Source organism: Blastococcus carthaginiensis, from assembly GCF_030731085.1.
GTDB classification, from domain to species: domain Bacteria; phylum Actinomycetota; class Actinomycetes; order Mycobacteriales; family Geodermatophilaceae; genus Blastococcus; species Blastococcus carthaginiensis.
Map to the genome: position 1 here is coordinate 1 of NZ_JASNFN010000004.1, position 57,671 is coordinate 57,671.

Sequence of the window (57,671 nt, forward strand, 5' to 3'; positions counted from 1 at the left end):
TGAACCGCCCTGGGTCTGATGGAGGCTCGTTCTATTGGATTCCCACCCCGGCGGGGTCGGTCCGTTGGGCAGCGTAGAACGCTGCTTCGTACTCCGCGGGCGGGACGTTCTGGCAGTGCCCGTGGAGCCGGCTCTCGTTGAACCAGTGCACCCAGGACAGCGTCGCGAGTTCGAGCTCGTCGACGTCGTCCCAGCCGGTGGCGTCGGGTCCGTGGACGCACTCGGTCTTGTAGAGGCCGTTGGTCGTCTCGGCCAGGGCGTTGTCGTAGGAGTCCGCGACCGTCCCGATCGAGGGCCGCGCGCCGATCTCCTCGAGCCGCTCGGTGAACCGCACGGCGGTGAACTGCGACCCCGCATCCGAATGTGTCACCAGCCCGACCAACCGGCGCCCTCCGCGGGAGGCTCTGGCCATCTCAAGTGCGTCGAGGACCATCTCGGTCTTCATGTTCGCCGCCACCCGCCAGCCGACGATCCGCCGGCTGAACGCGTCGACGATGAAGCACACGTACGCCATCCCCGACCGGGTCGGGACGTAGGTCAGATCGGTGACCCACAGCGCGTCGGGCCGGTCGGCGGTGAACTGCCGATTCACCAGGTCCGGCGCCCGCGAGGCATCCGGGTCCGGCCGGGTGGTGAAGACCTTCTTGCGCAGCCGGGACACCCCTTCGATGCCCAGCTCACGCATCAGCCGGGCAACCTGGTCGCGGCCGATGTCGTGACCAGCGCGCCGGGCGGCCTTCCAGAGCTTGTGCGCTCCGTAGACCTTCCGGTTCGCGGTCCACAACGCCAGCAGGACCTGCATCATCAGCACGTCCCGCACGGCCCGCGCAGACGGCGCGGTCTGCCGCTTCTTCGCGGCGTAGTAGCTGCTCGGAGCCACCTGCAGGTACCTGCAGATGAACTCGACTCCGAACTCGTTCCGGTTCTCGTCGACGAACGCGACGATCACCTCGATGGGCGGTCGAGTTCCGCCGCGAAGAAAGCCGAGGCCCGCTTCAACAGATCGTTGGCCCGGCGCAGCTCACGGTTCTCCTGCTCGAGCTCCCGGATCCGCGTGGCCTCGACCGTCGTCACCCCCGGCTCGACGCCGTCATCGATGTCGGACTGCTTGACCCAGGTCCGCAGCGACTCCACCCCGCAGCCGATCTGATCGGCGACCCGCCGAACCGTCCCGTGCGTGGTGCCCAGCTCCTTGCGCAGCTGCCGCACCAGCCGAACCGCCCGGGCCTTCTCCTCTGGCGAGTAGCGACGCGTCGTCGGCTTCCCAGGCGTGCCTTCGTTCCCCATGGCTCCATCCTCGTTTCCAAGGTCAGGAGCCTCCAAGCAACCCAGGGCGGTTCATGAAGCTCAACCTGGAGCTCGACCGCGATCGCGCAGCAGTCCAAGACGCGTTCCTCACCGCTGAGCTCGACCTTGAGTGGACTGGTGCCATCGTTTACGAGCGGGACCACTTCCGTCGCGCAGGCCAGGCGAACGATCCGGTGCCGGTTCCGCCGGACGCCCTTCGCGGAGTGGCGGAGGCGGTGTGGTCTCTGGGCTGGCCGAATCCCGGGCACAAACCTAGCCGGTCAATCCATGAGTGCTTCCTGGCGCTCAACGGCCGGTACCGCCACTGCGACGTCTACTGGGCAATGCACAAGTACCTGAAGGGCAACCGGCTACGCGTGGTCCGTCGCAACTGGATGTTGCTCAAGAATGTTGAGGCCGTGCTTGCGGACCCAACGCTCAGCATCGAGGAGCGTGCAGAGCTTGAGCGCGAGCTGGAACATGACCTGGTCAACGACTACGTCGCCTGGTTGGGCCGCAGAGACGTACGCAAGCATCTGTTCAAGAACGGACGTGAGGCGGACCTGTACGACCCCGAGCGACAGGTCATCATCGAGGCGAAGGCAAACCACCGCGACGACGTCATGGTGGCGCATGGCATGGGTCAGGCCATGTACTACCGCTCGCTCGATCAGCTTGGCCCAGACGACCGCATCGCCGTCCTACTCCCCGGCAGACCCTGTGACGAGGTCGTTCGGCTTCTTTGGGTTTACGACGTCGGACTCATCTATCGAGACGACGAGGCGTTCAAGGAGGAGTGGCCGTAGCGCGTGGCCTCGCGATAGATGAGCGCGAGGGGAACCGCCAACTACAACATCCCCGTGGTTCGGTCGTCTCATCGCGGCGCCGGTGTCTCGGCAAGGAACGGCTATCGGGACGGTGGGATCTGTCGTGGCGCGTGGAGCAGCCGCATCCCCTCGCTGTCGCGAGCGACGGCGTGGGCACGACTGAGCAGACGCTCGACATCGCCCGGCATCTTCGCTTCCCGGTCGCGCCGGTCGGTTCGGTGCCGTTGCGCCACTGGCCCTGTCCCTGCGGCGCGGGACTGCCCATCGGCCAGTCCTGTCGACAGGTCAGCAGCCCGACCGACGACCTGCCGCAGACGGTGAAGGTCGTCGCCGCTGGCGCGCACGTGTCTTCCGGCGATCACCGCCTGGATGCGGTCCTCAGGCATGGCCTCCATCCGTGGCAGGTCTCGGGCGTTCGCAAAGAGCTGGCCAGTTCGTGACCAGTGTTCGACCGCCAGGGTGAGCCGGTCGGCGAGGACCGGAATGTGGCTCGCGACATCCTGGACCGCAGCTGCCACGTCCGCGGACGTCTTCTGGTCGTGCTGCCCGCCTACGTCGGCCGGCGCGCCGAACTCGTTGCGCAGGGCGCGGACGAGCGCCTGCGACAACGCGACGACGCTTCCCGGGTCACCAGGCGCTCCTCGGCGTCCGTCGTGGAACACCATGCTGGCGCGACCGGCAAGTTGCCAGGCGAGCCCGGCGACCAACAGCGGTCCGGCGTCCCTTCCGGTCCTGCCCGCCGCGACGGCGGCGTAGCGACTGGTGAGCTCGGCGGCGGCGACGGCGGCACGGAAGTCCCGCAGCTGGCCATGCCGGTTCGATCCCGGTCACCCGCTCCACGCTCTGGCCAGCTCAAATGCTTGTCCGCCCAGCTCAGCAGAACGACGGCGCCGTTCACGTGTCTCGATCATGTCGACTCCTGCTGACCGCTGACCACCGGGCTTGACCGGTGCTCGAGGCGCGGCTGAAGCACCACCCGTTCAGCCCTGGCTCAGTGACCGACCTGCCCGGTCAGCACATCCGGCCTCGGGCCCCGGCGGACGGCGCGGCGCCGCGCCGCCCGCCGGACCGAGTCACCGGCCCTGGCCACGCCATGGACGTCCGTCGCCGATCCGTTCCGCGGCCGGCCGGCCGGTGGTGTGAGGGGTCATGGCGCCCGCTCGTCCAGGACGAGCGCGGGGGTGTCGCTGGCCAAGGTCTCGCCGCGGAAGAACTCCGGGTGGCGCCGCTGCCAGGCGAGCATCAGCACGACCCCGGCGGCCAGGAGGCCGATGCCGATGACGAACACGCTGCCGACGCCGAAGACCGACGAGCCGCTGCCGTAGGCCGGGTCGAGGGTGTCCACGGCGGTCTGCACGAAGACCGCGGTCAGCATCAGAGCGCCGGCGAGCGGCAGGACGCCCTTGAACAGGAGGCTCCGGACGCTGCTGCGCAGCTCGCGCCGGAAGTACCAGACGCAGGCGTAGGCGGTCAGCCCGTAGTAGAAGCAGATCATCAGGCCGAGCGCGTAGATGGTGTCGATGAGCACGTTCTCGCTGATCAGCGTGATGCCGACGTAGAACAGGGCGGTCCCCGCCCCGGCGACGAGCGTGGCGGCCGACGGGACCTTGTGCCGCGGGTGCACCTCGGCGAGCCGTGCGGGCAGCGCCCCGTACGCGGCCATGGCGAGCATGGTCCGCGTCGTCGGCAGGAAGGTGGTCTGCAGCGAGGACGCGGAGCTCGCCACGACCGCCAGGAACAGCAGGAAGGCCAGGCCAGAGCCCAGCACCGGCCCCGCCAGGGCCGCGAAGACGTTGTCGCCGGTGTCCGGGTTACCCAGCCCGGTTCCTTCGGTGCCCACGCCGGCGTACATCTGGACGGCGATCGCCACGCCGACGTACGTGATGATGATGACCAGCATGGTGAGGAGCGCCGCACGTCCCGGCGTGCGCGAGGTGCCTGCGGTCTCCTCGTTCACCGTGAGGCAGGTGTCCCAACCCCAGTAGATGAACAGCGAGAGCGACAGGCCGGCGGTGAACGCGCTGAACGAGGAGATCGCCGTCGGGTCGAGCCAGGACCACCCGAAGGAGATGCCGCCGGGTGCCGAGCCGGACTTCGCCAGCGCCAGCACGGCGAACAGCGCGAGCACCGCCATCTGGAAGCCGACGAGCAGGTACTGCAGGCGCTTGGTGGTCTCGACGCCGCGATAGGTGATCCAGGTCGCGATCGCCACGAAGCCGACGCAGGTGGTGACATTGACCAGCGTGTCGTCGCCGAGGGCGCCGATCGCCTCCGAGCCCGTGACCTCGCCGAGCAGCAGGTAGAAGAACGACACGGCCACGCCGGCGAGGTTCGACAGCACGATGATCGTCGCCAGCAGGGCTCCCCAGCCGCAGAGCCAGCCGACGTAGGGGTTGAAGGCCTTGGTCGTCCAGGTGAAGGACGTCCCGCAGTCCGGCGCCACGCGGTTGAGCTCGCGGTAGGCGTAGGCCACCAGGAGCATCGGCAGGAACCCGGCGAGGAAGACCGCCGGCATCTGCAGCCCCACCTCGGTCACCGTCGGACCCAGGGTTGCGGTCAGCGCGTAGACCGGGGCGATGCTCGAGATCCCGAGCACCATGCTGGCCAGCAGGCCGACGGAGTTCTTCGACAGGCCCTTGGCGCGCAGGTCGGTGCGCGCGCTCGGCGAGGCGTCCAGTGACATCGAGCTCCCTTCCAGAGCCGCACGGAACTGCGGCGTGGGTCACAGAGAAGCCAGCCACGTCACCGCGGAAGCGGCAATTGCCGATTCGTCCACACGCCGTACCAGCGCACACCAGTGCGGCACTTGCTGGTTCCTCGTACGGGAGCACCTCGATCGCCGTCCGACGCCGGCGAGGGAGACGTGCCCCTCCGCGGGGCGTGCGTGCGCCCCTAGTCGCCCTGAGGCAGGTGCAAGGCGATCCAGAGCTCGGCCCTGACCCCCGGCTCGTCGAGGTCCCGGCCGAGCATCTCCCCGGCACGCTGCACGCGCTTGCGCAGCGTGTGCCGGTGGATGCCCAGTTGGGCGGCCGCCGGCTCCCACTGCCCGTGGTGACCCAGCCAGACGCGGAGCGAGTGGACGAGGTCACCCGCGCCCGCCCGGTCGGCCGCGACCAGAGGCGCGAGGAGGGAGTCGGCGAAGGCTCGGGTTGCCGCCGGGTCGAGGACCGCCGACAGCCCCGGCGCGGCGAGGTCGTCGAAGGACACCACATCGGCCGACCGGCCGCGAGCGTGCTCGGCCGCTTGCCGCGCCTGCCGGACACCACCGGCCAGCTCGGACCAGCGCACCGGCCGGGAGGCTCCGACCGCCGCACCGTGGACGCGGGCCGGCAACACCCGCAACTCCGAGGCGAGCGGCGTGGCTGCAGAGGTGAGCAGGACGAGGGTGTCGTCGAGCTCGGCCGAGAACATCGGCGCCCGGGTGTGCGCCCCGGCGTCGGCGGCGACGTCGACCGCTGCGGCGCGCTGCTCGCTGGTACCGAGGACGGCGAGGACCAGGAGGGGCTCGGCGGGCAGTTGCTGACCGAGCTCGTCGACGACCGTTGCCACGGTCCGGTCCTCACCGGCCAGCAAGAGGCGCAGCAGCGCCGCCCGCAGCGCGGCCATCGCGCTGTCCAGCCCGCGCGACTGCTCCATGCGCAGGGTCAGCGTGAGGGCGGCTGCGTTGACCACGTGCCGCTCGGAAGGCGGCATAGTGCCCGGTCGGCCCACCACCAGGAACCCCCGGGTCCGCGTGCTCGTGCCGAGCGACTGGATCAGCACGGTCTCCTCACGACCGCTCAGGGCAGCGCTGGCAGGAGCTCGCATGCCGCGCAACCGGTCCAGTTCTTCCTGCAGCACTCCGGCTCGCCGGGCAGCGCTGGCCGGGGCTGCGTCGAGCGCGGTGCCGACCGGGTCGAGCAGCAGCACCCAGCCGCCGATCGAGCGGGCCAATCGCGCCACGAGCGGCGCCGTCCCGCCGGGTGCCAATGCCGCGCGCATCAGGTCCTGCTGGACGGAGGCGGTGCGCGCGACCGCCGCGTACTCGTCGGCCGCCAGGGCAGCGGACACCGCCCGTGAGATCGCGATGAACGGTGTTCCGCGCGGCACCTCGAGCAGCGGCAGGCCCGCTTCCTCGGCGGCCTGCACGAGCTGGGGGACGACCGCGTCGTTGCCCAAGCCGGTACCGAATCCCAGAGCGGCGACACCGGCGCCCACCAGGCGGCGCACGTACGGCCCCGCGGGCTGGTCGTCGCGCAGGGCCAGGCCGGTCGTGAGGAGCAGCTCTCCCCCCTCGAGGAACGGGGCCGGATCGCTCATCTCGCTCACGTGGACCCAGGACAGCGGCCGGTCGGCTCGTGCGCCGCTGGTGAGCAGCCTCATGCCGAGCTGGGACTTCGCGAGGAGATCGGTGACAGTGACCGGCACGTCGCCTCCCGGCGGCACGGTGGCATTCCGGTGCCGGACTGGATATCCGGAGAGGCTCGGAGCGCCAGTTCGGACCTTACCCGCCCCTGCCGTCACCGCTCAGACTCAGGCACGCCAGCCACCCCTTCGGACGAGGAGCCTCCGTGACCGACCTGCTCATCCCGACGTCGGCGCCCGTGCAGGAGCGCCGACTGGTCACCGAGGTGCCCGGCCCCCGCTCGCGAGAGCTCATGGCCCGGCGCGCGGCGGTCGTCTCGGCCGGCGTCGGCACCACCCTGCCGGTGTTCGTCGAGCGGGCGGGCGGCGGTGTGGTCGTGGACGTGGACGGCAACTCGCTCGTCGACCTCGGCGCCGGGATCGCGGTGGTCAATGTCGGCAACGCCGCGCCGCGCGTGGTCGCCGCCGTGCAGGAGCAGGTCGCGGCGTTCACGCACACCTGCTTCATGGTCACGCCCTACGAGGGCTATGTCGCCGTCTGCGAGGAGCTGGCCCGTGTCACCCCGGGCACCCACGAGAAGCGGTCGGCGCTGTTCAACTCGGGTTCCGAGGCCGTCGAGAACGCCGTGAAGATCGCCCGGGTCGCGACCGGCCGGTCGGCCGTCGTCGTCTTCGACCACGCCTACCACGGCCGCACCAACCTCACGATGGCCCTGACGGCCAAGAACATGCCCTACAAGTCCGGGTTCGGGCCCTTCGCACCGGAGATCTACCGCGTGCCGATGAGCTACCCGTTCCGCGACCCGGCCGGGTTGACCGGCGCCGAGGCGGCGGCCCGCGCCGTCCGGCAGATCGAAGCCCAGGTGGGCGCGGCGAACGTGGCCGCGGTCCTCATCGAGCCGATCCAGGGCGAGGGCGGATTCGTGGTCCCGGCCCCTGGCTTCCTGCCAGCGGTCGCCGACTGGGCGCGGCAGGCCGGGGCGATCTTCATCGCCGACGAGGTGCAGACCGGGTTCTGCCGCACCGGCGACTGGTTCGCCAGCGACCACGAGGGCGTCGTCCCCGACCTGGTGACCCTGGCCAAGGGCATGGCCGGCGGCCTGCCCCTCGCCGCGGTCACGGGCCGCGCCGAGCTGATGGACAGCGTGCACACCGGCGGGCTCGGAGGCACCTACGGCGGCAACCCGCTGGCCTGCGCAGCCGCCCTGGCCGCCATCGAGACGATGCGCGAGCTCGACCTCGCCGGTGCGGCGCGGGCCATCGGCGACACGATGCTGCTCCGGCTCCGCGCGCTGCAGGAGCGGCACCCGGCCATCGGGGACGTCCGCGGCCGCGGCGCCATGACCGCCGTCGAGCTGGTGAAGCCGGGCACCACCGAGCCCGACCCGGCGCTCACCGCCGCCGTCGCCAAGCGGTGCCACGCGGACGGCGTCGTCGTCCTCACCGCCGGCACCTACGGCAACGTGCTGCGCTTCCTGCCGCCGCTGGTGATCGGCCAGGACCTGCTGACCGAGGCGCTCGACGTGCTCGACGCCGCGTTCGCCGCACACGCATGACCGCCACGCCGGTCCGCGACCGTGTCCGGCTGCGGCCCGCTCCCGCCGGCCCCGGGCCGCTCGTCGGCGCGGTCGTCGAGTGGCCCCGCAGCCGCCCGCTGCTCGCCGACGTCGTCCCGGTCTTCGAGCGCCTCGGCGTCCGCGTCGCCGACGCCCGGTCCCTTCCGGACGACGGCGCGGCGACCCGCCTGGATCTCGTGCTGCCCGCGGGTGTGGCCGACGGGCCCGCGCTCGCCGCGCTCGACCAGGCGCTCGCCGCGGCGTGGGCGGGTGAGACCGAGCTGGACGGGCTCGCCCGCCTGACCGTGACCGAGGGACTGCCCCTGCTGCAGGTGACCGTGCTGCGCGCGGCCGCCCGCTACCTGGCGCAGGCCGGAACGGGGCTGTCGCGGGGCTACATCGAGCAGACGGTGCTCGGCGCGCCGCGCTTCTGCCACGTGCTGCTGCGGCGGTTCACCCTCCGCCACGACCCTGACGGTCTCGACCCGGCCGGGGCCGACGCCGCAGGCGCGGAGCTCGACGCCCTCCTCGAGGCGACGACGAGCCTGGACGAGGACCGCATCCTGCGGGGTCTGCGTGACGTCCTCGACGCCGTCGTCCGCACCAACGCCTTCCAGCACCCCACGGGTCGAGCACCCGCGCAGCTGGCGCTGAAGATCGCCTCCCCGAGGCTGTCCTTCCTCCCCGCTCCGCGGCCGTGGGTGGAGACCTTCGTGCACTCCCCCACCGTCGAGGGCCTGCACCTGCGGGGCGGGGCCGTCGCTCGCGGCGGCATCCGCTGGTCGGACCGCCCCGATGACTTCCGCACCGAGGTGCTGGGCCTGCTCAAGGCGCAGCTGGTCAAGAACGCGGTCATCGTCCCGGCCGGGGCCAAGGGCGCGTTCGTCGTCCGCGACGACCTGCGCGGCTCCGACCGCGCCGCGGCCCAGGTGACGGTCGAGCGCGCCTACCGCTCGTTCGTCTCGGGCCTGCTCGACATCACCGACAACCGGGTCGACGGACGGATCGTGCACCCGGAACGGACCGTGGTGCTCGACGGGGACGACCCGTACCTCGTCGTCGCGGCCGACAAGGGGACGGCGACCTTCTCCGACATCGCCAACGCGCTCGCCGTCGAACGCGGGTTCTGGCTCGGCGACGCCTTCGCCTCGGGCGGCTCGGCCGGCTACGACCACAAGGCCATGGGCATCACCGCGCGCGGCGCGTGGGTCTCGGTGCGTCGCCACCTGCGCGAGCTGGGACGGGACGTCGACTCCGACGCGGTGACCGCCGTCGGGATCGGCGACATGTCCGGGGACGTCTTCGGCAACGGCATGCTGCTCTCCGACCGGTTGCGCCTGGTCGCCGCCTTCGACCACCGCCACGTCTTCCTCGACCCCGATCCCGATCCCGCCGTCTCCTTCGCCGAGCGGCGGCGGCTGGCCGCGCTCCCCGCCTCCACCTGGGCCGATTACGACGCCGCCGCCCTCTCCCCCGGCGGCGGCGTGCACCGGCGCGACGCAAAGACCGTGCCGCTCTCCCCCGAGGCGCGCCGGCGCCTGGACGTCGAGGCGACCGAGCTCACCCCGGACGAGGTCGTGCAGGCGATCCTCCGGGCGCCGGTCGACCTGCTGTGGAACGGCGGTATCGGCACCTACGTACGCGCCGACGACGAGACCGACGCCGACGTCCGCGACCGGGCCAACGACCGGGTCCGCGTCACCGCCGGCACGCTGCGCTGCCGGGTCATCGGCGAGGGCGGCAACCTCGGGCTCACGCAGCGCGCCCGCGTGGCCGCTGCCCGGGCCGGCCTGCGGCTGCACACGGACTTCATCGACAACGCGGCCGGGGTGGACACCTCCGACCGCGAGGTGAACCTGAAGATCCTGCTGGCCGGGGCGGTGCGCGACGGCGAGCTGACCGGCGCCGAGCGCGACGGGCTGCTCCGGGAGCTCACCGACGAGGTGGCCGCCGCGGTGCTCGCCGACAGCGCCCACCAGGTCCGTGCGCTCACCGTCTGCGCGGACCAGGCTCCGTTCCTGCTCGATCGGCACGCCGCGCTGATCCGCGACCTCGAGCAGCAGGCCGGCCTCGACCGCGGCCTCGAGCACCTGCCGTCGGAAGCCGACATCGAGCGGCTGCGTGCCGCCGGAGGCGGACTCACCCGCCCCGAGGCCGCGGTGCTGCTCGCCTACTCGAAGAACCTGGTGCGCGCGGAACTGCTGGACAGCGACATCCCCGACGACCCCGCGCTCGGCGCCGTCCTCGGGCGGTACTTCCCGCGGGCGGTGCGGGAGCGCTGGCCCGGTCGCATCGCGAGTCACCCGCTGGCGCGCGAGATCACCGCGACGCAGCTCGCCAACGACCTGCTCAACCGGGTCGGGCCCGGCTTCCTGCACCGGCTGGAGGAACGGCACGGGGTCGGCACCCCGGTCGCCGCGCGGGCCTTCGCTGCCGCCGAGCACGTTCTCGCGGTCGACCAGGTGTGGACGCTGCTCGACGAGGACCTGCCACCGGCGGTCGAACGACGCGCGCTGGCGGAGGTGCAGCGGGTCACCGAACGGGTGGCCGACCGCCTGCTGCACCGCCACCGGGACCCGGAGGACTTGAGCGCCGCGGTGGGGCCGCTCACCGACCTCGCGGACCTCGGTGACCGCACCTCCGGGCCGGCCTGGTCCGACGCGACCGGACCGGCCGCGCGGGAGGAGCTCCTCGCCACCGGCGCCTCGTGGCAGCTCGCCACCGGCGTCGCCGCCCTGGACCGCCGGGCCGAGGCGATCGACCTCGCGCAGGTCGTGCAGCGGACGGAGGCACCGATCGACGCGGTGCTGCGCGCCCACTCCGCGCTCTGCGAGCTGCTCGGCCTGTCCGCCGTCCGTGGCAGGGCCGCCGACCGCCCCGGCGACTCGTCCTGGACGCTGGCGGCGAAGTCGGCGCTGCGCGAGCAGCTCGACGAGCACGCCCGCTCGCTGCTCACCGGGCTGCTCCTCGCGGAGCGCACCGTCGACGACCTGGTGGTCCGCCACGGCGCCGCGGTGACCAGGTTCGCGGCCGTCCGGACGGCCGCCCTCTCCGCCCGCGACGAGGCGGTCGCGGTCCTCGCCACCGTCGTCGGCGCGCTGGACCGCCTCCGGCAGTCCGCGGTCTGACCCCACCCCGACAGAGAAAGTAGGAACGACCATGTGGCGCATGCCCCTCGAGGGGGATCCGCACGCCCGGACCTGGATGGCCTTCCCGCGCGAGGGTTACACGCTGGGCGCCTCGGACGCGCAGCGCGAGGCCGGCTACGCCGCCTGGACCGCGGTCGCGCACGCGATCGCGGCCTTCGAGCCGGTCACGATGGTGGTCGACCCGAGCGAGCGCGAACGGGCGCGGCGGATGCTCGGTGCCGACGTCGAGATCGTCGAGGCGCCGCTCGACGAGTTCTGGATGCGCGACGTGGGCCCGACGTTCGTGGTCGACGACGCGCGTCCCGGTGTCCTCGGAGCTGTGGATTGGGTCTTCAACGGGTGGGGCGCGCCCGACTGGGCCGAGTGGCAGCTCTCCGCGGAGATCGCCCACACGGTCGCCGCGCACGTCGGCGCCGAGGTGGTCAGCTCGACCTTGGTCAACGAGGGCGGCGGCATCCACGTCGACGGGGAGGGCACCGTGCTGCTCACCGAGACCGTGCAGCTCGATCCCCGGCGCAACCCGCATCTCGACCGCCCGCGGGTCGAGGCCGAGATGGCGCGCACCCTCGGCGCCCGGCACGCCGTGTGGCTGCCCCGGGGCCTGACCCGCGACTACGAGGAGTTCGGCACGAAGGGGCACGTGGACATCGTCGCGGCGATCCCCTCCCCCGGTCGGCTGCTCCTGCACGCGCAGCCCGACGCGGGACACCCCGACCACGCGGTCATGAAGGAACTGCGGGAGCTGCTGACCGACCAGACGGATGCGGCCGGTCGATCGTTCGAGGTCGTCGACCTCCCGGCCCCGGAGACCCTGGAGGACGACGACGGGTTCGTCGACTGGAGCTACGTCAACCACCTGGTGGTGAACGGCGGGGTCGTCGCCTGCGGCTTCGGCGAGGCCCGGGCCGACGCGCGGGCCCGCTCGATCCTCGCGGAGGCCTACCCGGGCCGTGCGGTCGTGACGGTCGATGCCCGCGAGCTCTTCGCCCGCGGCGGCGGGATCCACTGCATCACGCAGCAGCAGCCCCGGATCGAGGTGCCCGCGTGATCGACGTCGTCGAGGCGTCCATCGCCACGCTGCGGGCCGCGCTCGAGTCGGGTCGGGCGACGGCCGTCGGGCTCGTCGACGCCTACCTCGCCCGCATCGACGCCTACGACACGCCGGCCTCCCCCACGGCGCTCAACGCGGTCGTCGTGCGCAATCCGCACGCCCGGGACGAGGCGGCGGCGTCCGACGCCCGTCGCGCGCGCGGGCGGACGCTCGGTCCGCTGGACGGCATCCCGTACACCGCGAAGGACAGCTACCTGGTCAGAGGGCTGACCGCGGCGGCCGGCAGCCCGGCCTTCGCCGATCTCGTCGCCCAGCGCGACGCGTTCGCGGTCGAGCGCCTGCGCGCCGGCGGGGCGATCTGCCTCGGGCTGACCAACATGCCTCCGATGGCCAACGGGGGCATGCAGCGCGGCCTGTACGGCCGCGCCGAGAGCCCCTACAACGCCGGGTACCTCGCCGCGCCGTTCGCCTCCGGGTCGTCGAACGGGTCGGGCACCGCCACGGCGGCGAGCTTCGCCGCCTTCGGGCTCGCCGAGGAGACCTGGTCGAGCGGGCGCGGCCCTGCCAGCAACAGCGGCCTGTGCGCCTACACCCCGTCGCGCGGTGTGATCTCGGTGCGCGGCAACTGGCCGCTGGTGCCGACCATGGACGTCGTCGTCCCGCACACCCGCACCGTCGCCGACCTGCTCGAGGTGCTCGACGTCGTGGTGGCGGACGACGACGAGACGCGAGGCGATTTCTGGCGCACCCAGCAGTGGGTTCCGGTCCCGCGCCCCTCCCAGGTGCGGCCCGCGTCCTACGTGGCGTTGGCCGAGGCCGCCGCGGACGCGCTGGCGGGGCGACGCCTCGGGGTGCCGCGCATGTACGTCAACGCCGACCCGGAGGCCGGCACCGCCGAGGACGGCGGGATCGGCGGCCCGACGGGACAGCGGATCGAGACGCGCCCCTCGGTGATGGCGCTGTGGGAGTCGGCCCGCCGCGACCTGGAGGCGGCGGGCGCGACCGTCGTCGACGTCGACTTCCCCGTGGTCTCGAGGTACGAGGGAGACCGCCCGGGCATGCCCACCGTCTCCACCCGCGGCCTGGTGCCGCCGGCGTTCCTGGCCCGCGAGATCGGCGACCTCTCCGCGTGGGCGTGGGAGGAGTTCCTGCGCGCCAACGGCGACCCCGCCCTGGGCAGCCTCGCCGACGTCGACGGGGCGACGATCTTCCCGCACCCCGAGGGTGCGCTCCCCCACCGGTACACCGGCTTCGACGACGACATCGCGCGCTACCCCGCCTGGGTGCGGGAGAACCCCGGGGCCACCTGGGCCGGCATGCCGGAGCTGGTCGACGGCGTCCGCGGGCTCGAGGAGACACGTCGCGTGGACCTCGAGGCGTGGATGGACGAGCTGTCCCTGGACGCGGTCGTCTTCCCCGCCGTGGCCGATGTCGGCCCGGCCGACGCAGATCGCGACAGCGCATCCGCGGATCTCGCCTGGCGCAACGGCGTCTGGGTGGCGAACGGCAACCTGGTCATCCGGCACCTGGGCATCCCCACCGTCACGGTGCCGATGGGCACGATGGGCGACATCGGCATGCCGGTCGGACTCACCTTCGCCGGGCGGGCCTACGACGACACCGCGCTGCTGCGCCTCGCTACGGCGTTCGAAGCAACCGGCACGCGCCGCACCCGCCCGCCTCGCACTCCCTGACACGGCTGCGCCCCGCACCCCCCGGGCCGGGTGGTGCGGGGCGCAGCGCCCACTCGTCCCCCTGCGGTCAGGCCTTCCGGACCAGCTTGCGGTTGACGAACTCGTCGAGGGCGTAGCGGCCCAGCTCCCGGCCGAACCCGGAACGCTTGGTGCCACCGAACGGCAGCTCGGCGGCGTCACCCAGCACCAGGTTCACCCACACCATGCCGGCATCGATCCGGTCCACGACGCGGTCGGCCTGGTCGGAGTCCGTCGTGTAGAGGTAGGAGCCGAGGCCGAAGGGCGTGTCGTTGGCCAGCCGGACGGCGTCGTCCTCGTCCTGGGCCCGGAACAGCATGGCCACCGGACCGAAGAACTCCTGCCGGTAGGCGTCCATCGCGGGGGTGATGTCGGCGAGGACGGCGGGCGGGAAGAAGTTGCCCCGCCGCTCGCCCCGCACCAGCACGGTGGCCCCCTGCTCGACGGCACGGTCGAGCTGCTCCTGCAACCGCTCGCTGGCCGTGTCGGACGACAGCGGTCCCAGCGTCGTGCTCCCGTCGGTGGGGTCGGCGGGGGCGACCGCGGTCAGGGCGCCGGTGAACTTGTCGGCGAACTCGTCGTAGAGGTCGGCGGTCACGATGAAGCGCTTCGCGGCGTTGCAGGACTGACCGTTGTTGTCGAGCCGGGCGTTGACCGCGTCGGTCACGGCGGCGTCGAGGTCGTCCGTCGACAGGAGGATGAACGGATCGGAGCCGCCGAGCTCCAGCACGACCTTCTTGAGGTTGCGGCCGGCGACCTCGGCGACCGCCGAGCCGGCCCTCTCCGAGCCGGTGACGGAGACGCCCTGGACGCGCGGGTCGGCGATCACGGCGGCGACCTGCTCGTCGGTGGCGAGGATGTTCCGGTAGACCCCGGTCGGGACGCCGAGCTCCGTGGCGGCGGCGTGGAAGGTCTCCTCCAGGGCCGACGACGACTCGGGGCACTGCGGCGCGTGCTTGAGCAGGATGGTGTTCCCCGCCACGATGTTGGGCCCGGCGAAGCGGGCGACCTGGTAGTAGGGGAAGTTCCAAGGCATGACCCCGAGCAGGACGCCGAGTCCCTCCTTGCGGACGACGGCGGATCCGGATCCGACGTCGATCGGCTCGTCGGCCAGGTGGTCGGGCCCCTTGTCGGCGTAGTACTGGAAGATCTCGGCCGCGAACTCCACCTCGGCGACGGCCTGCGCGATGGGCTTGCCCATCTCCCGCACCGCGATCTCGGCCAGCTCCTGGGTCCGCTCGGTGAGCAGGGCGCCGACCCGGCGCACGAGCTCGGCCCGCTCGGCGGGGGTCGTCGTGCGACTCCACGACCTGTATGCGGCGTGGGTGTCGGCGATCGCCGCGTCCAGGTCGGCGTCCGAGACCGCCGGGTACGTGCGGACCCTCTCGCCGGTGGCCGGGTTGGTGACTGCGTATGCGGGCATCAGGCGCTCTCCTCTTCACGTGCCGCTGCGATGACGTCGTCGGCGAGCCGCCGGCCCATCCGGATGCCGCCGTCGACGTGCTGGTAGCCCAGGCCGGCCAGGTCGCTCGACCCGAAGCGGATCGGACCCACGGGCTGGAGCTGAAGCTCCCCGTAGCGGGTGAGCCCGCCCAGGGCGAAGCTGGCGGCGTAGGCGCCCTGCGTCCACTCCTCGGCCGCCCAGTCGCTCTCGTAGTAGGTGACCGGACGGCGCGCCTCCGGCCCGAAGTAGGCCGCCAGCGACTCGAGGATCCGACCCTTGCGCTCCTCCGCGCTCAGCCGGAACGACGCGTCGGCCTGCTCGGCGGCGACGAAGCCGACCAGGGTGCCTCGGCTCTCCCCGTGGTTGGTGTTGTCGTACGCCTCGTGCACCAGCTGGTACGGGCTGAACGCGGTGCCCGACAGGCCCGCGGCGCGCCAGAAGGGCGTCTCGTAGGTGGCGTGCACCTTGATCACCAGGCCGAGCGACTGGTGCTGCTGCAGCTGCTGGCGGAGCCGGGGCAGTGCCGGGACGTACTGGATGCGGTCGTAGAGGTTCGGCGGGACCGCGACGATGACGTGCCGTGCCCGCACCCGGACACCCGCGCCCATGACGGTGGCGCCGAACTCGTCCCACTCGATCCTCCGCACCGGGGTGCCCAGCCGGACCGAGTCGGCACCGAGTCGGTCGGCGAGGCGGAGCGGAACCTGCTGGAGCCCGCCCACCACGCGCTTGTCGAGGATGAAGTCGGCATCGACGAGGTTGCTGAAGCAGCCCGCGCTCGCGGCCATGAGCAGTGCCTGCAGCAGCGAGAACGTGTGCGCCGGCTTGGTGAGCATGGCCTCGGCGACGAAGAGCGCGATGTTCTCGCGGGCCTCCTCGTCGTCGGTCTGCTGCTCGAGCCAGGTGCGGAACGAGACCTGGTCGAGCTCCTGGGCGCGTGGGTGCGCCCACGGCGCCGCCGGGTCGATCTCGGCGGTCAGGCCGTCCAGGATCTCGATGAGCCGGGTGATCTCCGACTCGGTCCGCTCCCCCGCCGGGAAGATGTCGCCGGTGAAGCGGCGCAGCTCGCCGTCCCGGGTGATGTAGAGGCTCTCGCCGTCCCGGTAGCGGGCGTAGGTCGCGAGACCGAGCTCGTCGAGCGTCTCGAGAAGGGCGGTCTGGTCGGGCGACACCCACTGGCCCCCGATCTCGCGCATCTGACCGTCGACGACGTCGGTCCACAGCCGTCCGCCGATGCGCTCGCGCGCTTCGAGGACGACGACGCTCTTGCCCGCGGCGGAGAGCCGGGTGGCGGCGGTGAGCCCGGTGACGCCCGCGCCGACGACGACCACGTCGCGTTCGAGGTGTTCCATGACAGTTCCTGCGGGGCCTTCCGTGTGCGACTGGACGGGCATCGTGGCGGTCATCGGGTCGGGTCCGGGGTCATCGTGTACTTCGTGGTGAGGTACTCGTGGATCCCCTCCACGCCGCCCTCTCGGCCGAGACCGGACTGCTTGACCCCTCCGAAGGGCGCCGCGGCGTTGGAGATGACGCCGGCGTTGAGACCGAGCATGCCGGTCTCGAGCCGCTCGATCATCCGCTGGCCACGGGCGAGGTCGCGGGTCCAGACGTAGGCCGCGAGGCCGTAAGCGGTGTCGTTGGCCAGGCGCACGGCCTCGTCCTCGTCGGCGAACGGGACGATTGACAGGACCGGTCCGAAGATCTCCGTCGCCAGGATGTCGCTGCCCTGCTTCACCCCGGCCACCACGGTGGGCTGGAAGAAGGTGCCGGGACCCTCGATGACCGATCCCCCGGTGCGCACGGTCGCCCCGCGCGAGACCGCGTCCTCGACCAGAGCCCGGGCCTTGTCCACCGCGGCCGCGTCGATCAGCGGGCCGACGTGCACGCCCTCCTCGGTGCCCCGTCCCACCCGCATGGCGGCGACACGGGCGGACACCCGCTGGGCGAACTCGTCGGCCACGTCCTCGTGGACGAGGAAGCGGTTCGCGGCCGTGCAGGCCTCCCCGGAATTGCGGAACTTCGCGGCGAGCGCACCCTCCACGGCGGCGTCGAGGTCCGCGTCGTCGAAGATGAGGAACGGTGCGTTGCCGCCCAGCTCCATCGACGTCCGCAGTACGTTGTCGGCCGCCTGCTTGAGCAAGATCCGACCGACCTCGGTCGAGCCGGTGAACGACAGCTTGCGGAGGCGGGGATCGGCGATGATCGGCGCGCTGACCTCCGCCGCCGACGAAGTCGGGATGACGTTGACGACCCCGGCCGGCAGCCCGGCCTCCTCGAGGATGCGGGTGAACAGCAGGGTCGTCAGCGGAGTCAGCTCGGCCGGCTTGACGACCGCGGTGCAGCCCGCGGCCAGGGCCGGTGCGATCTTGCGGGTCGCCATGGCGAGGGGGAAGTTCCAGGGCGTGATCAGGAAGCACGGCCCGACGGGGTGGTGGGAGACCACCATGCGGCCGGTTCCCTCCGGGTTGGACCCGTACCGGCCCGACACACGCACGGCCTCCTCGCTGAACCAGCGCAGGAACTCACCGCCGTAGGTGACCTCGCCGAACGCCTCGGCCAGCGGCTTGCCCATCTCCAGCGTCATGAGCAGCGCGACCTCGTCGCGCCGCAGCTGCAGGATTTCCCAGGCCCGCCGCAGGATCTCGCTGCGCACCCGGGGGGCGGTTGCACCCCATTCGGCCTGGGCTGCGACCGCCGCGTCCAGCGCGGCGAGGCCGTCCTCGACGCTCGCGGACGCGATCGTCCGCAGGACCTGGCCCGTCGCCGGGTCGACGACGTCGAGCGTGTTGCCGTCAGAGGCAGGCCTCCAGGCTCCGCCGATGAAGAGTTCGGTGGGAACGACCCCGAGCACGTCGGCTTCCGACGGGCGCGATGGTGCGATCGTCACAAGGTGTCCTCTCGATGATCGAACCTCGACGACCCGTCGGAGGCATGGGGCCCGGCGGTCTACGGGCCTGCTTCCCCAGACGCTAGGGGGAGACGACCGACTGGAGGAGTGCCAGAACGGCGGCTCCGTAGCAGCGCCCGCACCGATACGGCACTACCGGTACCGGCCGGATCGACACCGGGCTCGGACTACGCGCTCGCCCGCCTGACCGAGGGAGGACCTGCTCGGTGGTCGTCGGCACCCTGAGCGCTAGCGCCGCCGTGGAGCGTCCACGTCTTGGACGACGGGAACTCCGGTCCGACCTGTTCGAGCGCCAGTCGGCCGTAGACCTGCTGCTGGGTGACCACCCGCTGCGAGCGGCTCCGGCCGAGGAAGCTGACCGCCCAGTGCAGCACGGTCGTGATGCGGCTCTTGAAGCCCACGATGTAGAAGAGGTGCACGACCAGCCAGAGCACCCAGGCGATGAAGCCCTCGAACTTCAGCTCGCCGATGTCGGCGACCGCGGAGAAGCGGGAGATCATCGCCATGGAACCCTTGTCCCGATAGCGGAACGGGCCCTGCGACTGCCGCCCGGCGAGCCGGCGCGCGATCGCCTCGGCGGAGTACTGGCCGCCCTGGATCGCCACCTGGGCGACGCCGGGGAGCTCGTCCAGGACCATCATGTCGCCGACGACGTGCACCTCGGGGTGCCCGGGCAGGGTCAGGTCCGGCAGCACGGAGATGCGCCCGGCGCGGTCGACGTCGGCGCCCGATTGCTCGGCGAGCACCTTGCCCAGCGGGCTGGCCTGCACGCCGGCCGCCCAGATCTTGGTCGCGGCCTGGATCCGGCAGACCTGGCCGTCGGCGTCCCTCACCTCCAGCCCGTCTGCGTCGACGTCGGTGACCATGGTCCCGAGCTGCACCTCGACGCCGATCTCGATGAGCTGGCGGCGGGCCCGGCCGCCGAGCTTCTCACCGAACGACGGCAGCACGATGGGCGCGGCGTCGAGCAGGATGATCCGCGCCTTCGTCGGGTCGACGTTCCGGAAGTCGCGGCGCAGCGTGCGGTGCGCGAGCTCGGCGATCTGCCCGGCCATCTCGACGCCGGTGGGCCCGGCGCCGACCACGACGAAGGTCATCAGCCGGTCTGCCTCGGCCTGGTCGGTGGCCAGCTCGGCCAGCTCGAATGCGCCGAAGATGCGGCCGCGCAGCTCCAGGGCGTCGTCGATCGACTTCATGCCGGGGGCGAACTCGGCGAACCGGTCGTTGCCGAAGTACGACTGCCCCGCACCCGCGGCGACGATCAGCTCGTCATAGGGGTGCACGGTCGTGCGACCCAGGATGGTCGAGGTCACCGTGCGCGCGGTGAGGTCGATGTCGACGACCTCACCGAGCACCACGCGCGCGTTCTCCTGCCGGCGCAGGATCTCGCGCGTAGCCGGGGCGATCTCACCCTCGGACAGGATGCCGGTGGCCACCTGGTACAGCAGCGGCTGGAACAGGTGGTGGCTGGTCCTGCCGATCAGCGTGACGTCGACCGGCGCCTTCCTCAGCGCCTGGGCGGCGAACAGGCCGCCGAACCCGGAGCCGACGATCACCACACGGGGGTGCCGCGTGACCGCGTGCCGATGCCCCTCGATCACCGTGGACACGTCCATGGGTCCTTCCCTCCAGCCGGCCTGGTCCGTGCACCGCGCAGTGCTGCACGGTCCAGTCAGCCAGCCCGGCCCGGCGCACGACAGTGCCGGTCCGTACATGCACACCATCCCTGCGATGCCTCTTCGGCAGCCTGAGTCGGCGGCGTCCGGACAGCAGCCACCCCCTCAGCCGGGCGGGTCCTCACGGAGCAGCGCGGCCAATCCCCGCTCGAATCCCACGTCATCGACGGCCGCGAGGTCGCTGGCGCGGCCGAGCGCCAGCGCCAGGGACGGGTAACGGCCCGCGTACTCCGCCGGCGGACGGGTGAAGCCCCCCGTGAAGGGGACCAACGCCGACCCGAGGGCCAGGTACTCGATCGAGGCGAGGAGCTGCAGCGCGCGCTCGGGCGGCCAGCCGGCGCGGAGCAGCGCAGCCAGCGCCGCGTCGTAGACACGAAGAGCCTGCTCGGTCTCGACCGCCTGACGAGCGATGAGCGACAGCGCCGCAGGATGTGCCTGGAACGCCCGGCGGTAGCTGTGAGCGAAAGCGGTGATGCCGCGGCGCCAGTCCGGATCGTCCAGGCAGTCCCTGTCGATCTCCCCGTCGATCAACTCGATGACGACATGGAGGATCTCGTCCTTCGACCGCAAGTGGTTGTACAAGGACGGCGACTGCACGCCGAGCCTCGCCGCGAGACGACGCACGGTCAGGGCGGCGGCGCCCTCCTCGTCGAGGATCGCGAGCGCTGTCCGCGCGATGCCGTCTCGCGTGAGCGCGAGGTCGGACCGTCGCCCCACCGTTCACCTCCGTCTCGGCCCGAGTTGCTCGAACCAGGCTCTTCCCATCGGTCAGATGTGACGCTAATCTCCCCGAAAACTAGCACTGCTAGTTCAGCTCGGCGCGAGCCCTTCGAGAGGACCCACCATGACGCACGACTTCGACCGCGAGCTGCAGGCGCGGCTCGCGGTGATCGAGGACCCGGGCTACGTCGACCCGGCGCGAGCCGACCTGCCCGGTCGGGACCTGGCGCTCCTGGTCGTCCTCGGAGGACTTCTGATCGTGCTGATGATCGTCTGGAGCTACCCGGCATGAGCTCCTCGACCTCCGGCCGGGCCCCGGGCCGGCAGGCCACCGGTGCAGCGGCCCCGGGCAACGCCGGCACCAGCGACCTGCCCACCCTGTCCTCCGAGCGCATCTGGGGCTTCTGGTCCTTCACCTCGGTCAACATCGGGCTGGCCATCGCGACCTGGGCCTTCCTCAGCGGCGGCACGCTCGCCTTCTTCGTCGGCGCGAAGACGGCCATCGCCGCCAGCGTCATCGGCAATCTCGTGGGCGTCGCCCTGGTGGCGCTGACGACCTGCATCCCCTCGGCCAAGTACGGCCTGGAGCAGTACACCGCGCTGCGCACCGTCTTCGGGGGCAACGGTTCCCGGGCGCTGGTCCTCGTGCTCTTCCCGCTCGCCGCGGCGGGCTGGAACGCGATCCTCGCGATCATGTTCGGCCGGGCCATCGTCAACGTGAGCAACTCGACGCTCGGCACGGACTTCGGACCCAACGGCGCCATGGTGATCGCCGCCGCCCTCTTCGCGATCCTCCTCTCCTGGCTCCTGCTGGTGAAGGGCCCGGTCTCCATCGAGTGGGTCAACAAGTTCGTCGCACCGGCGCTCGTCCTCGTGACCGTGGTGATGCTCGGGGCGATCTTCACCGAGCACTCGTGGTCCGAGCTGCTGGCAGCCCCGCCGCTGGCGCCGTTCGGCGACCCCGGACTGGACTGGGCGATCGCGGTGGAGCTCAGCCTCGGCGTCGGCTTCTCGTGGTGGACGATCATGGGCAACCTGGCGCGGTTGACCACAACGCAGCGCGTCGCGTTCTGGCCGAACATGATCGGGCTCTTCCTCGCCAGCGTGGTCGCCGGTGTGGTCGGCTCGTTCGCCGCCCTGGTGCTGGGCGACGCCGATCCGACGGTCTGGATGGTCCCGCTCGGCGGCGCCGTGCTGGGCGTACTGGCGCTGGTCTTCGTGGGCTTCGCGAACGTGACGAGCATGGTGGGCCAGACCTACTCCGGCAGCCTCGCGATCCGGCGGGCCGGCGGCGATCCGGCGCGGCGGCTCCCGTGGCCGGTGCTCGCCGGTCTGCTCTTCGCCCCCGCCGCCGTCGTGGTCTTCTGGCCGGGAGCCATCTACGACAACTACTTCAAGTTCCTCGCGTGGGTGTCGCTCATCCTGGCCCCGCTGTGCGCGGTCTACTTCGTCGACTTCTTCTTGCTGCGGCGGCGGACTCTCGACGTCCGCGCCATCTACGAACCCGAAGGGGTGTCGCGCTACAGCTTCTGGGGCGGGTTCAACCCAGCCGCGTTCGTGGCCGTCGCCGCAGGTGCCTTCACCTACTACCAGCTGCTCGACCCGATCACCTTCGAGTCCGCGTCGATGTTCCGGTACACCACCGCGAGCCTGCCGGCTTTCCTGGTGGCCGCCGTCGTGCACTACGTGCTGACCCGGCTCGTCGTCGTCCCGAACGGGAGGGGCGGGTATGTCCACCAGCGACGCTGACCGCACCACGCTCTACCGCGGAGCGGCGGTGATCACAGGCGCCGAGGTGCCGGCGGCCGAGGCGCTCGTCGTCCGGGGCGACCGGCTGCTGCACGTCGGCACGGAGGAGGACGCACGGGCGGCCGCCGGGACCGCCGCCGAGGTCGTCGACCTCGACGGGGGGCTGGTCGTCCCCGGCTTCGTCGACGCGCACACCCACGTCCTGATGACCGGGGACGCGCTCACCCGGGCGCACCTGCGGGATGCGCACGACCTAGGGGAGGTCCAGCGACGGGTACGGGAGTGGGCCGACACCCACCCGGAAGCGCCCCGGGTCCTCGGACAGGGCTGGCTGTTCTCCTCGGTCCCGGGCGGCCGGCCCACGCGGGAGATGCTCGACGCCGTCTGTCCCGACCGGCCGGTCTACCTCGACGCCAACGACTACCACTCGGTGTGGTTGAACAGCCGGGCCCTGGCGGAGGTCGGCATCACGAGGGACACCCCCGACCCGGTCGGCGGCAGGATCGCGCGCGACCCGGTCACCGGCGAGCCGACGGGGCACGTCGACGAGACGGCCATGCAGGAGCTGGTGTGGCCGTTCCTGGAGGGCAGCCGCACGGATGCCGACCGGGACCGGCACCTGGACGCCGCCCTGTCCGCTTACGCCGCGGCCGGCATCACGGGCGTGGTCGACATGGCCGTCGACGAGCACGGGCTCGCCACGATGGCACGCGCGCAGGAGGCCGGCCGGCTCCCGGTGCGGATCGTCGGGCACTGGTTCATGGAGCGCGCCGGCGACACCGCGGATCACCTGGCGCAGGTGGCCACCGCGGCGCGCCTGGCCGAGGAGCACCGCTCCAGCTGGCTGCGCATGACGGGCGTGAAGTTCGTGGTGGACGGCGTCATCGACGGCTGCACCGCCGCGGTCAAGGCCCCGTACTCGAACGGTGCGCTGCCGGCGCCCATCTGGGACCTCGACACCCTGGCCCCTGCCGTCGCGGCCGCCGACGCTGCCGGCCTGCAGATCGCCATCCACGCGATCGGCGACGAGGCGATCCGCATCGCCCTCGACGCGCTGGAGCTCGCGGTCGACCGCAACGGGGCCCGGCTGCGGCGCCACCGCATCGAGCACCTGGAGTACACCGACCAGGCGGACGTGCCTCGGCTGGCGCGCCTCGGGATCACGGCGTCGATGCAGCCGGTGCACGCCGACCCCGCCGTCCAGGACAACTGGCGGGCGATGCTGGGCGACTCCCGCGTGGACCGGGGCTACCCGTGGCCAGAATTCACCGAAACCGGAGCCCGGCTCGCCTTCGGCACGGACGCGCCGACGGCGCCGCACTTCCCGCTGCCCAACCTCTACATCGCCGCGACCCGACGGTCCGCGCTGGACCCGTCTCTGCCGCCCAACGTGCCCCGCTTCGCACTGCCGCTGGCAGACGCCCTCCGGCACGCGACCTACGACGCCGCCTGGTCCTGCTGCGCGGAGAACGAGCGGGGAATGCTCACCGACGGTCGGCTGGCGGACTTCACGGTCATCGACCGCGACCCGTTCACCGACGGGGTCGACGCCCTCCTGGAGGCCCGCGTGGTGCGGACCGTGGCAGGCGGCATCGCCACGCACGTAGGGGCCTCCTGAGCCGGGTCCTGCGCCGGGCGTCGCCACTCCGGTCGGCGCCTGGCGCGGGAAGGTGGCGAGGGTGACGGGATGGCAAAGCCCCGGTGCGCCGCCGGCCCTCGCTGCCGGTTCGCCATTTCACCGTCTTGCGGAACGCCGGCCGGTGTTCGGCGGCCTGTCTGGCCTTGCCAGGCCTGCCCTTGCGCGGAATGACGACGGTCCGGACGCCGAGCGCGTGAAGATCGTCCTCGACGCTCTTCTCGCCGTAGCCGCGGTCGGCGGTGACGGTGCCCGGACGCCGACCTGTGCGGGCGATGACCCGCTCGACGGCGGGGCCAGCCGCGGCGCGTCCGGCGGGTTGCCCTGCGCCACGGTGTGGTCGAGCACCACCCGTCGGCGTTGTTGGCGACCTGGGCCTTGTCACCGAACTCGACCGGCCGGCCCAGCCGTCCCTTGGCGGTCGGCCGGGCATCGCCGATCGTGCAGGCTGACCCGGCGGGTGGCCCCGTCCGGCCGTCGACGGCGGCGCTCCCGCAGCGGACGGTCAGCTTCATCAGCGTCGTCGGGTGCGGCACCCGGCCATCCAGCGGGATCCGGCAGAACCGCCGCCACGTGATCGAGTCCGCGACCTCCCGGCACAGGCTCTCGTAGCGCAGCCGGTAGCGGAACTTCACGGGCATCATTCGCAGATAGGTCTCCATCGGCGTCGACGGGCGCCCCATCCGCGGATCGAAGAATGGCACGAACGGCGCGAAGAACGCCGGGTCCTCAAGCAGCACGTCGCCCGGGGACAGCTCCTCGGGCAGCCGGACCACCTCCGTCGGCAGCACCGCCTCCCACAGGCTCCTGGACGGACGGCTCGTGCTCGTCACCGGGAGGCCCGGGGGCGGCCGAGGCGCGGCTGTTCGCGGACCTGGGGCCGCGGTCGTGGTGAACGCGACGTAGAGGCGACGGCGGCTGCGATCGACATCGGCCGGTCCGCGACGGGGCACTCCCTCGACGTCCGAGACGCGGCCGACTCCAGGGACGCGTTGCCCGCGACGCAGGTGACGGCGAGGACCTCGATGCCGGGATGCCGCACTGCCAGCAGCAGGGCCAAGGCGTCGTCGACGCCGGTGTCGACGACGAGCAGCACCCGCACCGGCCGTGTCGTGGTCATTCGACGTGCACCCATGGCTTTCGGCGATCTCGGAGATCGGAGGGCGTCGCGGATCTCGATCGCATGTCCCGACTGACCTGGGCAGGAAACGGGAAACCGCCGGCGCAGGCGGTCGACGAATGCGGGCGTCTCGGCCGACGTCGACCCGAGGACGACGGGTGTGCACGTCCTCGAGGGCGATCACTCGACCGGCCTGCTGCTGCCCGATCGCCCGGCACGGAAGCGGCCTCAGGTGGAAGAGTCGCACCTCACCCAGGTCGCGGGGCGTACCGGATGGGGACCACCTCGTTGACGAAGGCGACCAAGGCGCCCGTCCAGCCGGCGCAGGTCTTGAAAGGGGATGCGGCATGGGCGTCATCGACCTCGTGGGCTGGTTCGGGTCGGCGCTGCTCGTCTACTCCTTGCTGCAGACCCGCGTCCTGCGCTTCCGGGTCCTCAACCTGCTCGCCGCCCTCGTCCTCGTCGGCTACAACGCGGTCATCGCGGTGTGGCCGATGGTGGCGATGAACGTAGTCATCGCGGCCATCAACGCGGCGGTCATCTGGCGACTGCAGCGCCACCGACACGACGTGCGCAGCTACGACGTCGTCCCGATCGGGCCTGGCGAGCCCTACCTGCGCCATGTCCTGGAACGCCACCGCCAGGACATCCGGCGTTTCCACCCACACGTGCAGTGGCCACCCGCCGAGGGCGAGCCCCTGGCTTTCCTCGTGCTCACCAGCGGGGACACCGGTGGGGAGACTGCGGGCGTCGTCCTGGCCCACCGCACGCAGGATCGCGCCACCGCGCGGATCGACGTGGACTACGTGCTGCCGCGCTACCGCGACTTCACTCCTGGCGAGTTCGTCTACCGCCCCGACGGTCCCTTCGCGGCGAGCGGTGTGCGCCGGGTGCTGGCCCCACGCGACGTGCGGGGCGCAGACGCCTATCTGGCCCGGACAGGCTTCCGGGCCGAGGGCGAGGAGCGGGTGCTCACCCTGGCCGGCTGACCCGGCCCGCTCAGTCCCAGGCGCCGCTGCGGTATCGCCCCCGGCCGAGCGCGGGCAGGATGGGCGGACTGTCTCGTGCTGACGGGGGGCGGCCATGGTCGATGTGCTCTGGGGGCTGGGCGGCATGGTCGTCGTCCTGGCCATCGCGGTCGCATTCTCGGTCGACCGGCGGGCGATCCGGCTACGGACCGTGGCCGGCGCCCTCGCCCTCCAGGTCGGGTTCGCCGTCGTCGTCCTGTACTGGCCGGCCGGACAGCGGGCACTGGAGGTCGTCAGCGACGGCGTGCAGGCGGCCATCGGGGCCTCCCGCGACGGCATCGAGTTCGTCTTCGGGCCCGCGCTGCCCGCCGAGGGAGTCGTCTTCGCCTTCCAGGTCCTCCCGGTCATCATCTTCTTCGCGGCGCTGACGTCGGTGCTCTACCACCTCGGCGCCCTGCAGCAGGTCGTGCGGGTGATCGGCGGCGGCCTGGCCAAGGCGCTCGGCACGACGCGGCCGGAGTCGATGAACGCGGCCGCCAACATCTTCGTGGGTCAGACCGAGGCGCCGCTGGTCATCAGACCGTACGTGGCGGGCATGACGCGCTCGGAGCTGTTCGCCGTCATGGTGGGCGGCCTGTCGACCGTCGCCGGGTCGGTGCTGGTCGGGTACGCGCTCCTGGGCGCGCAACTGGAGTACCTGCTCGCGGCCAGCTTCATGGCCGCACCGGCTGCGCTGCTCATGGCCAAGCTCGTGTTCCCCGAAGGGGCGGCGGACACCCGCCGGCGCCCCGGGTCGGAGAAGACCCGCCGACGCCGCTGGTCGGAGAAGCTGCGCCTGCGCCGCGGGGAGCAGGCGGAGATGGCGGCGCGCCCCGCGGACAGCGCCGCGGCCACGGACGACGCGGCAGCCCCCCTCGACGACAACACCCGGGACGAGCACGCTCCCGCGGCCGAGCAGCGCGGCGCTACGACCGACGTGCTCAAGCACCGCAACGTCATCGACGCCGCCGCAGCGGGCGCCTCCGACGGGCTGCACCTGGCCCTCAACGTCGGGGCGATGCTCATCGCCTTCATCGCGCTCGTCGCCCTGCTCAACCTGCTGCTCGGCGCGGTGGGCGGCCTGTTCGGCGTCGACGACCTGACGTTCGAGCAGATCCTCGGCTGGGTGTTCGCGCCGCTGATGTTCCTCGTCGGCGTGCCGTGGGCGGAAGCGGTGCCGGCCGGCAGCTTCATCGGCCAGAAGGTGGTGCTCAACGAGTTCGTGGCCTTCAGCAACTTCGGGCCGGTGGTCGAGACCTTCAGCACGAAGGCGCAGGCGGTGATCACCTTCGCGCTCACCGGCTTCGCCAACCTCGGCTCCCTGGCGATCCTGCTCGGCGGCCTCGGCGGCATCGCCCCGGAGCGGCGCTCCGACATCGCCCAGCTGGGCCTCCGGGCCGTCTTGTGCGGCACGCTGGCCAACCTCATGAGCGCCGCGATCGCCGGAATCCTCATCGGCTGACGGCAACTAGGGAACCTCACCGGGTCGGCCTGGGTCTCGTGGTGGTCCTGGTAGCGCTGCACCGCATGGAGCGCCCCCAGCGGGCACGTGCGTGACGAGGCCCGGTTGACCGCCCGCGGGCGATCACGACCCTCGTCCGCCTGGACGCCGTGGACCGCCCCGTGCCGCGGGCGACATCCACGGTCGTCCCATCGTCCGTGCGCCGAAGGAGGCAGACCCGGGTCTCGAGGACCCCGACCGGTCGTGTCAGCGGACCAGGAGTCGGTCCACGAGTTCGCTGCACACCAGGCGCATGTGGTCCATGGACATGCCCGAGGAGCCGAGCAGACCCTGGATGCTGATCCCGTCGAGTGTCGCCACGACGACGTCGGCGAGGACGAGGGGGTCGCCGTCGGTGAAGTCTCCCGCTCGCTGCCCCTCCGCGACGATGTCCCCGACGATGCGCCGCCATTCGCCGTACGCCAGCTCGTTGAGCTTCTGCAGATCGGTGTCCTGCAGCGCGTCGGCCCACAGTTCGACCCACACATGCCAGGCGCGGACCGTGGCGTCCCCTTCCGGCAGGTAGGAGTCGATCAACGACCGCAGCTTCTCGCGCGCCGTTCCGGCGCCCTCGAGGACGCCGGAACGGCGCTTGAGCGAGTCGCTGAAGTTCGCCGCGAATGCGGCCTTGATCAGCTCGCGCTTGTTGTCGAAGTAGTAGTGGATGATGCCGGCGGACAGACCGGCGTCGCGGGCCACGTCGGCGACGCGCATCTCGGTGATGCCTCGTTCGGCGATGACGCGACATGCGGAGGCAAGGATCTGCGCCTTGCGCTCTTCCTCGACGCTGGGCCTGGCCATCGGTCTCCGTCCGTACCGCGAAGCCTCAGGCTAGCGGCTTGACTGTTCGGCCAGTTCACCGCCGCAGGTCATACCCCCCTCGTCCGAGGGGGCGGATGACCCCGAGGGTGAGGACGTAGTGGAGCGCACCGGCCACCGCAAAGGCCGGGAGGGACGCCGTCATGTACTCGAACGCGCCAGAAGGCTCGTACGTGACGGGGTTGAGCAGGAGGGCGTAGGTGAGCGCCCCCGCGGCCGTGGCGACCACGGCCACCGGGTTGAACCCAAGCCAGTAGCCATAGCCCGACTCCCCCTGCGGCAGGTACAGGTGCCGGACGTCCAGCCGCCCCCGGCGCAGGATGAAGAAGTCGACCAGCTGCACCCCGCACAGTGGGGCGAGCAGGATCGCGCCCCAGGAGACGAACCGGGCGTAGTTGTCGTACACGGCGGAGGGGAAGAACACGAGGACCGCGGCCGGCAGCAGGAGCCCCGCCGCCAGCACCGTCCACGAGATTCCGCGCAGCGCGCGACCGCCACCACCTTTGAGCGCCACGAGCGAGCTGTAGCCCTGGCTGACGATGCTGGTGACGTTGGCCAGCCCCACGAACGCGAGGGCGATCACCCCGAGGACGGCGCCACCGAGCGGGACCATCCACAGCGTGGGGTCCTCCGAACCGAGGGCCAGCGCGGCGAAGACCCCCACGATGGCCGCCACCACGGAGGCGAGGAACAGCCCGAGGGCGTTGGGCCAGAACGCGGCCCGGGTGCTCGTGGTGATCCGGGACAGGTTGCCCACGTTCGGCCACCAGGCGAGCCCGCCGGCGATGTTCAGCTCGACGGCGAGCATGAAGTCGAGGTGGCGGTCGCCGTAGGGGTCCAGCGGCGGTACGGCCGCCAGCTCCGTCCACGAGGTGTTCCTGAAGATCAGGGCCAGCATCCCCAACGTCACGAGGACCAGTCCGGGAGCGACGATCCGGTTCACCCACCCGACCGACACCGCGCCCTTGGACAACACGATCCACGAGATGACGATGGCGGCCAGCCCGATGAAGCTGACGGCCACCCCGCCGCTGCTCAGCCGCGTACCGAACAGCTGGTTGGAGACGTTCGCGATCGCGTGCCCGAACATGATCGCCAGGACCGCAGACCACGCCGCGGCGAGGAGGGCCGACATCATGATCATGAGGATGCGCGCGCCGTTGGGACCGAAGGTGCTGCGCAGTGAGACGAATTGCTCGATCCCGTAGCGCGCGGTCACCAGGCAGGGCGCCAGAGCGACCAACAGGACACTGATCCCGTAGCCGATGACGATGCTGGCGATCGCGGCCTCGGCACCGACGAAGATCGCCACGGCGCCACCTTGCAGGAACGCCCACGTCGCGATGGCCAGACCGACGTTGACCGAGGAGTAGCTCCAGAAACCCCAGATGCGCTCTCGCCGGAGAACCGGTAGCTCGTTGAGCGTCGCGTCGCTGACCCCGGGGACCCCATCCTCGCCCACCTCGTGGTCGGGCGTGCCCTTCGCCGCGGTCGTGCTCACGAGAAGTATCCCCACCACGTGAAGCCCACGGTCAGGACGGCGACCCCGCCCACGGCGAGCACCAGATCGAGGACCGGCAAGGGCGGCAGGGGTCCCTCCCCGGATCCCTCGTCCTCGATGAGCGTCAGCCGGCGTTCCAACTCCGCAGCGAACTGCCTGTCGTCCATCGCGAGCCTCCAAAGTTGATCGGTGAGTCAGTCGATAATGTGAGCGGGGCCACGCCGCGTCAACCCTTGCAGCTGAATTGACTGACGAACCAGTTATGTGCCAGCCTGTGATCGTGACCACCCAACGAACCCTGCTGCTTCCGACGAGCGTTCCGGTCGTGGTGGTCGGAGCCGGGTACGCCGGCCTGAGCGCCGCGCTGGAGCTCGCCGACGCGGGCACGGCCTGCCTGGTGGTGGAATCCGCCGACCGCGTCGGCGGTCGCGCCTTCACCGAGCAGCGCGACACCGTGATCGATCACGGCGGCCAGTGGGTGGGCCCCACGCAGCACCACCTGCTCGCTCTGGCCGAGCGCTTCGGTTGCCCGACCTTCCACACCCACGAGACCGGCTGGCACCTGGAGCGTTGGAGCGACGGCACGTTGGCCCGCTACACCGGCGCAGCACCGGACGAGGCGGCCGGCATCGCCGAGTACTGGCAGGTCGCCCGGCGCCTCGACGAGCTGGCCGCGACGATCGACGTCGAGGACCCGACGAGCTCTCCGCACCTGGAGGAATGGGACAGCGTCACCGTGCGGTCCTGGTTCGACCGCACGGTGATCTCGCCCGATGCGCGGCGGCGTCTGGACCTGGCTGTTCAGGGCGTCTGGTCCACCGAGGCCCGGGACATCTCCGTGTTCCACCTGCTGTTCTACATCGCCTCCGCCGGCTCCTTCGAGCAGCTGATGGAGACCGACGGGTGCGCGCAGGAGCGCCGGTTCCACCGCGGTGCGCAGTCGCCGGCCCTGGCGGTGGCGGAGCAATTGGGCGACGCCGTCCGCACGCGCGTCACCGTGCTGGCGGTCGAGCAGGACGACAACGGCGTCGAGGTCCACACCGATGCGGGGACCGTCCGCGCACAGCGGGTCATCGTGGCGACGCCGCCGCCCGCCACGGCGCGGATCCGGTTCGGGCCACCGTTGCCGGTCGACCGCGCGCGCTGGATCCAGCGCAGCACCATGGGCGATGTCGCCAAGGTGCACGTGGTGTACGAGGCCCCGTTCTGGCGCGCCGAAGGACTGTCGGGCGTCGCGACGCTCTACGGCGAGGGCTCCGTCGGGGTGGTCTTCGACAACTCCCCCGACGACGCCTCGATCGGGGTGCTGGTCGCTTTCATCTACGGCGACCGGTTGCGCTCCTGGTCCGCGTTGGACCGAGAGGCCCGTCGTCAGCATGTGCTCGAGACGCTGACCCGGCTCTACGGCGACCGGGCGGGCGCTCCACGCGACTACGTCGAGAAGAACTGGCCAGAGGACGCCTACGCCCGCGGCGGCTACGCCGCCAACCCCGCACCCGGCGCATGGGCCGAGCACGGTGCCCGGGGATGGCGGCGACCCGTCGGGCGGATCCACTGGGCGGGCAGCGAGACGGCCAGTCGCTGGTACGGCTACATCGACGGCGCGATCTCCTCGGGCAAGCGCGCAGCACGCGAGGTCCTCGACGAGGAGGTGCCGTCCTGATGGCTGAACTCGGTCTCTTCCGTGATCCGGCGTCGGTCGCGGTCGTCGGCGCCTCGGACGACCGGGGCAAGTGGGGGTACTGGCTGGCCCGTGGTGCGCTGAGCGGTCGGCACCGCCGCAAGGTCTACCTGGTCAACCGATCGACCAGCAGCGTGCAGGGGGAATCCACCTACCCGGACGTCGCGTCCCTGCCGGAGCCTCCCGAGCTGCTGGTGCTGTGCGTGCCCCCGGCGTTCGTCGAGGGGGTCGTCGACGAGGCGCTCGCCCTGGGCGTGCGGGCCTTCCTCGGCATCACGGCCGGCGTCGCGAACGAAGCCCGGCTCGGGTCGAAGATCCGTGCCGCCGGCGCGCGCATCGTCGGGCCCAACAGCCTCGGGCTGTACGACGCGACGTCACAACTGCAGCTGGCCTGGGGGCACTTCACCCCGGGATCGCTGGCGATCGTGTCGCAGAGCGGTCAGCTGGGCTCGGAGATCGCCACCATGAGCGCGCGGGCGGGCCTGGGGGTCTCCCGTTTCGTCTCCGTCGGCAACCAGCTGGACGTCCACGCCGCCGAGCTCCTGGAGGACCTGCTCGACCACGGGGCGAGCTCGTTGGTCGCCCTCTACCTGGAGAGCTTCACCGACGGTCCGCAGCTGGTGGAGGTCCTGCAGCGGCTCCGAGCCGCGGGCAAGCCGACCGTGGTGCTCACCACGGGAGCCAGCGAGGGGAGCCAGCGGCTGGCCCAGTCGCACACCGGATCGCTGACCTCGGCGCTCGACACCGTCGACGCGGCGTGCCGCGCCGCAGGCGCGATCCGCGTGGCGACCCCCACCGAACTCGTCGACGTCGCCCGGTGCCTGGCCGTGTCGGCCCGGCCGACCGGGCGCCGCGTCGCCGTCGTCAGTGACAGCGGCGGCCAGGGCGGCATCGCCGCCGACGTCGCGGCGGCCCGTGGCCTGTCCACCCCGGTCTTCTCCGTGCCCCTGCAGGAGCGGCTGGCGACGATGCTGCCGGCGGGGGCCTCGGTCAGCAACCCGGTCGACCTGGCCGGCGCCGGCGAGGCGGACCTGCACACCTACGCCGTGCTCACCGAGCTGTTGATGACCTCCGGTGAGGTCGACACAGTGCTGCTGTCGGGCTACCTGGGTTGCTACGGCGAGGACAACCCGGCGACCGAGCGCGCGGAACTGGCCGTCGTCGACCGCCTCGGGTCGGCCGTGGCCTCGGCCGGCGTGCCGCTGCTGGTGCACAGCATGAGCCCGGACTCGCCAGCGGTCCGACGCATGTGGAACCAGGGCATCCCCGTTTTCGCAGCCATCGAGTCCGGCATGGGCGCCATCGCCAACGCGGCAGCCCTATCGCAGTGGCCGGGGCGGGAGCTCGATGCCGCCGCCGGCGCCCCGCTGACGGTGCAGCCGGACTACTGGGCGGCACGGGACGTGCTGAGCAGGATCGGCATCGACGCCCCCGCAGGCCGGCGGGTCGACTCGCCCGAACAGGTGGCCGCCGCGGCCGCCGAGCTCACGCCGCCGCTCGTGCTCAAGGCCGGCTGGCTGGCGCACAAGAGCGAGAGCGGCGGGGTGCGGCTCGGCCTGCGCACCGCTGCGGAGCTTGCGGCCGCTTACGAGGACATGGTCACGCGCCTGGGCGCGGGCGAGTACGTCGTGGAGGAGCAGGACACCCGCCCCGACGTCGTCGAGATGCTCGTCGGCGGGCGGCGCGACCGCGACTTCGGTCCGCTCATCGCCGTGGGCGCCGGCGGCACCGAGGCAGAGCTGTACCGCGACGTGTGCGTCGAGCTGGCGCCCGTCGACCACGCCACTGCGCTCGACATGGTCTCCCGGCTGCGCTGCCTCCCCCTCTTGCGGGGCTGGCGGGGGCGACCGCCGGTCGACCTGGCGGCGCTCGCCGACGTCGTGGTGGCGGTGTCCTGCGCGGTCGCGGCCACCCCGGAGATCGACGACCTCGAGGTCAACCCCCTCCGCGTCGGTCCGGCCGGAGCCCTGGCCGTCGACGCGCTGATCCTCTCGACTGGAGACACCGATGAAGCTCCCTGACCTGAGCGACGACTTCACCGACCGGGTCGCCGTCGTCACCGGCGGCGGTTCCGGCATCGGCCGGGCGATCGCCCGGCGGTACGCCGCCGCCGGCGGCACGGTGTACGTGCTGGGGCGCCGAGAGGAGCCGCTGACCGAGACGGTCCGGCTCATCACCGCTGCCGGCGGCCGCGCCACCCATCTGACCTGTGACATCCGGGACGCCGGCCGCGTCACCGAGGTCATCGACGGCGTCGCCGAGGCCGAGGGGCGGGTCGACGCCCTGGTGAACAACGCCGCCGGCAACTTCGTCGTCCCTGGCGAGGAGCTGAGCCCGAACGGCTGGAAGGCGGTGATCGACATCGTGCTCAACGGCACCTTCTACGCCACGCGCACCGCCGCCCAGCACATGCTCGCGGTCGGCCGCGGGTCGATCCTCAACGTCATCGCCACCTACGCCTGGCACGGGCATCCCGGCACGGTGCACAGCGCGGCCGCGAAAGGTGGCGTCGTGGCGATGACCCGCACCCTCGCCGTCGAGTGGGCGGCGCGCGGCGTCCGGTTGAACTGCATCGCGCCCGGCCCGACGGAGACCGAGGGCGCCGGGCAGGCCCTGTGGGGCTCCGATGCCGCACGATCCCGGGTCCAGGGAAGCGTTCCTGCCGGCCGGTTCGCCGATCCCGCGGAGATCGCCGAGTCGGCGGCGTTCCTGCTCAGTGACCGCGCCGACTACGTGACCGGCGAGGTGCTCGTGGTCGACGGCGCGCAGTGGCTGGGCAAGTCCGTCTACACCGACGACCGGGCCCCGTCGTGAGCCGCGAGTTCGACGGCGCACTGATCGGCGGCCGCTGGCGCCGGGTGCAGGGGCGGACCAGGGTCGAGAACCCGGCTGACGGCTCGACAGCGGGGTGGTGCGGCAGCGGGACGCCGGCCGATGTCAGCGCTGCTGTCGATGCCGCACGGCGGGCCTCCTCGACGTGGGCGCGGACCAGCCCGCAGGAGCGCGCCGACTGCCTCGACGCGCTGATCGACGCACTCCGGGCGCGCCGGGACGAGCTGGTCGACGTGACCGTGGCCGAGGTCGGGGCACCGGTGTCCGTCGCCCGCGAGTCGCACGTCGATCTGGCGCTCGACGTCTTCGCGTCGGCGGCGCGCCATGCGCGCGCGTTTGAATTCGAAGCGCAGCTGGGTCCGTCGCTGCTGATCCGCAAGCCTGCGGGGGTGGTCGCGGCGATCACGCCGTGGAACTACCCGCTGTACCAGCTGGCGGCGAAGGTCGGTCCGGCGCTGGCGGCCGGCTGCACGGTCGTCCTCAAGCCGGCCGAGCTCGCCCCCCTGTCGGCCCACCAGTTCGCGCAGGCCGTTCTCGACGCGGGCCTGCCGGAAGGGGTCGTCAACCTCGTGCCAGGCAGCGGGTCCGTGGTCGGCGCCGCGCTGGCCGGCCACCCCGGCGTGGACCTCGTGTCCTTCACCGGCTCCACGGCCGTGGGGCGGCAGGTGGCCGCCGCGGCGGCGGCCAACCTCGCCCGCGTCTCCCTGGAGCTCGGCGGCAAGTCGGCGAGCATCGTGTGCCCCGGCGCCGACCTCGGGTCGGCGGTGCGCGCCACGGTCGACTCCGCGATGCTCAACAGCGGCCAGACCTGCAGTGCGTGGACCCGCCTGCTCGTTCCCCGCGACGACCTGCAGTCGGCGCTCGCGATCGCCGCCGAACACGGCACGAGCCTCGTGGTGGGTGACCCTCGCGCAGAGGACACCGATCTGGGTCCCCTGATCAGCGCCGCCCAGCGCGACTCCGTCCGTGCCGTCATCGACTCCGCGCGCCGTCGCGGAGCGCGCGTCGTGACCGGCGGCACCCAGTCACCCCGAGGGCTCGACGAGGGCCACTACCTGCCGCCCACCGTGCTCGCCGATCTCCCGGTGTCCGATCCGGCCAGCCAGGAGGAGATCTTCGGCCCTGTCCTGGTCGTCCACGGCTACGACACCGTCGACCAGGCCGTGCGGATCGCGAACGGCACCGCCTACGGGCTGTCCGGGGCGGTCTTCGCCGCCGACGAGCAGACGGCGATGGACGTGGCGCGTCAGCTCGAGACCGGGCAGGTCGACGTCAACGGAGCGCCCTTCAACGTCGACGCGCCCTTCGGCGGCTGGAAGGCGTCCGGCATCGGCCGCGAGCTCGGCCCCGTGGGCCTCGAGGAGTACACGCAACTGACCTCCATCCAGCGTTGAGCGCAAACCGACCCCTCGCCGGCTGAGCCGGCCCGCATGCCCGACCCACCACCGGAGGAGACCACCATGTCCGACGCCATCGAGTACTGGCCGCTCACCGATGACCAGCGCGCCATCGTCGCGCTCACGAAGCAGTTCGCGGCGGAGGAGATCCGCCCCCGCGGCCGCGCCGTCGACGAGGCCGACACCGAGCCACCCGTCGACATCTTCCGTAGTGCCGCGAAGGTCGGCATCACCGACTTCATGCTGCCCGAGCAGTACGGCGGCGGCGGCTTCACCGACGTCTTCACCCAGTGTCTCGTGCAGGAGCAGCTCTGCTGGGGCGATCCCGGCATCGGCAACTTCGTCTGCTCCAACGGCTTCTTCGGCGACCCGGTGCTCGCCATCGGAACGGAGGAGCAGAAGGCGAAGTGGCTGCCTCCACTCACCGGCCCGGACGGGCTGATGACGGCCGTGGCCACTACGGAACCGGGTTCCGGATCGGACGCGGCATCGATCGTGACGCGAGCGCGCAAGGTGGACGGCGGCTACGAGATCAGCGGCCAGAAGGCGTGGATCTCCAACGCCGGCCTCGCCGATCAGTACGTCGTCTTCGCCAAGACCGACCCGAACCAGCGATCCAGGGGCGTCACGGCCTTCCTGATGACCAAGGACACGCCGGGCATGACCTTCGGCGAGCCGATGAAGAAGATGGGACAGCGGGCCATCGTGTGCCGCGAGATCTTCTTCGACCAGGCGTTCGTGCCCGAGGAGAACCGGCTCGGCGAGGAGGGTCAGGGCTTCTACGGCCTGATGCGGACGTTCGACATCTCCCGCGTCGTCCTCGCCGCTGCGGCTACCGGCGCGGCACGGGCCGCCTACGAGTACGCCCTCGACTACGCGCGCAACCGGACACAGTTCGGCAAGCCGATCTTCGAGCACCAGGCGGTCGCGTTCCGGCTGGCCGACATGGCCACCCGGATCGAGTCGTCGTGGCTGCTGACGCTGCACGCCGCTCGCCAGCTCGACGCCGGCCACAACGTCAACGGCCTGGCCGCGATGGCCAAGCTGCAGGCATCGGAGACGGCGATGTTCTGCACGTGGGCAGCGGTGCAGACGCTGGGCGGGTGGGGCTACTCGCGCGACTACCCGGTCGAGCAGTGGATGCGCGACGTCAAGCTGGAGGAGATCGAGGAGGGCACCTCCGACATCATGCGCCTGGTCATCTCCCGCAACCTCTGAGTCGCCCGCGGTGTCCGCCGGTACCGAGCCGTCCTCGCCTCGGTACCGGCGCATCCTGGCTCACGCCAGGGCGTGGGCACCCCGTCTGCGAATCAACGGCGGATCAGCCCTCGAGCAGTTGCGGTCGCCACCGCTGCAGTCCGTACGTCGACGCCGAGCTTGGTGTAGATGTGCACGAGGTGCGACTTGACGGTGGCCCGTCGGCGCCTTCTTCACCGTCTGGACCATCCAGCGCAGCGCGATGTCGCCGTCCTCAAGGCGTTGGGCGCCTCCTCCGGCTACCTACTACGCGACGCGCTCGGCCAGGCCATGGTGCTGCTCGTGCTCGGAACCCTGCACGTGCCGGCCGGCACCGTCACCGCCCTCGTCGGGCCGTCCGGCTCCGGCAAGTCCAGCCTGCTGGCGGTCGCGGCCACGCTCCCCCGGGCAGGAGACCGCCACCGTCCTGGTCACCGACGACCGCTCCCACCTGACCGCCGTCGACCGGATCGTCGAGACAGGACGGACGACTGCGCACCCCGGTCCCGGCCGGACACCGCTGACGGAGGACTCGTGCCCTGCAACAGGCCGCTGGCGGGAAACGTGCTGGATGTCCGTCACAGGCCGAGGACCAGACGCAGCGCGGCGTCCACCTGGCGCAGTTCATCGAAGCCGAGGCGACCGGCCGACTCCCCCAAGCGCTGCGGATCCACGGCACTGGTCTGCTCGGCCAGCACCCGGGTGGGGCGGCCCTCGATGGAGACCTCAGGACGGAACGTGGCCGCGCGTGCCGAGGTGGACGTCGGCGCGACCAGCCAGGTCGACAGCGGCAGCAGGTCAGACTGGACGACGACCGCATAGCGGACGCCGACCTGCTCATGGCCCCGGGCGCCCCGGGGGGAGCGCAGGCGGTAGACCTCACCACGCACGCAGCGTCTCCATGTCCCGAAGGACCTGAGCCGCCTCGGCACGATCGGCGTCATCGGCGGCCAGCGCAGCGGCCTCGGCGCGCAGCCGGTCTTGCGCAACTGTCCTGGCGGCTTCGATCAGAGCCGCGCGCACCGCGGTGGAGACCGAGGTGCCGTCTTGCGTCAGAACGGCCAACGCCCGACGGGCGTCCTCATCGGGGCGAAAGGTGATCGTCTCAGCCACCTCTCAAGTGTCTCACTAGACGTAAGACACGGGAAGGAGCCGGTCGCGGTGCCCACCGACGGCGGCCCGTCGTCGAGGCACGTGAAAGGCACGAACACTGCCAGACCAGCCACTGACCAGCAGGAACACGGCTCGGAGAACCAAGCCTTCCACGCTGGCCATGCCGGTTCGATGCCCGTCACCCACTCCACCGGCCGGCTGGCCAGGTGGCCTGTCCGGTCGGTCGGAACGGAGCCGGAGGCCCGCACGAGGGGCCCGTTCCCGCACCCATGAACCCACTCGGCCTCCGCGCGGAATCGATGCTGCTGGTGGGTCGCACGGCAGGTGGGGCGCACGGAGGAGCTGCCGGCTGACGGGTTCCCGCCCGGTCTGCAGCAAGCCCGTGCCGAGTGCGCGACAAGCGGATCCCTCGAGGCTGCCGCACGAGGCCGGGACGGATCCGCTCCAGAGCACGAGAGGCAGCGCCGTGGCACCGTCCCCCGTTCCCGTTCTCGCCGGCCCGCTTGCTCGCGGCATGCCCGTTCGTCGTCATCGGCGCGACCGGTCAGGTCGGCCGTCAGGTCGTCGCCGCCCTGCTCGCGCGCGGTGCCACGGTCCGCGCCCTGCTCCGCGATCCCGAGGGCGCCGACGTGTCCGCCGGCGTCGAGCGGGTCCGCGGCGACCTCCGCGACCCCGCGTCGCTGCGGGCGGCGCGCTCCGTCGGCAGGAGGGAGTCCGCTGCGGTGTGGGCAGAGGCCCTCGGGCGGCCGGTGGCCTACCTGGGTGACGACGACCTCATGGCGCGGACCTTCGCCCGGTACCTGAGCGGTCAGCGGCTCGCGGACTGGACGGCGTCCTTCCGCTGGAGCGCCGCATCTCGAGGCCGACCTCGCACCGGGAGCTCCGCACGACCAGACAGCTGCTCGGCCGGGAGCCGCGGTCCTTCGAGACCTGCGTCCACGACACCGTCGCGGCGTGGCGGGCCACCGGCCTGCTCGGCAATGCACCGGACGCCGCTCACAGCGCGGGCGCGTCCCCGGAGGTCGGCCTCACCCGGTAGCGCGGGCCTGCACCGTGGTGCGGCTGTCGGGGCCACCCCGCAGCACCTTGGTCATCGGCCGGCCCTTGGCGATCTCGTCGACGAGCTTGTCCAGCATGCGGATCCTGCGCATGAGGGGGTCCTCGACCTCTTCCACGCGAACCCCGCAGATGCTGCCGGTGATGAGCGCCGCGTGGGTCGTCATCGCCGGTGCCTGGTCGAAGAAGGTCGCGAAGTCGACCTCGTCCTCCAGCGCTGCGGCGAGGCCGGCAGCGTCGTAGCCGGTGAGCCAGCAGATCGCCTCGTCGACCTCGTCCCGGGTGCGCCCTTTCCGTTCGACCTTGGCCACGTAGTGCGGGTAGACGCTGGAGAACGGGGTGGTGAAGATGCGGTGTGCGGGCACGGCGGGGCTCCCGGTCTGCAGTCGCAGCGGCCTGGCGCCCCGGACGCTAGTGCGCCGCACCTCACCTGACCAGCAGGACGACCGCCGACGACGGGGCCGGTGCACCGGTGCGGGCGTACGGCTGGACCGCGCCCGGGAGGAGGTGGTCACCCCGGCGGGACGCTGGTACAGCTGAGCTCCGCCGTGGAGCGCGAGCTCTACGACGAGGCGGCGGACCGCGTCAGGGTCGCGGTCGACGACGGCCTGGCGCAGAGCCGGCGATGACCCGGTGACCGCCGAGCAGCAGCGGCGCACCAGGGTCAGGACGACAGCCGGCGCTGCCAGCCGTCGGCGACCCGGTTCCCGGTTCGACCTCCGTCCTCCGCCGCGACCGGCCCGCCACGCCGGCTCTTCTCGGCGCAGCGGGCCGGCCGTCGAGGTCAGTCGGGGTGGGCGATGTGCACGTCCTTCGGCGACGGCGCACCCTGACCGGTCTCGACCAGCTGCTTCAAGCTCATCAAGTAGGTGGCCCACTTCGTGCTGCAGTGGTGCATGAACTCCACCGGCTCCGCCCAGCCCTGGTGCTGGAACATCACGATCGTGTAGTCGCCGTCGCGGCGCAGCCGCCAGTCGACGGTCGTCCCGACCCACTCCTCCGGGCCGGCCACCACTTCCCACGTGACCCGCTCGGCGGGCCGCCGCTCGAGCACCTGCATGTCGAAACCGCCGGGCGGGAACCGGAACTCCAGCACCCCGCCGACGTCGGGGCTCCCCGCCACGTCGTCGGTCCACCACCCGGCCAGCCCCTCGACCGTGGTCAGCGCGTCGTACACCTTCTCCGGTGTGGAGTTCTCGATCCCCACCCGGTGCAGGATGTCCACCATTGCGTCGCTCTCCCTCTGTGCCGTGGAATCGCGCGGGGGCATGACCTGCCTCCGCGTTGAGGGGCCACCCCCTCGGCCTGTCCGCTCTGCCGAGCTCAGGTCTGCCTGGTGCGCTGGATCGACTCGGCGATGCGCTTGATGCGCCGCATCCGCGCATCCCACGCCGACCCGACCGACGACAGGTCGGCGATCGCGCGTGCGAGCTGGGCCTCGTCGACCTGGTAACGCTTCTCGCGGCCCTGCGGGGTCGCTCGGACCAGCCCGACGCGGTTCAGGACCACGAGGTGCTTGGCCACCGCCTGCCGGGTGACGGGCAGCCGCTGGCCGAGCGTGGTCGCGGTGCCGGAGCCGTCGAGGAGCAGCAGGTCGAGCATGCGACGCCGGATCGGGTCGCCGATCGCCGACCACAGGTCGTCGTCGACCTGCTCGCCCCCTGGGGTGCTCATCGCCGGACCTCCTGGGTCGCTACGTAGGGAGCGATCCGCGGGAGGAAGTGGTCCCACCCGGTGGTGTGCGAGCGGTACTGCTCCTCCAGGACCGCCGCTTCCCACCCCATCTCCCGGAACCCGGTCTCGGTCATCCTCAGCAGCGTCCCGCTGCCCGAGGAGGTCAGGTCGAAGGTGACCAGCAGCGAGTTGCCCTCCACCGCGTTCGCACCGGCAGGGTGCGTCCAGCGGAAGGAGAAGGTCCGCGGCGGCTGCACCTCGACGACGCTGAAGGACACCACCTTCCCGCCGGCATCCGGATCACCGAACACGATCTCGCCCACCGACCCAGGGGCAAGCTGGTACCGGGCGTCGTCCGGCCACCACTCCGTGAGGTGCTCGGGGTTGCTCACCACCTCGAACACGATGTCGGGCGATGCCTCGATGTAGACCTCGCGGACGAGGGTTCCGACCTCCACGCCAACCTCCTGCAACATTCGGTTGCGGATGAGGCTAGCGCCGTCGGGGCATCAGACGCAACCTTTCATTGCGCTTCTTCGTCGAGCTGCTGCGGATCCGACGTAGCCCCGGCCCGGCGCCGCGGTACGTCGACGGTGCGGGATGGAACCGACCCCGCCCCCGGTGCCGTCCTCCGGTCATGGAGACCGTTCCCGCCCCGAGCCGGCCGGAGCACCGGCCGTTCCACTCCCGCATCGACGCCGGCCGGTGGCTCGATCGCCGTCCTGCCGTCCGTACCGCGAAGCATCTCCTGGCCCCGGTCGCGCTGGTCCTCGCCCTGCTCGTCGGCTGCACGGGCTCCTCCGGCAGCGAGTCGGGCGCCGCCGACGGCGCCACCGGCGGTGGTGCGGTCGCCCCCGAAGTGGCAGTCCCGGGGAGCGACGAGGCCGCCGACGACCGGCAGGTGGTCACCACCGCCAGCACCTCGGTCGCCGTCGACGACCCGGCCGAGGGCGCGCAGCAGGTCAGCGAGCTGGTGGAGTCCGTCGGCGGGCGCGTCGACGAGCGCACCGTGCAGGCCACCTCCGGCGTGGACGGGGCCGAGGGCGTGGTCGCCGACCTCGTCGTCCGCGTGCCTGCCGACGAGCTGACCGGCGTCCTCGCCGACCTGGAGGAGCTCGGCGACGTCAGCAGTGTCTCGGTGTCCCGCTCCGACGTGACCGCCACCGTCGTCGACCTCGACGCGCGCATCACGGCGCTGCAGGCCTCGGTGGCGCGGCTGCTCGCCCTGATGGACGACGCCGCCACCACCGAGGCCCTGCTGGAGGCGGAGCAGGCGCTCTCCCAGCGGCAGCAGGAGCTCGAGTCACTGCAGTCCCGGCGGGCCGCGCTCGCCGACCAGGTGGAGCTGTCGACGCTCCACGTGCACCTGGAGCCCTTCGGCGTGGCACCCGCCGGCGGTCCGGACGGCTTCCTCGACGGGCTGGCCACCGGGTGGCGGTCCCTGGTCGCAGTCGCGGGCGGGGCAGTCGTGGTGCTCGGCGTCGTCCTGCCGTGGCTCGTGCTCGCCGCGCTGGTCGCCGTCGCGGTCGTGGTGCCGCTCCGCCGGGCGCGGCGGCGGGCCGCGGCGCCGCCCCCGGCGGCGGCGCCCGAGGGTTGAGCCGCTCCGCCGGACGTCTGGCCGCGCCGTGACGCGGCTGGACGTCCGGTGGCGCGGCTGGACCTGCCTTTGCTGCGCACCAAGGTTGAGAGCTCACCGGCTCGTGAGGACGACGAGCTGCTGCGTCGCCCGCGTCATCGCCACGTAGCGGTCCACCGCTCCTCCGACGCCCACCCCGAAGGATCCCGGGTCGACGAGGACGACGAGGTCGAACTCCAGCCCCTTCGCCAGCGACGGGGTCAGCGACCGCACGCGGGGCCGCTCCGCGAACGCCGGGTCCCCGATCACGCAGCCGATGCCCTCCACGTGCCCGGCCAGCCAGCCGCCGACCACCCCGTCCAGGTCGGCGACGGACCCGTGCACCACCGGCACCCCGGTGCTGCGGACCGACGTCGGCACGTTGGCGTCCGACAGCACCGCGCGGATCACCGGCTCGGCCTCGGCCATCACCTCCGCCGGCGTCCGGTAGTTCACGGTCAGCGACATCTGGCGCACCTCGCTCAGCCCGACCCGCTGCAGGCGCTCCGCCCACGGCTCGGGGAAGCCCCGCCGCGCCTGCGCCCGGTCCCCCACCACGGTGAAGCTCCGCGACGGGCAGCGGCGCAGCAGCACCTGCCACTCCGCGTCGGTCAGCTCCTGCGCCTCGTCGACGACGACGTGCGCGAACGTCCCGGCCAGCGGGTCGGCGTCCGCCGCGGGCAGCGCGTCCTGGTCGACCAGGGCGTCCCGCAGGTCGCTGTGCCGCAGGCTGGTCATCAGCAGCAGCTCGGAGTCGTCGGCCGCGATCAGCGCGTCGATCACCGCGGACATGCGCTCCCGCTCGCGCGCCACGACGGCGGCCTCCCGCTGCCGGCGCCGCACCGCCCCGGCGTCGCCCAGCCGCATCCGCGCCGCGTCCAGCAGCGGCAGGTCGGCCACCGTCCACGCCCGGGGGTCGCTGCGCTGCAGCCGCCGCACCTCGTCGGCGCTCAGCCCCGGTGCGCACCGCCGCAGGTACGCGGGCACCGACCACAGGTCACCGACGAGGTCGGCCGGGTCGAGCAGCGGCCAGGCCCGGTCGAACGCCGCCCGCAGCTCCCGGTCCTGCTCCAGCGTGGCGCGCACCTGGTCGGGATCGACGTCGGGGTCGTGCGCATCGACCACGATCTCCAGCAGCGCCGCCCACACCTGCTCGCGCGCCTCGTTGTGCGGCGTCCCCGGCTCGGCCGCCCCGAACGCCTCGGTCCAGTCGTCCGGGGTCAGCCGGACGTCGTCCCACGGCGTCGTCACCGTCGTCCCCCGGGCCAGTGGCTCCTCGTAGAAGCGGACGGCCTCCTCGATCACCGCCACCATCCCCACCGACGCCTTCAGCCGGGCGACCTCCGGATCCGCCTCGGCGACCGCACCGTCCCCCTCGGGCACGAGGTCGCGCAGAGTGCAGGTGCGCACGCCCTCCTCCCCCAGGCCGGGCAGGACGTCGGCGACGTAGGCCCGGTAGGGCTCGTGCGGGCCGACGAAGAGCACGCCGCCCCCACGGTGCCCCAGGCGCGGGTCGGAGTAGAGCAGGTAGGCGGCGCGGTGCAGGGCGACGACGGTCTTGCCGGTGCCCGGCCCGCCGTCGACGACGAGGGCGCCGCGGGAGCCGGCGCGGATGATCGCGTCCTGGTCGGCCTGGATGGTGCCGAGCACGTCGCGCATCCGGGCCGACCGGTTGCCGCCGAGGCCGGCGAGGAAGGCGGACTGGTCGTCCAGGGCGGCGTGCCCCTCCAGGCCGTCGGCGGTGAACACCTCGTCCCAGTAGTCGGTGATCCGGCCGCGGGTCCAGCGGTAGCGGCGGCGGCTGACCAGACCCATCGGGTCGGCGTGGGTGGCGGCGAAGAAGGGCTCCGCCGCCGGGGAGCGCCAGTCGACGAGCAGCCGCCGGCCGGCGCCGTCGGTGAGACCGAGCCGCCCGACGTGCACCGGCTCGCCGCCCTCGGCCGGGACCACGCGCCCCAGGCACAGGTCCAGACCGAACCGGCGCAGGGTGCGCAGCCGGGTGGCGAGCCGGTGTACCTCCAGGTCGCGGTCCAGCGCCGCCTGACCGGTGCCGCCGGGAGCGGCGCGCTCGGCGGCCAGCCGCTCGGTGAGCTCGGCGATCGATCGCGCGAGGCTCTCGGCGATCAGGGCGAAGTGCCGCTCGTCGGCCGCGATCAGCGCGGGGTCGGCCTTGGCGGCGAGCTGTGCGGGGAGGTCGAAAGCACGGGTGGACACGGTCACGGCAGCGGCTCCGATCCGGGGCCGCCGCCGCGCCCGTCCGCGCGCGGTCAGCCGGCCCCGGCGGGCGAGTGTGCGGGCCGACCGGGGCCTTGCCGCAAGCCCCGGGGTGCGCTATACGTTCGAGTGGGACGAGGACACGTCACTGCTGCGCGGCCGAGGTCTCCGCCTCCGGCGCGGCCCCACCGGGGGCCGGCACGGTCACGTCGTCGACGAAGCAGTAGGCCCAGCTCTCCCCCGGCTCGGCCGAGGCGACGAGCGCGTGGTCGTCCGCGGCGGCGTGCAGCCGCGCGTGCCGGCGCGGCGAGGAGTCGCAGCAGCCGACGTACCCGCAGCTCAGGCAGGTGCGCAGGTGCACCCACTCGGTGCCCTCCCGCAGGCAGCCCACGCAGCCGTGCGCCCACGGCACCACCGGCCGGGAGCTGTCCCCGTGCCCGCAGCCGCTGCCGTCCGGCCACGTGTAGCGGACCACCCGGGTCGTGTCGACGACGGTCCGCCCCCGGTCCGGGTGGGCCACGCGGTGCCCCAGCTCGGCGAGGACCGCACGCTCCAGGGCGTGCCCGGAGATCCGGTCGCGGTCGAGGACGTGGTCGGCGCCCGCGTCCGCGAGCTCGACGACGTCGACGGCACCCAGCGGGCGCGCCACGATGGGCGCGATCGTGACCGCCCGCGCCGCGGCCACCACCCGCACGGCCTGCTCGGGGTCGTCCTCGGCGACGACGGCGAGGCGCGCGGCGGGCACCCCGGCCACCCGCAGGACCTCCCCCTTGGTCGGGTCGCCCCGCACCACGGTGTGCCCGTCGGCCTCCGCCTGCGCCGCCCCGTCGGGGTTCAGCGTCGTCATCACCACGCCCACCCCCCGGTCGCGCAGCGTGCCCGCCAGCTCGAGCGCGGTGGGCCCCCACCCGATGATCGCGACGTGGTCGCGGTGCGCGCCGTCCTCGTCCGCGGACACGGGACCGGCGGCGGCGCCACGCGAGCGGTCGAGCCGCGCCGCCGCCGCGGCCAGCTGCGGGGTGGCCAGCATGAGCAGCACCGTGGCGGCGACGACGACCTGGGCGCCGTCGTCGGCCAGCCCCAGCGGTGCGAGGCCGGCCGCGGTGCCGACGGTGAGCAGCACGAAGGAGAACTCGCCGACCTGCGCCAACAGCAGCCCGGTCGCGGCCGCGGTGCGCAGCCGGATGCCGACGGCGGAGGCGGCGACGGCGGTGGTCAGCGTCTTGAGCACCAGCGCACCGGCGGCGGCACCCAGCACGAGCGGCAGGTCGGCGAGCATGAAGCCGACGTCGAGCAGCATGCCGACCGAGACGAAGAAGACCGCGCTGAACACGATCTGCAGCGGCAGCACCTCGGCGAGGGCCTGGGTGCTGGCCCGGCTCTCGCTCACCACCAGACCGGCGAGGAAGGCCCCGAGCGACACGCTCACCCCGGCGAGCGCCGTCAGGTAGGCCGTGCCGAAGCAGACGGCCACGATCGCCAGCAGGAACACCTCGGGCGAGCAGGTGCGGGCCACCACGTCCAGCAGCGCGGGCATCACCCGGCGGGCCAGCACGAGCACGGCGGCGATGACCGCCACGGCGGTGAGCACCGCCCACAGCAGCGCGACACCGGCCGAGCCCCCGCCGTCGGCGGTCGGGCCGAGCAGGGGCACGACCAGCACCATCGCCACCACCGCGAGGTCCTGGGCGATCAGCACGGCCAGCGCCAGGCGGCCCCGGACGGCGGAGCTCTCCCGCCGCTCCCCCAGCAGCTTGAGCACGATCGCCGTCGACGAGAGCGCCAGCAGGAAGCCGGTGAACAGCCCGTCCCGCCACCCGCCGCCCAGGGCCAGCGTCACCCCGAGCCCGGCGCCGGCCGCGAGCACCAGCTGCAGCCCACCGGCGACGGCGATCCACGTCCACACCCGCGCCAGCCGCTCCAGCGAGAACTCGATCCCGATGGTGAACAGCAGGAGGATCACGCCGATGTCGGCGGCCGCCTCCACCGCCTCGCTGCTGTCGACGACGCCGAACTGGGCCGGGCCGATCAGGACCCCCGCCACCAGGAACCCGACGATCGGCACCACCCGGGCGCGGGCCGTCAGGTAGCCGATGACCGCCGCGGCCACCACCAGGGCCGCGGTGGGCCCCAGGTAGCCCGGCACCTCGCCGGCCGCGGTGACGAGGTCTGCCTGGGGCGACATGCCGACATCATGCGCGCCGCCGGCGGCGGTCCCCAAGGCAGTGGGCGGCCGGAGGAATCCCTGGCCACCGCGGGCGTTGGACAGCGACGAGCGACGCACCGATGCTGTCGGCGGCCGGCGGAGGAGGACCACGCATGAGCGCACCACCTCCGGTCGGCACGGGGCTGCGGATGGACACCGCCCAGGGCCGCTGGGTGCTGCTCGCGACCGTGCTCGGTTCGGGCGTCGCCATGCTGGACGCCACGGTCGTCAACGTCGCCCTGGAACGGATCGGGTCCGACCTCGGGGCGGACTTCGCCGGGCTGCAGTGGACGGTCAACGCCTACACGCTCACGCTGGCCGCGCTCATCCTGCTGGGCGGCTCGCTCAGCGACCGCTACGGGCGCCGCCGGCTCTTCGTGGTCGGCGTCTGCTGGTTCGCCCTCGCCTCGCTGCTGTGCGGGCTGGCGCCGGACATCGAGACGCTCGTGGCCGCCCGCGCCCTGCAGGGCATCGGCGGGGCGCTGCTGACACCCGGCAGCCTCGCGATCATCTCGGCGTCCTTCTCCGGCCCCGACCGGGCCGCCGCGGTGGGTGCCTGGTCCGGACTCTCCGGGGTCGCCGCCGCCATCGGGCCGTTCGTCGGTGGCTGGCTGGTCGAGTGGAGCTGGCGGGCCGTCTTCCTGATCAACCTGCCGCTGGCGGCCCTGGTCGTCCTCGTCGCCGTGCGGCACGTGCCCGAATCCCGCGACCCGGCGGCCGCGCCGCGGCTGGACTGGGCCGGGACGGCGCTGGTCGCCGTGGGGCTCGGTGCGCTGACCTACGCCCTCACCGCCGCCGGGGAGGGCGGCGCGGGCGCGGCGACCTGGCTGTGGGGCGCGGCGGGGGCCGTCGCCCTGGCCTCCTTCGTGGGGGTCGAGCGCCGGTCGCAGCACCCCCTGGTCCCGCCGTCGCTGTTCGCGGAGCGGCAGTTCAGCGCGGCCAACGGCGTCACCCTCTTCGTCTACGCCGCGCTCGGGGCGCTGTTCGTGCTGCTCGTCCTGCACCTGCAGGTGGTCTCCGGCTTCAGCCCGCTGCTGGCCGGGACCGCGCTGCTGCCGGTCACGGTGCTCATGCTGCTGTTCTCGGCCCGGGTGGGCGCGCTGGCCCAGCGGATCGGGCCGCGCTCCCTGCTCACTGGCGGGCCGCTGGTCGCGGCGGGCGGTGTGCTGCTGATGCTCCGGATCGGCCCGGACGCCTCCTACCTGCTCGACGTGCTCCCCGCGGCGGTGCTGTTCGGCGCGGGGCTCACGCTGCTGGTCGCCCCGCTCACGGCGACGGTGCTGGACTCCGCCGCCGACCGCTACGCCGGCGTCGCCTCGGGGGTCAACAACGCCGTGGCGCGGGCGGCCGGGCTGCTCGCGGTGGCGGTCGTCCCGGTGGCCGCCGGGATCGGCGGGGACGACTACACCGACCCGGAGGCGTTCGCCGACGGCTTCCGCACGGCGATGCTCATCCTGGCCGGGCTGCTCGCCGCCGGTGCCCTGCTGGCCGTCCTGTACGTGCGCCGGCCGCTCGGCCACGACGCTCCCGAGGCCCCGGCGCAGCCGTCCGGCTCCGGACGCGTCCGGATCGAGGAGCGCACGCAGTGCCCGGTCGCCGGCCCGGCCGTGCACCCCCGGGACGACGCGCCGGCCCCCGGCGCCCGCCCCGCCTCGTCCTGAGCCGGGCTCCGTGGGCTCGGCCGGTGCGCCGTTGGCCGCTGGTTCGGCGCCGCCCCGCGCGGGAAGCACTGTCCGGACCACCCGCCGAGGTGTAGCCAGGACCCATGGACCCTCTCTCCCTGGGTCGCGCGGCCGTCGAACAGCGCGCGTGGGAGCAGGCCTGCACCCACCTGGTCGCCGCCGATGACCAGGGCGCGCTGCAGGATGCGGAGGACCTGCTGCGGCTCGGGCTCAGCGCCCACCTCACCCGCAAGGACGAGGTGGCGGAGGTCGCGTGGGAGAGGGCGTACGAGGCCTTCGCCGACCGCGGCGACGTCCTGGCCGCTGCGCGGTGCGCCTTCTGGCTGGGCCTGGTGCTCCTCCTCGCGCACGGAGCGGACGCGCGCGGCGGCGGGTGGCTCGCCCGGGCGCAGCGTGCGTTGGAGGAGGGGGCGCCGCAGGAGTGCGCCGAACGGGGCTACCTGCTGCTCCCGGCCGGGCTCCGCGCCCTGGACCGCGGTGATCCGGCCGGGGCGCACCACGCGTTCGCGGAGGCGACCACGGCCGGCCGGCGCTTCCGGGACGCCGACCTGGCCACGCTCGGCTGCCTCGGGCAGGGCCAGGCGCTGATCCGGGGCGGTGCGGCGGCCCGCGGGCTGGCCCACCTCGACGAGGCGATGGTCGCCGTCCAGGCCGGCCGAGTCTCGCCGGTCGCGTCCGGGATCGTCTACTGCGCCGTGGTCCTCGCCTGCCAGGAGGTCCTCGACCTGCGCCGGGCCCAGCAGTGGACGGCGGCGCTGACCGGCTGGTGCGACGCGCAGCCCGGCCTCATCCCGTTCCGGGGGCAGTGCCTGGTGCACCGGGCCGAGCTGGCCCAGTGGCGCGGTGACTGGGCGGAAGCGGTCGCGGAGGCCGAGCGCGCCTGCCACTGGCTGTCGGACCCACCCGACCTCGCGGCCGGGACGGCGTACTACCGGCTGGCCGAACTGCACCGCGTGAGAGGTGAGCAGGCCGCCGGCGAAGCCGCCTTCCAGCAGGCGGTCGTCCTCGGCCACGACCCGCAACCGGGACTCGCCCTGCTGCGGCTGGCCCAGGGACGCACGCAGACCGCGGTGGCATCGATCCGCTGCGCCCTGGACCGCCCTGCCGCCGGCGTGGTGGACGGGGTCCGCGCTCCCCGTTCACGGGCGGAGCTGCTGGCCGCCGGCGTGGAGATCCTGCTGGCCGCCGGGGACACCGGGGCGGCCGGGGCCGCCTGCCTCGAGCTCGACGGCATCGCCCGCACCGTCGGCACGAGCGCCATGCGCGCCACCGCCGCGCGCGCCCGGGGTGCGGTGTCGCTGGCCGAGGGCAGGTACGCGGCCGCGCTGGGCGACCTGTCGGATGCCCTGGCGCGCTGGTCGGCGCTGGTGGCCCCCTACGAGGCGGCCCGGACCCGTGTCCTGGTCGGCCACGCGCTGCGCGGGCTGGGCGACGAGGACACGGCCGCGATGGAGCTGACCACGGCGCGGCGTGTCTTCGAGACGGTCGGGGCCGGGCCCGATCTGGAGCGCCTGGGCGCTCCCCCTCCGGCGGCCGGGCTGACGCCCCGTGAACTCGACGTCGTCCGCCTCGTGGCGGAGGGGTGCACCAACCGCGAGATCGCCGCCCGGCTGGTCATCAGCGACAAGACCGTGGCACGGCACCTGCACAACGTCTTCACGAAGCTGGCGCTGCCCAACCGGTCCGCCGCGACGGCCTACGCCTACGAGCACCACCTGGTGTGACGGACGTGCACAGGACGGTGCATCACCGCTGCCGGTGGATGTGCACCGTCTGACCGATGCCGGCCCGGTCCCCCGTTCCTAGCGTGAGGGGACGACGCAGCCGCTGCCCCCGGGAGGAAGCCGTGCCCCACCTCGGAGAACACGCCATCGTGCTGGGTGCCGGCATGGCCGGGCTCGTGCACGCCGTACCGCTGGCCCGGCGCTTCCGGCACGTCACGCTGGTCGACCGGGACCTGCTGCCCGACCGCCGCGACGAGCGGCGAGGTGTGCCCCAGGGGCAGCACATCCACCTGCTGGTGCCAGGTGGGCTGAGCCGGCTGGAGGAGCTGCTGCCGGGGATCGTCGACGACCTGACCGCCGCCGGTGCGCACGTCATCGAGTCACCCGAGTGGCGCTTCCACATGGGCGGGGGCCGGCTGGACCTCACCGGCACGGACTTCCGGATCACCGGGGCGACCCGGCCGCTGATCGAGGGCGTCGTCCGCGACCGGGTCCGCGCGCTCGACGGCGTCGAGGTGCTCGACGGCTGGGCCGCCCGCGAGCTGACGACGGACGCAGGACGGAGCCGCATCACGGGCGTGCGGCTGCGCTCCGAGGCGGAGCCCGCGGAGGAGCGGACGCTCGACGCCGACCTGGTGGTCGACACCACGGGGCGCGGCTCCCCGTCGCCCCGCTGGCTGGCCGAGCTCGGGTACGCGCCTCCTGCCGAGGAGCGGCTCAAGGTCGACGTGCACTACACCACCCGCATGTTCCGCCGCGATCCTGCGGTGCTGGACGGCGCGCGCAACGTGCTGGTGGACGTGCCGCCCGACGGGCGCCGGGGCGGAGTCGCGCTGGCCATCGAGGACGGGCGCTGGATCGTCACCCTCATCGGCATGCTCGGGGAGCGCCCGCCGGCCGATCCGGCCGGCTTCGCCGACTACGCCGCCGGCCTCTGGAGCCGGGACCTCTCGGACATCGTCGCCGGCGCGGAGCCGAGCGGGGAGGCCGCCCGAGCCGCCTTCCCGTCGTTCTCGCGGCACCGGTACGACCGCTTGCGGCGCCTGCCCGAGGGCTACCTGGTCGCCGGGGACGCGGTCTGCTCGTTCGATCCACGCTTCGGGCAGGGCATGACCGTGGCGATCATCGAGGCCGTGGAACTGGGCCGTGCCCTCGACGCGCGCGGCGTGGACCGCATCGGCCTCCGGACGCTCGCGGCGGCGCGCTGGGCCGTGCAGGACGCGTGGGACCTCGCCACGGGCTCCGACCTCGCGTACCCGGAGGTGGACGGCCCCCGGCCGGTGTCGTGGCGGCTCACGACCGCCTACCTGCAGCGCCTGCTGCCGGCGGCGCACCGCGATCCGGTCGTGGCCGCAGCCTTCATCCGCGTCATCGGGATGCTCGCCCGGCCTGCGGAGCTGATGCGCCCGCACCTGCTCGCGCGGGTCCTGATCGGGTCCGGCCGGCAGACGGGCCGAGGTGTGACCGGCGGACACCCAGCGGGAACGCTCGCACGGTCGACGGCGGCCGGTCGGCAGCAACCGCGTGGCGACCGGTCCCCCGCCCGACGCCCGTGACCCGTGCGCCGCCGGATGACGACGGAGTCGATGAGCCCCCGCACCGGACCTCCCCCGAGCTCGGCGGTCCGCGGCGGCGGATCAGCGTGGCCGGCGCGCGGCCTTCCGCACCGCCCAGCCGCCGGCGGCGTCGGCGGCCCGGCGCCACAGCGGATCGCGCCGCTGCTCCAGCCGCGCCAGCCGGGTCTCCAGCTCCGCCACCCGCGCCGCGTCCGGGGCGAGCACCCGTGGGCGGGCGGCCAGCGCGCTGAGCCCGTCGGTCAGCCCGGCGACCAGCTGCGCGACGTCCTCGGGCGCCAGCCGCACCGTGCCGACGCACGTCTCCCCGCGCCAGAGGCTGAGGTTGAGCAGCCCCGCCTCGACGTGCGTCGAGACCCGGACCGCCCGGCCCTCCCCGCGCGCGTCCCACGCCCATCGCCCGTGCACGGGCATCACCAGTGCCGTCATCTCCACAGGCTGGCGTGGTGCGCCGACCCGGTCAAGCGGGGTGCGCACCGTATCCGCCCCGGGGCCCGCGGGAGCTGCCGGGCCGTGCCGCCTGCCCGGCCTACAGCTCCGTCGGCAGCCCCAGGGCGGCGAACAGCTCGCAGTCGAGGTTCAGGAAGCTGGAGATGTGGGCGATCCGGCCGTCCTCGATCTCCAGCACGTGCAGGCCCCACGGCACGTGACCACCGCCCTCGGCCGGCCGGTACTGGGCCACCGCCGGTGTGCCGTTGGCCGAGGTCTCGATCAGCCGCGACCCGCGGCAGCCGGCGCCGGGGCCGGTCATCCAGGTGCTGATGTCCTCCCGCCCGCGCAGCCACATCTCGAACGGCGGCATGTGCTGGGTCGCGTCCTCGTGCAGCAGCTGCACGAACGCGTCGATGTCGTAGCGCTCGAAGGCATCCAGGTAGCGGGCGAGCAGGGCGCGGGCGTCGTCGTCCAGCGTGCGCGGCGCCGGGCGGCCGCCGACGTCGGCGAGCGTCGCCCGGGCCCGCTGCAGGGCGCTGTTGACCGAGGCGACGGTGGTGTCGAGCAGCTCGGCGACCTCGTCGGCCTTCCAGCGCAGCACCTCGCGCAGGATCAGCACCGCCCGCTGCTTGGGCGGCAGGTGCTGGAGGGCGGCGACGAACGCCAGCCGCACCGACTCCCGTGCCACCGCCCGGTCGGCCGGGTCACCGTCCTCGGGGAGGACCTGGCGGTCGAGCACCGGCTCGACCCACGCCGTCGTCGGCCGCCGCCCGGCCAGCGACGCGGGGACAGGCGGGTACGGGGAGCCGGCCAGGTCCATCGGCAGGGCCCGGCGCTGCCGGCCGGCGAGCTGGTCCAGGCAGACGTTCGTGGCGATGCGGTAGAGCCACGAGCGCAGCGCCGACCTGCCCTCGAAGTCCGACAGCCCGCGCCAGGCGCGGACGAGCGTCTCCTGCACCGCGTCCTCGGCGTCGAACACCGAGCCGAGCATGCGGTAGCAGTAGCCGGTGAGCTCGCGGCGGTGCTCGAGCAGCCTCGGGTCGAGCTGTTCCGCGGGACCGATGACGGCACTGGTCACAGGAGTCCACCCCTCGGGATCGATGTGCCGGTCAGCACACCACAGGCCACCGACAGAAGGGGAGCCCCCGGAGCGCCGTGGCTCCGGGGGCTCCCCACCGTTCCCACCCGGTCGGGCGGGTCGGTGTCAGTGCGTCACGGGAGCAGCGGCTCGCCGTTGCGCACCAGCTGCCAGTTCCCGACGAAGAACTCCGCCGGGTCGATCACGCCGACCGCCTGGGCCCGCTCGATGAGCAGCTGCCGGATCTCCAGCTGCTCGTTGTAGACCACCGGCGCGGTGTCGATGTGCGGGAAGGCGCCACCGCCGCTGCGCCGGTAGTTGTTCACCGCCACGACGAACCGGGCATCGTCCGCGACCGGCTGCCCCTCGTACGAGAGGTCGACGATCCGCGAGCCCACCGGCTGCGCCACGTCGATGGCGTACTCGACGCCGGACAGGATGTCGAAGTTGTAGTCCGGCGTCCCGTTCGGGGCCTCGGCCGTCGGGGCGTTGGTGAGGGTCTCGACGTCGATCGCCCCGGTCCCCGTCACCTGCTGGAAGTACCGGGCGGAGAACTCCAGGTACTCCCTCAGCTGGGCCCCGGTCAGCTCCACGGCCTCGAGGGTGTTGTCGTAGATGTAGAGCCCGGCGATGTCGCGGATGGTGACGTCACCGGCGGGGAACACCGCCTCCCGGCTGAACGGCGCCGCGATCGAGAGCACCGGCAGGTCGGCCCGGTCCGTGCCCTCCAGGGCGGCGGCCACGGTGTCGGTCTGCACGTCCTGGATGAAGTCCAGGATCGCGGTGTCCTCGTACCGGCTGGTGACCGCCGAGAGCTCCTCCGCCGACTGCGCCACCACCTGGTTGACGTACGCGACGGTGGTCGCGTGCGCCTCGGCCGTGGCGTCCAGCACCTCCTCCGACTCCTCGACGCCCGCGGCGCTCAGCGCCGTGGCGGAGGTGCCGACGACGTCCCACTTCCCGCGGACCTGCTGCAGGTCGATGTCGACCTGCGAGACGGTGGCGCCCCAGCGGTAGGGCTGGGTGAGCAGCACGTCCTCACCGGTGACCTCGTTGGTGACGATCTGCGACGGGGCGTTCCGGTGCGTGTGGCCCACCACCATCGCGTCGATGCCGGGCACCGTGCGGGCGATGACGTCCGACGGGTTCTCGGTCGGCACCTCGGGGCCGTACGACGACGTCCCGCCGACCCCGGCGTGCGACAGGACGACGACGACGTCGGCCTTGCGGTCGACGACCGGCACCCACTTCTCCGCCGCGTCGACCATGTCCTGGAAGGTCACGCGGCCCTCGACGTTGCCCTTGTCCCAGATCGCCGAGCCGGGGGTGGTCAGGCCGATGATCCCGACCTTGACCGGCTTGTGGCCGGGCACGCGCATCGTCTCGATCGTGTACGGCCGCAGGTACGGCCGCTCGGAGCCCTCGCGCAGCACGTTGGCGCCGAGCACCGGGTGGTCGACGTCCTTCTCGTAGGCCCGCAGCAGGTCCAGCCCGTAGTTGAACTCGTGGTTGCCGACGACCTGCGCGTCGTAGCCGATGGCGTCGTACGCCACCGCCATCGGGTGCTCGACGCGGGTCTTGGTGACCGGCTCCTGCTTGGCGTAGTAGTAGCTCAGCGGCGTGCCCTGCAGGAAGTCGCCGTTGTCGACCACGAGGACGCTCTCCTCGCCCCGCTCCGCGCGGATCGAGTCGACGACGGTGGCCACCTTCGCCAGGCCCGTCTCGAAGTCCGCCTTCTCGGAGTAGGCGCGGTCGGCGAAGTAGTCCCAGTTCTGCACGCGGCCGTGCAGGTCGGTGGTGGCCAGCATGGTCAGCGTCAGGTCGTCCGCCGCGGGCGGCGCGGCCGCGGCCGGGCTCAGGGGCGCCATGGTCAGCACCGCGGCCGTGGCCGCCACGGACAGCGTGGTCCGCCGTCTCATCCGGTGGTTCCTCTCGATCGAACGGTCCCCGTGACGGTGTGCAGGGGATCCGCGATCGACGGTAACGGCCGGTGGACGGACACGGCTGTCGGGAGCCTTACTGGTAGGTGACCAGCTCCGGCAGCGGGTCGACCTGCTCGATCGTCTGCCCCGGGGTCAGCATCGGGATGTCCTCGTCGTAGAAGTTCTTCCAGCCCCAGAACAGCCCTTCCGGGGCGTTCCGGTGCAGCACCTGCCAGGTGGCCTGCTTGGCGCCCTGGCCGCCCTGGCCGTCGACGTGGACCATGATCGCCAGCTCGTCCCGGGACGTGTCCAGCTGCTCGAGGCCCGGGATCATGTCGACCCTGAACTGGTGCAGCACCAGCAGCTTCTGCGGCAGTTCGTTCTCCCGCGTCAGGTCGGCCAGCCAGGTGACCACTCGGTTGACCTCCTCGATGCCGACCGAACCGATCTGGACGAGGTGCACCTCGTTGGGGCCCAGCCGCCACTCGGGATCCAGCGCCAGCCCCACGTAGGGCAGCTCCAGCAGCGGCCGGTACAGCTCCGCCTGGGTGACGAAGTCGGTGCGGCCCGGCTGCAGGTCGAGGATGACGTATAGCCCGGCGTCCCCGGCCGCCTCGACCCAGGGGCGCAGCATCTCCACGTCGCCTTCGGCGGAGTAGTTGCCGTCCGGCCCGGCGGACGCGGAGGCGACGGTCGCGATGATCTCGAAGGTCGGGACGACGGTCGCGTCGACCAGCTGCTCGTACGGGGCGGCGTGGTCCCGGGCCCGTTGGATGGCCGCATCGACCGGCTGCTCACCGAGGACACCGAGCGCGCCGGTCTCCGGGTGGCCGTAGAGCGCCACCATCATCCGGCCCGGGAAGAGGACCTGGCCGCCGCCGGGCAGCTGGGTCCCGGTGGCCGCCGTCGCGAGCTTCCAGTCCAGACCTTCTTCCGCACCGAAGCCGGCACCCAGCGCGACCACGTGCTCGGCGTCGTCCTCGGCGAGGGTGCTGATCAGCTCCTGCGAGGCCCGCGGGTCGGTGGTGCCGCCGGTGACCAGCACCCGCGCACCGGCCGCCCGTGCGGTGGCCGCGGCGGCCAGCGCATCCGGGGTCCCGGTGGTCATCACCAGCGTGCCCTCGAGCGGCTCGGCGCCCTCGATCTCGGGCAGCGAGCCCTCGGCGTCCGCCTCGCCGTCCTCCTCCGTCGAGGACTCCTCCGCCGCGCCGCCGCGGCCGCCCTCCGGGCGCAGTGCGACCGGCTCCGCCGGGTCCAGCGCGGCCACGGCGGCGACCTCGCCGCCCTCGGCGACCGGGTCCGCCTCGGCGAGCTCCTGGTCCAGCACGGCCGCCACGGCGGCCGGGTCGGCGGGCACCCCGATGACCTCGGCGTCGATCTCCGCCGGGGAGGACGATGCCGCGGACGACGACGACGACGCGGCGGCTGGCGCGGGGGCCGCGTCGCCGACGGCCAGCACCGTCGTGGTGCCCAGCCGCTCCAGCTCGGCCAGGACCGGCTCGTCCACCCCGGAGCCGTCGGCCCCCACCAGCAGCGGGACGCCGAGCGCGACGGCGGCGGAAGCGCCGAGGAGCGTGCCCGCCGGGTCGTCCTCCGCCACGAGCACGACCACGCCCGCCTCGTCGAAGAAGGTGCGGCTGGCGCTCGCGGCCATGGCGACCGGGTCCTCGTCCGCGACGAGGGTCAGGCGGTCCCCCGGGGCGGCGGTGACGATCTGCGCCACTTGCTCCTCGGGGTCCGAGCCCTCGTCCGGGGAGCTGGTGCAGGCCCCGGTGAGCAGCGCGGCGGTCAGGGCGATCGGCAGCGCACGAGCGCGCACGGGCATTCTCCGTCCACCGGGGCACGCCCGTCCTGCGGGGGCACGACGAGGTCGGCGTGGCCAGCGGCTACCGACCCTAGCCGGGGACGGCAACCGGCCGGGGTACTGGACACCGGCGGCCGCCGGACGGAACGATCCCCGCGAGATGATCGACGACGCACGGTCGGGCCGGCCCGAACCCCGGTCCGCCAGGCAGCGGGATGGGTCCCGAGCCCCATCCCGGCCAGGCTCGACGGCATGATCACCGACACCGCCGTGCTACCCACGACCTCCGTGCCGGCACCGCTCCCCGTCGACCGCCGCCAGGGCCGGTTCCGCCAGCTCGCCGTCGACACCGGCTACGCGCTGGCCGGGTTCCCCGCCGGGGTGGCGGCGTTCGTCGTCGTCGTCACCGGACTGGCGGTGGGCA

Annotated in this window: 45 protein-coding genes, 3 pseudogenes and 1 other annotated feature (1 of these 49 running past the window's edge); of the genes and pseudogenes, 22 read left to right on the forward strand and 26 right to left on the reverse strand. The window is 72.9% G+C overall.

The genetic code is table 11. The features are described 5' to 3' along the window. Positions 1–31 precede the first annotated feature (31 nt). Positions 32–1,287, reverse strand: a protein-coding gene (locus QOZ88_RS05045) for an IS3 family transposase (RefSeq protein ID WP_305998703.1) whose coding sequence is annotated in 2 segments (ribosomal slippage) — positions 32–984 and positions 984–1,287 — 1,257 coding nt in all. Because the reading frame shifts where the segments join, the coding sequence is not laid out codon by codon here. Next, positions 872–985, reverse strand: a sequence feature (AL1L pseudoknot). It overlaps the preceding gene by 114 nt. A 53-nt stretch (positions 1,288–1,340) precedes the next feature. Here QOZ88_RS05045 and QOZ88_RS05050 point away from each other — a divergent pair. Then, the gene (locus QOZ88_RS05050; protein WP_305998704.1) at positions 1,341–2,093 is read left to right on the forward strand and encodes a hypothetical protein; all 753 of its coding nucleotides are present in this window, start codon (positions 1,341–1,343) and stop codon (positions 2,091–2,093) included. A gap of 101 nt (positions 2,094–2,194) precedes the next feature. Here the strand turns inward: QOZ88_RS05050 and QOZ88_RS05055 are convergent, their stop codons facing one another. The 3 genes from QOZ88_RS05055 to QOZ88_RS05065 form a co-directional block, all read right to left on the reverse strand. Then, positions 2,195–2,821: a hypothetical protein gene (locus tag QOZ88_RS05055; RefSeq protein WP_305998705.1), complete on the reverse strand. Its 627-nt coding sequence runs from the start codon at positions 2,819–2,821 to the stop codon at positions 2,195–2,197. Between the two features lie 440 nt (positions 2,822–3,261). After that, on the reverse strand, positions 3,262–4,797 hold the full coding sequence (locus QOZ88_RS05060) for an APC family permease (RefSeq protein ID WP_305998706.1): 1,536 nt from the start codon (positions 4,795–4,797) through the stop codon (positions 3,262–3,264). 209 nt (positions 4,798–5,006) lie between these two features. Then, positions 5,007–6,521: a PucR family transcriptional regulator gene (locus tag QOZ88_RS05065; protein ID WP_305998707.1), complete on the reverse strand. Its 1,515-nt coding sequence runs from the start codon at positions 6,519–6,521 to the stop codon at positions 5,007–5,009. Positions 6,522–6,664: 143 nt separating this feature from the next. Between QOZ88_RS05065 and gabT the strand changes: the two genes are divergently transcribed. The 4 genes from gabT to QOZ88_RS05085 are packed head-to-tail and all read left to right on the forward strand — an operon-like array spanning position 6,665 to position 13,908. Beyond that, complete coding sequence (gabT, locus tag QOZ88_RS05070) at positions 6,665–8,014, forward strand: 4-aminobutyrate--2-oxoglutarate transaminase (RefSeq protein ID WP_305998708.1); 1,350 nt, start codon at positions 6,665–6,667, stop codon at positions 8,012–8,014. Then, positions 8,011–11,142 carry an NAD-glutamate dehydrogenase domain-containing protein gene (locus QOZ88_RS05075; protein ID WP_305998709.1) on the forward strand — a complete coding sequence of 1,044 codons (3,132 nt, stop codon included), beginning with the start codon at positions 8,011–8,013 and terminating at the stop codon, positions 11,140–11,142. The genes gabT and QOZ88_RS05075 overlap by 4 nt, the downstream gene beginning before the upstream one ends. Before the next feature lie 40 nt (positions 11,143–11,182). After that, positions 11,183–12,211: an agmatine deiminase family protein gene (locus tag QOZ88_RS05080; RefSeq protein WP_305998710.1), complete on the forward strand. Its 1,029-nt coding sequence runs from the start codon at positions 11,183–11,185 to the stop codon at positions 12,209–12,211. After that, positions 12,208–13,908, forward strand: coding sequence for an amidase (locus QOZ88_RS05085; RefSeq protein WP_305998711.1), 1,701 nt, complete (start codon positions 12,208–12,210; stop codon positions 13,906–13,908). The genes QOZ88_RS05080 and QOZ88_RS05085 overlap by 4 nt, the downstream gene beginning before the upstream one ends. Positions 13,909–13,975: 67 nt before the next feature. Here the strand turns inward: QOZ88_RS05085 and QOZ88_RS05090 are convergent, their stop codons facing one another. The 5 genes from QOZ88_RS05090 to QOZ88_RS05110 form a co-directional block, all read right to left on the reverse strand. After that, entirely contained in the window at positions 13,976–15,349 is a 1,374-nt protein-coding gene (locus QOZ88_RS05090) for an NAD-dependent succinate-semialdehyde dehydrogenase (RefSeq protein ID WP_305998712.1), read from the reverse strand. Next, positions 15,349–16,722 (reverse strand): flavin monoamine oxidase family protein, encoded by a 1,374-nt coding sequence (locus tag QOZ88_RS05095; protein WP_305998713.1) that lies wholly within the window; start codon positions 16,720–16,722, stop codon positions 15,349–15,351. The genes QOZ88_RS05090 and QOZ88_RS05095 overlap by 1 nt, the downstream gene beginning before the upstream one ends. 50 nt (positions 16,723–16,772) lie before the next feature. Continuing rightward, entirely contained in the window at positions 16,773–18,257 is a 1,485-nt protein-coding gene (locus tag QOZ88_RS05100) for an NAD-dependent succinate-semialdehyde dehydrogenase (protein WP_305998714.1), read from the reverse strand. Positions 18,258–18,445: 188 nt separating this feature from the next. Continuing rightward, entirely contained in the window at positions 18,446–19,894 is a 1,449-nt protein-coding gene (locus tag QOZ88_RS05105; protein ID WP_305998715.1) for an NAD(P)/FAD-dependent oxidoreductase, read from the reverse strand. A gap of 165 nt (positions 19,895–20,059) precedes the next feature. Continuing rightward, positions 20,060–20,671 (reverse strand): TetR/AcrR family transcriptional regulator, encoded by a 612-nt coding sequence (locus tag QOZ88_RS05110; RefSeq protein ID WP_305998716.1) that lies wholly within the window; start codon positions 20,669–20,671, stop codon positions 20,060–20,062. 127 nt (positions 20,672–20,798) lie between these two features. Here QOZ88_RS05110 and QOZ88_RS05115 point away from each other — a divergent pair, with 127 nt between their 5' ends. Genes QOZ88_RS05115 through QOZ88_RS05125 form a run of 3 tightly spaced genes read left to right on the forward strand, consistent with a single transcriptional unit; the run spans position 20,799 to position 24,041 of the window. Beyond that, positions 20,799–20,966, forward strand: a complete 168-nt coding sequence (locus tag QOZ88_RS05115; RefSeq protein ID WP_305998717.1) for a hypothetical protein — start codon at positions 20,799–20,801, stop codon at positions 20,964–20,966. Beyond that, complete coding sequence (locus QOZ88_RS05120; RefSeq protein WP_305998718.1) at positions 20,963–22,423, forward strand: purine-cytosine permease family protein; 1,461 nt, start codon at positions 20,963–20,965, stop codon at positions 22,421–22,423. Before QOZ88_RS05115 ends, QOZ88_RS05120 begins: the two co-directional genes overlap by 4 nt. Then, on the forward strand, positions 22,404–24,041 hold the full coding sequence (locus QOZ88_RS05125; RefSeq protein WP_305998719.1) for an amidohydrolase: 1,638 nt from the start codon (positions 22,404–22,406) through the stop codon (positions 24,039–24,041). Before QOZ88_RS05120 ends, QOZ88_RS05125 begins: the two co-directional genes overlap by 20 nt. Before the next feature lie 91 nt (positions 24,042–24,132). On the opposite strand, the pseudogene QOZ88_RS05130 reads toward QOZ88_RS05125, so the two are convergent. Together QOZ88_RS05130 and QOZ88_RS05135 are read right to left on the reverse strand one after the other, a co-directional pair. After that, positions 24,133–24,892, reverse strand: a pseudogene (locus QOZ88_RS05130) (transposase); the annotation flags it as partial. After that, entirely contained in the window at positions 24,889–25,179 is a 291-nt protein-coding gene (locus tag QOZ88_RS05135) for a nucleoside hydrolase (protein ID WP_305998720.1), read from the reverse strand. The gene QOZ88_RS05135 and the pseudogene QOZ88_RS05130, both read right to left, overlap by 4 nt. A gap of 347 nt (positions 25,180–25,526) precedes the next feature. Here QOZ88_RS05135 and QOZ88_RS05140 point away from each other — a divergent pair, with 347 nt between their 5' ends. Together QOZ88_RS05140 and QOZ88_RS05145 are read left to right on the forward strand one after the other, a co-directional pair. Continuing rightward, positions 25,527–26,168, forward strand: coding sequence for a hypothetical protein (locus QOZ88_RS05140; RefSeq protein ID WP_305998721.1), 642 nt, complete (start codon positions 25,527–25,529; stop codon positions 26,166–26,168). Positions 26,169–26,262: 94 nt separating this feature from the next. Beyond that, a complete protein-coding gene (locus QOZ88_RS05145) occupies positions 26,263–27,648 on the forward strand; it encodes a NupC/NupG family nucleoside CNT transporter (protein WP_305998722.1) in 1,386 nt (461 codons plus the stop codon). A 246-nt stretch (positions 27,649–27,894) separates the two neighbouring features. On the opposite strand, the gene QOZ88_RS05150 is transcribed toward QOZ88_RS05145, so the two are convergent. Genes QOZ88_RS05150 through QOZ88_RS05160 form a run of 3 tightly spaced genes read right to left on the reverse strand, consistent with a single transcriptional unit; the run spans position 27,895 to position 30,174 of the window. Continuing rightward, complete coding sequence (locus QOZ88_RS05150; protein ID WP_305998723.1) at positions 27,895–28,488, reverse strand: TetR/AcrR family transcriptional regulator; 594 nt, start codon at positions 28,486–28,488, stop codon at positions 27,895–27,897. Positions 28,489–28,543: 55 nt separating this feature from the next. Next, on the reverse strand, positions 28,544–30,007 hold the full coding sequence (locus tag QOZ88_RS05155; RefSeq protein ID WP_305998724.1) for a cytosine permease: 1,464 nt from the start codon (positions 30,005–30,007) through the stop codon (positions 28,544–28,546). After that, positions 30,004–30,174, reverse strand: coding sequence for a hypothetical protein (locus QOZ88_RS05160; RefSeq protein WP_305998725.1), 171 nt, complete (start codon positions 30,172–30,174; stop codon positions 30,004–30,006). Before QOZ88_RS05160 ends, QOZ88_RS05155 begins: the two co-directional genes overlap by 4 nt. A 113-nt stretch (positions 30,175–30,287) precedes the next feature. Between QOZ88_RS05160 and QOZ88_RS05165 the strand changes: the two genes are divergently transcribed. From QOZ88_RS05165 to QOZ88_RS23145, 6 genes and pseudogenes are all read left to right on the forward strand, one after another. Beyond that, positions 30,288–31,670, forward strand: a complete 1,383-nt coding sequence (locus tag QOZ88_RS05165; protein WP_305998726.1) for a flavin monoamine oxidase family protein — start codon at positions 30,288–30,290, stop codon at positions 31,668–31,670. Then, positions 31,670–33,709: an acetate--CoA ligase family protein gene (locus QOZ88_RS05170; RefSeq protein ID WP_305998727.1), complete on the forward strand. Its 2,040-nt coding sequence runs from the start codon at positions 31,670–31,672 to the stop codon at positions 33,707–33,709. The genes QOZ88_RS05165 and QOZ88_RS05170 overlap by 1 nt, the downstream gene beginning before the upstream one ends. After that, entirely contained in the window at positions 33,696–34,502 is an 807-nt protein-coding gene (locus QOZ88_RS05175) for an SDR family oxidoreductase (RefSeq protein WP_305998728.1), read from the forward strand. Before QOZ88_RS05170 ends, QOZ88_RS05175 begins: the two co-directional genes overlap by 14 nt. Beyond that, positions 34,499–35,914: an aldehyde dehydrogenase family protein gene (locus tag QOZ88_RS05180; protein ID WP_305998729.1), complete on the forward strand. Its 1,416-nt coding sequence runs from the start codon at positions 34,499–34,501 to the stop codon at positions 35,912–35,914. Before QOZ88_RS05175 ends, QOZ88_RS05180 begins: the two co-directional genes overlap by 4 nt. Positions 35,915–35,980: 66 nt before the next feature. Further along, positions 35,981–37,135, forward strand: coding sequence for an acyl-CoA dehydrogenase family protein (locus tag QOZ88_RS05185; RefSeq protein WP_305998730.1), 1,155 nt, complete (start codon positions 35,981–35,983; stop codon positions 37,133–37,135). A gap of 309 nt (positions 37,136–37,444) precedes the next feature. Next, a pseudogene (locus QOZ88_RS23145) lies at positions 37,445–37,543 on the forward strand (ATP-binding cassette domain-containing protein); the annotation flags it as partial. Between the two features lie 188 nt (positions 37,544–37,731). Here QOZ88_RS23145 and QOZ88_RS05190 read toward each other — a convergent pair. Together QOZ88_RS05190 and QOZ88_RS05195 are read right to left on the reverse strand one after the other, a co-directional pair. Continuing rightward, positions 37,732–38,043, reverse strand: coding sequence for a type II toxin-antitoxin system PemK/MazF family toxin (locus QOZ88_RS05190; RefSeq protein WP_305998731.1), 312 nt, complete (start codon positions 38,041–38,043; stop codon positions 37,732–37,734). Then, positions 38,033–38,266 (reverse strand): hypothetical protein, encoded by a 234-nt coding sequence (locus QOZ88_RS05195; RefSeq protein WP_305998732.1) that lies wholly within the window; start codon positions 38,264–38,266, stop codon positions 38,033–38,035. Before QOZ88_RS05195 ends, QOZ88_RS05190 begins: the two co-directional genes overlap by 11 nt. Before the next feature lie 389 nt (positions 38,267–38,655). Between QOZ88_RS05195 and QOZ88_RS05200 the strand changes: the two are divergent. Beyond that, a pseudogene (locus QOZ88_RS05200) lies at positions 38,656–38,946 on the forward strand (SDR family oxidoreductase); the annotation flags it as partial. Between the two features lie 348 nt (positions 38,947–39,294). Here QOZ88_RS05200 and QOZ88_RS05205 read toward each other — a convergent pair. The 4 genes from QOZ88_RS05205 to QOZ88_RS05220 all read right to left on the reverse strand — a co-directional run bounded on the left by QOZ88_RS05205 (position 39,295) and on the right by QOZ88_RS05220 (position 41,454). Beyond that, positions 39,295–39,687: a DUF2200 domain-containing protein gene (locus QOZ88_RS05205; protein WP_305998733.1), complete on the reverse strand. Its 393-nt coding sequence runs from the start codon at positions 39,685–39,687 to the stop codon at positions 39,295–39,297. Between the two features lie 419 nt (positions 39,688–40,106). Then, positions 40,107–40,550 (reverse strand): SRPBCC family protein, encoded by a 444-nt coding sequence (locus QOZ88_RS05210; RefSeq protein ID WP_305998734.1) that lies wholly within the window; start codon positions 40,548–40,550, stop codon positions 40,107–40,109. A gap of 95 nt (positions 40,551–40,645) precedes the next feature. Further along, complete coding sequence (locus QOZ88_RS05215) at positions 40,646–40,996, reverse strand: ArsR/SmtB family transcription factor (protein WP_305998735.1); 351 nt, start codon at positions 40,994–40,996, stop codon at positions 40,646–40,648. After that, the gene (locus QOZ88_RS05220; protein WP_305998736.1) at positions 40,993–41,454 is read right to left on the reverse strand and encodes an SRPBCC family protein; all 462 of its coding nucleotides are present in this window, start codon (positions 41,452–41,454) and stop codon (positions 40,993–40,995) included. The genes QOZ88_RS05215 and QOZ88_RS05220 overlap by 4 nt, the downstream gene beginning before the upstream one ends. Positions 41,455–41,633: 179 nt before the next feature. On the opposite strand from QOZ88_RS05220, the gene QOZ88_RS05225 reads away from it, so the two are divergent. Beyond that, the gene (locus tag QOZ88_RS05225) at positions 41,634–42,593 is read left to right on the forward strand and encodes a DUF4349 domain-containing protein (RefSeq protein ID WP_305998737.1); all 960 of its coding nucleotides are present in this window, start codon (positions 41,634–41,636) and stop codon (positions 42,591–42,593) included. Between the two features lie 93 nt (positions 42,594–42,686). Here QOZ88_RS05225 and helR read toward each other — a convergent pair whose 3' ends face one another. Together helR and QOZ88_RS05235 are read right to left on the reverse strand one after the other, a co-directional pair. Beyond that, positions 42,687–44,831 carry an RNA polymerase recycling motor ATPase HelR gene (gene helR, locus QOZ88_RS05230; protein WP_305998738.1) on the reverse strand — a complete coding sequence of 715 codons (2,145 nt, stop codon included), beginning with the start codon at positions 44,829–44,831 and terminating at the stop codon, positions 42,687–42,689. Between the two features lie 139 nt (positions 44,832–44,970). After that, on the reverse strand, positions 44,971–47,010 hold the full coding sequence (locus QOZ88_RS05235; RefSeq protein WP_305998739.1) for a cation:proton antiporter domain-containing protein: 2,040 nt from the start codon (positions 47,008–47,010) through the stop codon (positions 44,971–44,973). A gap of 134 nt (positions 47,011–47,144) precedes the next feature. On the opposite strand from QOZ88_RS05235, the gene QOZ88_RS05240 reads away from it, so the two are divergent. The 3 genes from QOZ88_RS05240 to QOZ88_RS05250 all read left to right on the forward strand — a co-directional run bounded on the left by QOZ88_RS05240 (position 47,145) and on the right by QOZ88_RS05250 (position 51,993). Then, positions 47,145–48,692, forward strand: a complete 1,548-nt coding sequence (locus tag QOZ88_RS05240; protein WP_305998740.1) for an MFS transporter — start codon at positions 47,145–47,147, stop codon at positions 48,690–48,692. A gap of 104 nt (positions 48,693–48,796) precedes the next feature. Beyond that, entirely contained in the window at positions 48,797–50,437 is a 1,641-nt protein-coding gene (locus tag QOZ88_RS05245) for a LuxR family transcriptional regulator (protein WP_305998741.1), read from the forward strand. 122 nt (positions 50,438–50,559) lie between these two features. After that, positions 50,560–51,993: an FAD-dependent oxidoreductase gene (locus QOZ88_RS05250; RefSeq protein ID WP_305998742.1), complete on the forward strand. Its 1,434-nt coding sequence runs from the start codon at positions 50,560–50,562 to the stop codon at positions 51,991–51,993. An 81-nt stretch (positions 51,994–52,074) separates the two neighbouring features. On the opposite strand, the gene QOZ88_RS05255 is transcribed toward QOZ88_RS05250, so the two are convergent. The 4 genes from QOZ88_RS05255 to QOZ88_RS05270 form a co-directional block, all read right to left on the reverse strand. Then, positions 52,075–52,440, reverse strand: coding sequence for a hypothetical protein (locus QOZ88_RS05255; RefSeq protein WP_305998743.1), 366 nt, complete (start codon positions 52,438–52,440; stop codon positions 52,075–52,077). A 100-nt stretch (positions 52,441–52,540) separates the two neighbouring features. Further along, a complete protein-coding gene (locus tag QOZ88_RS05260) occupies positions 52,541–53,521 on the reverse strand; it encodes a sigma-70 family RNA polymerase sigma factor (protein WP_305998744.1) in 981 nt (326 codons plus the stop codon). Between the two features lie 134 nt (positions 53,522–53,655). Continuing rightward, on the reverse strand, positions 53,656–55,440 hold the full coding sequence (locus QOZ88_RS05265) for a bifunctional metallophosphatase/5'-nucleotidase (RefSeq protein WP_305998745.1): 1,785 nt from the start codon (positions 55,438–55,440) through the stop codon (positions 53,656–53,658). A gap of 97 nt (positions 55,441–55,537) precedes the next feature. Next, positions 55,538–57,268, reverse strand: a complete 1,731-nt coding sequence (locus QOZ88_RS05270; RefSeq protein WP_406568210.1) for a hypothetical protein — start codon at positions 57,266–57,268, stop codon at positions 55,538–55,540. A 231-nt stretch (positions 57,269–57,499) separates the two neighbouring features. On the opposite strand from QOZ88_RS05270, the gene QOZ88_RS05275 reads away from it, so the two are divergent. Further along, positions 57,500–57,671: the 5' end (the start) of a sensor histidine kinase gene (locus tag QOZ88_RS05275; RefSeq protein ID WP_305998747.1), read on the forward strand. It continues 1,145 nt past the right edge of the window; 172 of the gene's 1,317 nt are visible here — the first part of the coding sequence; its start codon is at positions 57,500–57,502; the stop codon falls past the right edge of the window.

Bases quoted from the DNA above. Each gene is read 5' to 3' on its own strand.
- QOZ88_RS05170 (WP_305998727.1), top strand. From the start codon at position 31,670: ATGGCTGAACTCGGTCTCTTCCGTGATCCGGCGTCGGTCGCGGTCGTC.
- QOZ88_RS05090 (WP_305998712.1), bottom strand. From the start codon at position 15,349: ATGCCCGCATACGCAGTCACCAACCCGGCCACCGGCGAGAGGGTCCGC.
- QOZ88_RS05075 (WP_305998709.1), top strand. From the start codon at position 8,011: ATGACCGCCACGCCGGTCCGCGACCGTGTCCGGCTGCGGCCCGCTCCC.
- QOZ88_RS05105 (WP_305998715.1), bottom strand. From the start codon at position 19,894: ATGGACGTGTCCACGGTGATCGAGGGGCATCGGCACGCGGTCACGCGG.
- QOZ88_RS05215 (WP_305998735.1), bottom strand. From the start codon at position 40,996: ATGAGCACCCCAGGGGGCGAGCAGGTCGACGACGACCTGTGGTCGGCG.
- QOZ88_RS05125 (WP_305998719.1), top strand. From the start codon at position 22,404: ATGTCCACCAGCGACGCTGACCGCACCACGCTCTACCGCGGAGCGGCG.
- QOZ88_RS05210 (WP_305998734.1), bottom strand. From the start codon at position 40,550: ATGGTGGACATCCTGCACCGGGTGGGGATCGAGAACTCCACACCGGAG.
- QOZ88_RS05050 (WP_305998704.1), top strand. From the start codon at position 1,341: ATGAAGCTCAACCTGGAGCTCGACCGCGATCGCGCAGCAGTCCAAGAC.
- QOZ88_RS05115 (WP_305998717.1), top strand. From the start codon at position 20,799: ATGACGCACGACTTCGACCGCGAGCTGCAGGCGCGGCTCGCGGTGATC.
- QOZ88_RS05175 (WP_305998728.1), top strand. From the start codon at position 33,696: ATGAAGCTCCCTGACCTGAGCGACGACTTCACCGACCGGGTCGCCGTC.
- QOZ88_RS05255 (WP_305998743.1), bottom strand. From the start codon at position 52,440: ATGACGGCACTGGTGATGCCCGTGCACGGGCGATGGGCGTGGGACGCG.
- QOZ88_RS05120 (WP_305998718.1), top strand. From the start codon at position 20,963: ATGAGCTCCTCGACCTCCGGCCGGGCCCCGGGCCGGCAGGCCACCGGT.
- QOZ88_RS05150 (WP_305998723.1), bottom strand. From the start codon at position 28,488: ATGGCCAGGCCCAGCGTCGAGGAAGAGCGCAAGGCGCAGATCCTTGCC.
- QOZ88_RS05080 (WP_305998710.1), top strand. From the start codon at position 11,183: ATGCCCCTCGAGGGGGATCCGCACGCCCGGACCTGGATGGCCTTCCCG.
- QOZ88_RS05225 (WP_305998737.1), top strand. From the start codon at position 41,634: ATGGAGACCGTTCCCGCCCCGAGCCGGCCGGAGCACCGGCCGTTCCAC.
- QOZ88_RS05095 (WP_305998713.1), bottom strand. From the start codon at position 16,722: ATGGAACACCTCGAACGCGACGTGGTCGTCGTCGGCGCGGGCGTCACC.
- QOZ88_RS05185 (WP_305998730.1), top strand. From the start codon at position 35,981: ATGTCCGACGCCATCGAGTACTGGCCGCTCACCGATGACCAGCGCGCC.
- QOZ88_RS05160 (WP_305998725.1), bottom strand. From the start codon at position 30,174: ATGGACGACAGGCAGTTCGCTGCGGAGTTGGAACGCCGGCTGACGCTC.
- QOZ88_RS05265 (WP_305998745.1), bottom strand. From the start codon at position 55,440: ATGAGACGGCGGACCACGCTGTCCGTGGCGGCCACGGCCGCGGTGCTG.
- QOZ88_RS05270 (WP_406568210.1), bottom strand. From the start codon at position 57,268: ATGCCCGTGCGCGCTCGTGCGCTGCCGATCGCCCTGACCGCCGCGCTG.
- QOZ88_RS05245 (WP_305998741.1), top strand. From the start codon at position 48,797: ATGGACCCTCTCTCCCTGGGTCGCGCGGCCGTCGAACAGCGCGCGTGG.
- QOZ88_RS05060 (WP_305998706.1), bottom strand. From the start codon at position 4,797: ATGTCACTGGACGCCTCGCCGAGCGCGCGCACCGACCTGCGCGCCAAG.
- QOZ88_RS05235 (WP_305998739.1), bottom strand. From the start codon at position 47,010: ATGTCGCCCCAGGCAGACCTCGTCACCGCGGCCGGCGAGGTGCCGGGC.
- QOZ88_RS05145 (WP_305998722.1), top strand. From the start codon at position 26,263: ATGGTCGATGTGCTCTGGGGGCTGGGCGGCATGGTCGTCGTCCTGGCC.
- QOZ88_RS05135 (WP_305998720.1), bottom strand. From the start codon at position 25,179: ATGACCACGACACGGCCGGTGCGGGTGCTGCTCGTCGTCGACACCGGC.
- QOZ88_RS05240 (WP_305998740.1), top strand. From the start codon at position 47,145: ATGAGCGCACCACCTCCGGTCGGCACGGGGCTGCGGATGGACACCGCC.
- QOZ88_RS05140 (WP_305998721.1), top strand. From the start codon at position 25,527: ATGGGCGTCATCGACCTCGTGGGCTGGTTCGGGTCGGCGCTGCTCGTC.